Genomic DNA, 56,355 nt, shown 5'->3' on the forward strand with positions numbered 1-56,355 from the left:
GCGTCCTCGGCCGCCGGCGCCTGCCGCGCGGCCTCCTCCGCGGCCCGCACCAGCGGTTCCAGATCGGCGTCGGTCACCGCGCCCTGCGAGACCACCCCGGCCGCGGTGCCCTGCGCCCCGTCCACCGTGGCGATGACGGTCAGTGTCCGGCCCCGGGTGACCCCGTTGGTGGTCAGCGAGTTGCCCGCCCAGCGCAGATTGGCGCTGGAGTTCTCCTCCGCGAGCACCACCAGACCATCGGCGCGCGACAGTCCCAGCGCCCGCTCCACGATCTCGTGCGGCCTGCTGTTCTTCCCGCTCATCGGCCCGCCTCCGCGGTGGTGTTGAGAATGTTGACGCCCCGGAACAGCGCGGACGGGCAGCCGTGCGAGACCGCCGCCGCCTGGCCCGGCTGTGCCTTGCCGCACATGAAGGTGCCGCCCAGCACATAGGTCTGCGGCCCGCCGACCGCCTCCATCGAGCCCCAGAAGTCGGTGGTCGTGGCCTGGTAGGCGACGTCCCGCAGCTGGCCGGCCAGCCGGCCGTTCTCGATCCGGAAGAACCGCTGCGCCGTGAACTGGAAGTTGTAGCGCTGCATGTCGATGGACCACGAGTTGCGGCCCACCGCGTAGATGCCGCGCTCCACCCCGGCGATCAGCCCCGCTGTGTCCGGCCCCTGCGGGTCCGGCTGGAGCGAGACGTTCGCCATCCGCTGGATCGGCACATGGGAGGAGGAGTCCGCGAACGCGCAGCCGTTGGAGCGGTCGAAGCCCTGCAGCCGCGCCGTGCGCCGGTCCATCTGGTACCCGACCAGGGTGCCGTCCCTGACCACGTCCCAGGACTGGGTGCGCACCCCCTCGTCGTCGAAGCCGGTGGTCGCCAGGCCGTGCTCGACGGTGCGGTCACCCGTCACATTCATCAGCGGCGAGCCGTACTTCAGCTTCCCCAACTGGTCGAAGGTGGCGAACGAGGTGCCCGCGAAGGCCGCCTCGTAGCCCAGGGCCCGGTCCAGCTCGGTCGCGTGCCCGATCGACTCGTGGATGGTGAGCCACAGATTCGACGGGTCCACCACCAGGTCGTACGCGCCGGCCTCCACCGACGGCGCGGCCAGCTTCTCGGCCAGCAGCGACGGGATCTGCTCCAGATCCGCGTCCCAGTCGTACCCGGTGCCGGTCAGGTACTCCCAGCCGCGCCCGGCGGGCGGCGCCAGGGTGTTCATGGTGTCGAACCGGCCGCTCGCGGAGTCCACAGCGGTCGCGGTCAGCTCGGGGTTGATCCGCACCCGCTGCTGCGTGGTGACGGTACCGGCGGTGTCGGCGTAGAACTTGTTCTCCTGGACCGCCCACAACCGGGTGTCCACGTAACTGATCCCCGGCGCCGCCAGCAACCGCTCGCTCCAGTCGGCGAACAGCGCGGTCTTCTCCGCGTCGGGGATGTCGAAGGGGTTGATCTCGTAGGGTGAGACCCAGGTCTGCTCGCCGTAGGAGGGCTCGGGGGCCAGCTCCACCCGGGCGGTGGACCCGGACGCCGCGCTGATCTTCGCCGACAGCTTCGCCATCGCCACGGCCTGCCCGGCGACCCTCGCGGCGGCGTCCATCGTCAGATCGACACCGGCGGCGAAACCCCAACTGCCGCCGTGCACCACCCGGACCGCGTATCCGGTGTCGGTGACGTCCGAGGAGCCGGCCGGACGGGCGTTGCGCAGCATCCAGTTGGCGCTGCGCACCCGCTCGAAGCGGAAGTCCGCGTGCTCGGCGCCCAGCGCCTTCGCCCGCGCGAGGGCGGCATCGGCGAGCTGTCGCAGCGGAAGCGCGAGGAAGCTCTCATCGATGGATGGGGGCACAGTCTCTCCTGTCCATGGCCATCTTGGGTGGTCCGGGGCATGGCACAGCCCCCGGGAACCACCGATCATGCCCGTTCGGCGCGCCGCTGCCCAGGCGGAAACCGGGAGAACGCCCCCGGGCGGGCGTCCGTCACCTCACCTGCCCCGGTGCCGGCGGGAGGGGAACGGCCGACCCGGGCCGGGTTCCGATCACCACCGTGTCGGCCAGCTTCTCGTGCAGCCCCTGCTTGAAGGGGGCGTCCCACAGGCACCAGGCGGCGACCAGCACCCCGGCACCGCCGATGAATCCGGCGAACAGCGTGCCGAAGAGATACGACCACTCGCGGCCGATGCCGCGCAGCAGCCCGACCCGGCCGCCATCACGCAGCCGGACCACCCGCAGCCCGAACAGCCACTTGCCGAGCGTGCGACCTCCGGTGAGCCAGTGCGCCAGCGGGTCGTACAGCAGCAGATAACCCAGCGCGAACCACACCGACCACAGGACGTTCGCGCCCCGCTCGCCCGAGTCGTCGCCGGCCAGTGCGAGTCCGGTCCACAGCAGTGCGAAGAACAGCACCAGCAGCAGGCCGAAGTCCACCAGCCGCGCGTAGAGCCGGTACACGGGACGGGCCAGCACGGACAGCGGCGGACCGTAGCCGGGGTGCACCGGGCCGGGCGGCGGCACGATCACGTACGGGGGCGGCTGCGCCGGATACGCGTACGGAGGCGGGGGATGGGGCCCGGCGTACGGGGGCGGGTAGCCGGTGGGGCCCCGGGTATCCCTGCGGGTACGGCGGCGGATGGCCGGGAACCGGCCCCGGCGGCCCGGGCGGCGGGCCCGCAGGAGGGCCCGGCGGCGGGGATATCGGCGGCTGCTCGGACATGCGCGAACCGTAGTCGATCCGCCGCACCACCGGCGACGGCCCTTGCCGGCCCCAACTGCCGTCCGACCAGCGGTTGTCCCCTGCGGGCGTCATATTCCGAGCGCTTTTCGCGGCCCGGGACATCCTTTCCCCACGCCCCCGCCACCTGCGGCGGAGCCCTCCGCGACTGCCGAGAGTAACGACCCGTGTCCGGAGCGGGACTGGCTAGCCGGGGCTTGTTTTCGCCACGCTCGGTCCATGGAGCAGGAGCTGATCCCCACCGAGGCCATGACGTCGTTCAGCAAGTCGTTCAGCGCGACCCCGCACGCCGTACGCCAGGCCCGGCAGCTCGTCGGGGACCGGCTCGCCCAGTGGGGCGTTCCGGCCGGCTGCCCCGCCGCCCGCACCGTCGCCCTGCTGGTCGGTGAACTCGCCGCGAACGCCGTACGGCACGGGTCGGCCCCGGGGCGCGGCTTCACCCTCGCCGTGGCGATGGCCGCCCTCGCGCCCGGTGGCGCGGCGGGCCCGCGCGAGGGTGCCGCCGCCGTGCCGCTGCGGATCGAGGTGACCGACTCCCGGGCGGACCGCTACCCGGTGCTGCGCCCCTCCGGCGGCGAACAGGAGAACGGCCGCGGTCTGCTGCTGGTGGACGCCTTCGCCGCCGCCTGGGGTGTGGCCAGTGCGCCGCACGGCAAGACCGTGTGGTGCGAATGTCTGCTGCACCCTGCCGAAATGGTGCCGCGGATGTAGGAATCCCACAGGCCCCCGGCACTGCGCCTGTCAGCCCCCGATCCCTGTCCGCTCCACCGGGCGGGCTAGTTTGGTGGCGAGCACATGTCGCAGAGAAGGGGTGATCCCTTGAGTCGCTCGGTACTCGTCACCGGAGGGAACCGCGGAATCGGCCTGGCCATCGCCCGTTCCCTCGTGGACGCGGGTGACAAGGTCGCCATTACCTTCCGTTCCGGAGAACCGCCCCAGGAACTGGTGGAGCGGGGCGTGCTGCCGGTCAGGTGTGACATCACCGAACCGGAGCAGGTGGAGCAGGCATACAAAGAGATCGAGGAGAAGCACGGCAAGGTCGAGGTGCTGGTGGCCAACGCCGGCATCACGCGCGACCAGTTGCTGCTGCGGATGTCCGAGGAGGACTTCGCCTCGGTCGTGGAGACCAACCTCACCGGGACCTTCCGGATGGTCAAGCGCGCTTCGAAGGGCATGCTGCGGGCGCGCACCGGCCGGATCGTGCTGATCTCCTCGGTGGTGGGCCTGATGGGCTCGGCGGGGCAGGCCAACTACGCGGCCTCCAAGGCCGGTCTGGTCGGTTTCGCCCGCTCCCTCGCCCGCGAGCTGGGCTCCCGGAACATCACCTGCAACGTGGTGGCCCCCGGGTTCGTGGACACCGACATGACGCGGGTGCTCAGTGACGAGCAGCGCGCGGGCATCGTGGAGCAGGTGCCGCTGGGCCGTTACGCCCAGCCCGACGAGATCGCGAACGCGGTCCGCTTCCTGGCCTCCGACGAGGCCGCGTACATCACCGGAGCCGTCATCCCCGTTGACGGCGGATTGGGCATGGGGCACTGAACCATGAGTGGACTTCTTGTCGGTAAGCGCATCCTGGTCACCGGGGTGCTCACCGAGTCGTCGATCGCCTTCCACACCGCCAAGCTGGCCCAGCAGGAGGGTGCCGAGGTCGTCCTGACCGGCTTCGGGCGGCTCTCCCTGGTGGAGCGGATCGCCAAGCGGCTGCCCAAGCCGGCGCCGGTGATCGAGCTGGACGTGCAGAACAAGGACCAGCTGGCCTCGCTGGCCGACGCGGTGCGCGAGCACGTCGACTCGCTCGACGGTGTGGTGCACTCCATCGGCTTCGCGCCGCAGGACGCGCTCGGCGGCAACTTCCTCAACACCGAGTGGGAGTCGGTGGCCACGGCCGTCGAGGTCTCCGCCTACTCCCTCAAGTCGCTGACGATGGCGCTGCTTCCGCTGCTGGAGCAGCGCGGCGGCTCGGTGGTCGGCATGGACTTCGACGCCCAGGTGGCGTGGCCCAAGTACGACTGGATGGGCGTGTCCAAGGCGGCGCTGGAGGCCACTTCGCGCTACCTCGCCCGTGACCTGGGCGAGAAGAACATCCGCGTCAACCTGGTCTCGGCCGGCCCCATCAAGTCGATGGCGGCCAAGTCGATCCCCGGTTTCGAGGAGCTGGCGGACGTGTGGAACACCCGCTCGCCGATCGGCTGGGACCTCGAGGACCCCGAGCCCGCGGCCCGCGGTGTGGTGGCCCTGCTGTCGGACTGGTTCCCGAAGACCACCGGCGAGATCGTGCACGTCGACGGTGGCGTGCACATGATGGGTGCCTGAGCACGGCACGGCTGAACGCGGCGGCGGCCGGTACGGAGGGGAGACCCTCCCGTACCGGCCGCCGCCGCGTGGTGTCTCAGGAGGCCCCGGCGGGCGCCGCGGTGAAGGCGCGGCAGGTCCGGGTGTGAGCGGCGGCCTCGCGCTCGGCCCGCTCGGCGTCCCGCTCGCGGACGGCGGTCAGCAGCCGGGCGTGGTCCATGTACGACTCGGGGTCGAGCTGGTCGCCCACGTCGTGGCGCAGGAAGGTGCGCAGGACGGTGCCCAGGTCGGCGTACAGGCCGGTGAGCACCTCGTTGTGGGAGGCCTTGACGATCCCCAGGTGGAAGGTGGCGTCCGCCTCCACGAACCGTTCGACCTCCCCGGTGCGCCAGGCGGCCTCGCGGGTGGTGAGCAGGGCGTCGAGACGGCGCAGATCGGCCGGGGTCCGGCGCTCGGCGGCCATCCGGGCGGCGGCGGTCTCCAGCGCGCCGCGCAGTTCGGCGACATGGCGCGGGTCGGCGTCGGCGAACCGGCGGTGCATCACCCCTGCCAGTTCGCTGGTGGCCACCACATAGGTGCCCGAGCCCTGCCGGATGTCGAGCAGCCCGTTGTGGGCCAGCGCGCGGATGGCCTCGCGGACGGTGTTCCTGGCCACCCCCAGCTGTTCGACCAGCTCGGGCTCGGTGGGGATGCGCGATCCCACCGGCCAGGCGCCCGAGGTGATCTCGTTCCGCAACTGGTCGATCACCTGGTCGGCGAGGGCCGAGCGGCGGGGGGAGGTGAGTGACATGGCTCTCCTGTCAGCTGCAGGAATCTTTTAATGACCCATTCATCGGATGATTCTATGATGAGGTCATGTCGTTGGCGAAGCATGACCGTATCTCCGCAGAGGACACACCCGCACCCGCAGCCGGCCGGCCTCCGCTCCGTACCGCACTCGCCACGGTGATCACCCCCGTGGCGCCGTGGCTCCTCGCCGTCGGCCTCGCCCTGGCGGCCCTCAACCTCCGCCCCGCGATATCCGCGCTCGCCCCACTGCTCGAAGAGGTACGCGCCGACCTCGGCATGAGCGGCACCGTCGCCGGGCTGCTCACCTCCGTACCCGCCCTGTGCTTCGCCGTCTTCGGCGTCACCGCCCCGGCCCTGTCCCGCAAGTACGGCCCCGTCGCGGTCGTCGCCGCCGGCATGGCCGCCGTCGCCGCCGGACTCGGCCTGCGCTCACTGGCCGGCGGAACCGGCGTCTTCCTCGCCTCCAGCGCCCTCGCCCTGGCCGGCATCGCGGTCAGCAACATCCTGATGCCGGTCATCGTCAAGCGGTACTTCCCGGACCGCATCGGCAGCATGACCGGCCTCTACACCATGGCCCTGTCCCTGGGGGCCGCCGGAGCCGGGGCCATCACCGTGCCGGTGGCGAGCGCCCTGGGCGACAGCTGGCGGCTGGGCATCGGCGTCTGGGCCCTCCCCGCGGTGCTGGCCGCCACCGTCTGGCTGACCGTGCTCATCCGCGGCCGCGCCGTACCGGCCGCCCCCGCCCCCGCGACCGCCGCGGACGGCAACGGCACCGCCCGGGCCACCACGACCATGACCCGCCCCGACGGCACCCCCGTGCGCCTGCTGCGCTCGCCCACCGCCTGGGCCCTCGCCTGCTTCTTCGGCCTCCAGGCCACCGCCGCCTACATCATCATGGGCTGGCTGCCGCAGATCTTCCGCGACGCCGGAGTCCCCGCCGGCACCGCGGGCGTCCTGTTCGCCGTCGCCATGGGCCTGAGCGTCCCGCTGTCCTTCGTCGTCCCCCGCCTGGCCACCCGGATGCGCCGACAGGGCCCGCTGCTCACCGTGCTGGCCTCCTGCGGCCTCGCCGGCTACGCCGGGCTGTGGCTGGCCCCGCACGGCGGCGCCTGGGCCTGGGCCGCCCTCCTCGGCATCGCCAACTGCTCCTTCCCGGTGGCCCTGGCCATGCTCGGGCTGCGCGCCCGCAGCGCCCACGGAGTGGTACGGCTGTCCGCCTTCGCCCAGAGCACCGGCTACCTCATCTCGCTGCCGGGACCGCTGATCGTCGGCGTGCTGAACGAGACCACCGGCAGCTGGAGCCTCCCGCTGCTCTTCATGGCCACGCTGATGGCCCTCCAGATCGTCGCGGGCGTCCTGGCCGGCCGGGACCGGCACATCGAGGACGGCGCGTGAATGGCAGACTGGGCCCATGCCAGCTCTTGAACCGAACCCCACCGGCGGACAGCGCACCCTGCTGCGGATCCTCGGCGTGATGCTCGCGGTCAGCGTCGTGATCGGGGTGATCGCGACCTTCGCCGCCGGCAACTGACCCGGCGGCCCCACCCCCGGCACACCGGGGGTGGGGCAGGCCCCACCAACCCCTAGGGGGCCATCGTCAGGGGAGCGTGGGTGGCTTACCCGATGGGCCCGATGAGCCCGCCCGCCTACCGTGGACGTATCGCGGCGATGACCACGCGGACCACGGATGGAGGCGCGCCCATGAGCGGTCGCACGGCCCTGATGACCAACCCCCGCCACCGGGCGGCGGCGGGCAGCGACATCCGGCTGCGCTGGTGGGCCCTGGCCCTGCCCGTCGCGGCGTTCAGCGCCCTGCTGTTCCTGCTCGCCGCCAGCGCCCAGGCCGACGCGAGCGGCGGGCCGCAGCCCGTCTCCCAGCTGGTCGAGCACGCCAGGAGCAGCTGGCTCGGCTGAGGCCGGCACCCGCTTCCGCCGGGTTCTCCAACCGCCGTCACCCCAGGGCACGTTTCATGCAAAGCTGGGACACATGAGCGTTGACGCACCCCGCAGGATCGTTCTTTTCCGACACGCCAAGGCCGACTGGCCCGACGTCTCCGATCATGATCGCCCGCTGGCGGAGCGCGGCCGCAAGGACGCCCCGGCGGCGGGCCGATGGCTCGCCGGCACCGGCGTCACCCCCGACCTCGCCCTGTGCTCCACCGCGGTCCGCACCCGGGAGACCTGGAAGCTGGCTGTCCCCGAACTGCCCCAGCGTCCCCGCACCGTCTACGAGGACCGGGTCTACGAGGCCTCGCTCGGCGAGCTGATCGCCCTCGTCAACGAGACCGCCGAAGAGGTGCGCGATCTGCTGCTCATCGGCCACAACCCCGGACTGCACGCACTGGCCGACGCCCTCGCGGGGGAGTCGGAAGGGGACCTGCTCTCCCGGATGAACCGTTCCGGATTCCCCACCGCGTCCCTCGCCGTGCTGACCTTCACCGGTGACTGGAAATCCGTGGAACACGGCGTGGCCCGCCTGGCGGCCTTCTGGACGCCGCACTCCTGACACCCCCGGCGGCGGGAGCCCACCGGAGCCTCAGCTCCCGGCGTCCGCCGCCTCGACTTCCTCCCGGGTGATCCCCAGCAGATACAGCACCGTGTCCAGGAACGGCTCGCTCAGCGCGGTGTGCGCCGCCCGCCGCACCAGCGGCTTCGCGTTGAACGCCACCCCGAGCCCGGCCGCGTTCAGCATGTCCAGGTCGTTCGCGCCGTCCCCGATCGCCACCGTCTGGGCCAGCGGCACCCCCGCCGCATCGGCGAACCGCCGCAGCAGCCGCGCCTTGCCCGCCCGGTCCACGATCTCCCCGGTCACCCGCCCGGTCAGCTTCCCGTCCACGATCTCCAGCGTGTTCGCCGCGGCGAAGTCCAGCCCCAGCTGCTCCGCCAGCGCGTCCGTGACCTGGGTGAAGCCGCCCGAGACGACCCCCACCTGGTAGCCCAGCCGCTTGAGGGTACGGATCAGGGTGCGCGCCCCCGGGGTCAGCCGCACCTCCGAGCGCACCTTGTCCACCACCGAGGCGTCGAGCCCCTCCAGCAGGGCCACCCGGGCGTGCAGCGACTGCTCGAAGTCCAGCTCCCCGCGCATCGCCGCCGCCGTCACCCCGGCGACCTGCTCCTCACAGCCCGCGTGCGCCGCGAACAGCTCGATGACCTCGTCCTGGATGAGCGTGGAGTCGACGTCCATCACCACCAGACGCTGCGCGCGCCGGTGCAGCCCGGCCGAGACCACCGCCACGTCTATGGACCGCACCGAGGCCTCGGTAGCCAGCTCGGTGCGCAGCTTCTCGGTCGGCACCCCGGAGACATTGAACTCGACGGCCGTCAGCGGATACTTCGCCAGCCGGAAGATCCGGTCGATGTTGCCGCCGCAGCCGGTGATCCGGGCCGCGATGGCGGCGGTGTCCTCCGCGCTGAGCGGATTGCCCAGCACCGTCACGTGGGAGCGGCCGTCGCCCCGGGCCGGGTTGTCGCCCAGGCCCGAGATGATCTCGGCCTGCATGCCCAGGCCCTCGGCCCAGCCGTGGACGGTGGCACGCAGTTCGCCCTCCGTCCCCGAGCCGCCGGCCGGCGCGCTCACCAGGGCGCACAGCACTATGCGGCCCCGCGTCACGACCTGCTCGATGTCGATGACCGTCACATGGAAGGCGGCGAGCGTCTCGAAGAGACCGGCGGTCAGACCCGGCCGGTCCCTGCCGAAGATCTTCACCAGCAGCGTGGGCGTCTGTGCGGGGATCATGGTGCCCACCACGGTAGTCGCTCCCGGTTGCGGGACGATGACCACGGGCCGCCATGCGGCGGAACGGAGAGGAAGGTCACAGAGTTGCCGACGCTTCGCACCAGCTCCGTGACTATCCGGGCCCGACTTTCCGTTTCCGGCCCGGGACTGGAATAGTGCCTGGACGGTGTTCGACCATCCCGGACCCTCATGTCGAGGGGGTCGGTCGGGGGACAACTTTGTGGGGCATGGAGTGCCAGAACTCGTACTCGAACTGAACGGTCAGACCTGGTCGTTGGACCCGACCCGGTCATACGGAGTGGGGCGGGACCCGCAGGGCGACCTCGTCCTGCAGGACGCCCGGGTCTCCTGGCGGCATGCCACGGTGCGGTGGGGCGGCCAGAACTGGATCCTGGAGGACCACGGCAGCACCAACGGGACCTACGCCCAGGGGCAGCGCGTCCAGGAGCTGCCACTCGGCCCGGGATCGGTCATCCATCTGGGCAACGCCACCGACGGACCGCGGCTCACCTTCTCGGGAACCGCGCCCGTCCCCCAGCAACAGCAGGAGCCGCAGCAGCAGCACCAGCAGTACCAGCAACCGCAGCAGGCCCCGCAGCAGGCCCCGCAGCAGGCGTTCGGGGACCCGGTGCCCGTAATGGCGGGCCACGCGCCCGCCATGCCGCCGCACCAGCCGCCCGGTCACCAGCCCCCCGGCCACCAGCCGGGCGCCGACCCGGCCGGCGCGGGCGACCGCGGCGCCACCACTTTCCACCACCTGGCCGTCGGCCAGGTCACCCGCATCGGCCGTGCGCTGGAGAACGAACTGGTGGTCTCCGACCTCCAGGTCTCCCGCCACCACGCCGAATTCCTGGCCCACTCGGACGGCCGCTACGAGCTGCACGACCTCGGCAGCCACAACGGCACGTACGTCAACGGCCAGCGGATGGACAAGAACGGCCGCCGCTACCTGGGCCAGAACGACACCGTCGGCATCGGCCACTCCACCTTCCGGCTGGTCGGCAACCAGCTCCAGGAGTTCGTCGACACCGGTGAGGTCTCCTTCTCGGCGCGCCACCTGACCGTCCAGGTCAACAACGGCCGCACCACCATCCTCAACGACGTCTCCTTCGGCGTCCCCGAGAAGTCCCTGATCGGCGTCATCGGCCCCTCGGGATCCGGCAAGTCCACCCTGCTGCGCGCCCTCACCGGCTACCGCCCCGCCACCTACGGCGAGGTGCTGTACGACCACCGCAACCTGTACACGCACTTCGCCGAGCTGCGGCACCGCATCGGCCTCGTCCCCCAGGACGACATCCTGCACAAGGAACTGCCCATCCGGCAGGCCCTGCGGCTGGCCGCCCAGCTCCGCTTCCCCGGCGACGTCGCCGAGGCCGAGCGCAACGCCCGGGTCGAGGAGGTGCTCGGCGAACTCAAGCTCGACATCCACGCCACCAAGCGCATCTCCTCGCTCTCCGGCGGCCAGCGCAAGCGGGTCTCGGTCGCCCTGGAACTGCTCACCAAGCCGTCGCTGATCTTCCTGGACGAGCCGACCTCGGGCCTGGACCCGGGCATGGACCGCGACGTCATGCAACTGCTGCGCGGCCTGGCCGACGACGGCCGCACCGTCCTGGTCGTCACCCACTCGGTGGCCGAGCTCGGCCTGTGCGACCGGGTGCTGGTCATGGCCCCCGGCGGCGGCGTCGCCTACTTCGGCCCGCCGGACGAGGCGCTGAATTTCTTCGGCTACGACAACTGGGCGGACGTCTTCTCCGCCTTCGAGAACTACCGCGACTACGACTGGATGGGCCGCTGGCGCGGCTCGCAGCACTACCAGATATACGCAGCCGACCTCGACGCCGTGCAGCCGCAGGCCGCCAACTTCCAGCCGGTGGCCGCCGCCGCCGAACAGAAGGCCCAGACCTGGGGCTCCCAGGTGTGGACCCTGATGCGCAGATACGCGGCGGTGATCTTCGCCGACAAGGGCTTCCTCGGCCTCACCGTCGCCCTGCCGGTCATCCTGGGCGCCGTCTCCCTGGCCATCCCCGCCGACTTCGGCCTGGGCTACGGCAGACCGGAGAACGGCGGCCGCAACAGCCAGGCCAGCATCATCCTGCTGGTCCTCGTGGTCGGCATGTGCTTCTCCGGCGCCGCCAACGCCGTACGGGAACTCATCAAGGAACGGGTGATCTACGAACGCGAACGGGCGGTCGGCCTCTCCCGCTCCGCCTATCTGATGTCCAAGGTCTTCGTGCTGGGCATCGTCACCATCTTTCAGGCGGCCATCCTGGGCGCCATCGGCTTCGGCCCCCGCGAGATGCCCGCCGAGGGCGTGCTGTTCACCAGCTCTCCCGCGCTGGAGATGACCCTGGTGATCATGGTCCTGGGCTGCACCTCCATGATGATCGGCCTCGTCATCTCCTCGCTGGTGCGCACCTCCGAGATGACCATGCCGCTGCTGGTGATGATCTCCGTGGTCCAGCTGGTGTTCACCGGCGCCCTCTTCGAGGTGCACGGCAAGCTCGGCGTGGAACAGCTCGCCTGGCTGATGCCCTCCCGCTGGGCCCTGGCCGGCACCGCCACCACCGCCGACCTGAACACCCTCACCGCCTCCCTCGCCGACCCCGACGCCGGCGGCGACCCGCTGTGGAACCACGCGGCCGGCTGGTGGCTCCTGGACGTCTCCATGCTGATCGCCCTCGGCGTCGCCTGCGGCTTCCTGGTGATGAAGTTCCTGCGCCGCCACGAGCCCGAGGTCATGCGCGACTGACACCGGGCACCGCGACCGCGCGGCACCGCACACACTCCACCCACGACGGTGGTGGCACCCCGCACGGGGCGCCACCACCGTCGTGTCGTCCACCGGTCCTAGGACCCCCGACGCACCCACCCACCGCCGCGGACCGATCCGCCCGGGCCCTCCGTCCCGGTAGCGTTCCCCCCATGGTCAGAAGAACCGGCCTGGCCGCCGTCAGCGCCGCCCTGCTCGCCATGAACCGCACCCTGGAGGTGCGCGACGTGCTGCAGACCATCGTCTCCAGCGCGCGCGAACTGCTCGACGCCCGCTACGCCGCCCTCGGCGTACCCGACGGCGCCGGCGGCTTCGCGCAGTTCATCGTCGACGGCATCAGCGACCGCCAGTGGAAGGCCATCGGCCCGCTGCCCCGCCAGCACGGCATCCTCGCCGCGATGCTGCACGAGGCCACCGCCGTACGCCTCGCCGACGTCCGCCAGGACCCCCGCTTCGAGGGCTGGCCGGCCGCCCACCCCGAGATGTCCGACTTCCTGGGCATGCCCATCGCCGACGGCGACGAGGTCCTGGGCGCCATCTTCCTGGCCACCAAGCGCGGCACCCCCGAACACCGCCGCACCCCGGGCGACGGCTGCGCCTTCACCGCCGAGGACGAGGAACTGCTGGGCATCCTCGCCCAGCACGCCGCCATCGCCCTCACCAACGCCCGGCTGTACGAACGCAGCCGCGAGCTCACCATCGCCGAGGAACGCGCCCGCCTCGCCCACGAACTGCACGACGCCGTGGCCCAGAAGCTCTTCTCGCTGCGGCTCACCGCCCAGGCCGCCACCACCCTCATGGACCGCGACCCCACCCGCGCCCGCAGCGAACTGCGCCAGGTCACCAGGCTCGCCGCCGAGGCCACCGACGAACTGCGCGCCGCCGTCATCGAGCTGCGCCCCGCCGCCCTGGAGGAGGACGGCCTGGTCGCCACCCTGCGCGCCCAGATCCAGGTCCTGGACCGCGCCCACCCCGCCCGGGTCACCCTGGTCGCCGGCGAGGCCAAGGCGCTGCCCGCCGCCCAGGAGGAGGCCCTGCTGCGGGTCGCCCAGGAGGCGCTGCACAACGCGCTGCGGCACGCCGCGGCGGCCAAGGTCACCGTGAGCCTCGACCAGCACCCCGGCGGCCGGGCGGTGCTGCGCGTCAGCGACGACGGCACCGGTTTCGACCCGGAGGCGGTGCGCAGCGCGGGGCGGCACCTGGGCCTGGTCTCCATGCGCGACCGTGCCCAGGCGGTCGGCGGCGCCCTGACAGTGCGCTCGGCGCCCGGAGCGGGCACCGTGATCGAGATGGAGGTACCCGGTGTCTGACGTCATCCGTGTGCTGCTGGTCGACGACCACCAGGTCGTACGGCGCGGGCTGCGCACCTTCCTGGAGATCCAGGACGACATCGAGGTGGTCGGTGAGGCCGCGGACGGCCCCGCCGGGGTGGCCCGGGCCGAGGAGCTGCGCCCCGACGTGGTGCTCATGGACGTCAAGATGCCCGGCGGGGACGGTGTGGAGGCCCTGCGCAAGCTGCACGAGCTGGGCAACCCGGCCCGGGTGCTGATCATCACCAGCTTCACCGAGCAGCGCACCGTGGTCCCCGCGCTGCGCGCCGGGGCGGCCGGCTACGTCCACAAGGACATCGACCCCACCGCGCTGGCGGGGGCGATCCGTTCCGTGCACGCCGGGCACGTGCTCCTGCAGCCCGAGGTGGCCGGCGCGCTGCTGGCCCAGGAGACCCCGTACGGCGGCAGCGGGCGCGGCGGGCAGCTCACCGAGCGGGAGCGGGAGGTGCTGGCGCTGATCGCCCGCGGCCGCTCCAACCGGGAGATCGCCCGTGACCTGGTGCTGTCGGAGAAGACCGTGAAGACGCACGTCTCCAACATTCTGATGAAGCTGGATCTGGCCGACCGCACCCAGGCGGCGCTGTGGGCGGTACGGCACGGAGTGGCCGACTGACGCGCGGCGCGGCGGCCGGAGCGCCCCGACAGGTGTGCGATCCGGCGCGGGATTCATTCGGTCGGGTGGATGTCCCCCACATGGCGGAACCCGATCGGGCGTGACGCGTTCTGCAGGACATGCCGCGGCAACCTGGCCGCGGCAGCGTCCGAAAGGTTCGTTTCATGAACAGCATGAAGAAGATCGCCGTCGTCTCCGCCGTGGCCGGCGGTCTGGCCGCCGCCGGTGCCGGTGTGGCCACCGCCGCCGCCGGTGCCGACGGCAACGCCGTGCACTCGCCCGGTGTCATCTCCGGCAACGTGGTCGAGGCCCCCATCCACGTGCCCGTCAACGTCGTCGGCAACACCGTCAACGTCATCGGCCTGCTGAACCCGGCCTTCGGCAACTTCGGCCTGGCCCACTGACCCACCGGGTCCATCTCCTGAGGACGGTCGGTCGCGCGCGCAGCTGATCGGCCTATTGGGCCGAACGGCGGTTGTCGCCCGGCGCCCCCGTGTCATCCGGACACGCCCAGCGTTGTGCAGCGCGTGGCTCTTCCGTCGGAGTCACCGCCAAGAACCGTCCCAGGAGGATCGCACGTCATGAACACTGCGAAGAAGGCCGCTTTCGTGCTCGCTGTCGCCGGTGTCGCCGTCGGCAGTGCCGCCGGCATGGCCACCGCCCACGGCGGCGCGAGCGCCAAGGCCGGGGCCGTCCACTCGCCGGGTGTCATCTCCGGCAACATCGTTCAGATCCCGGTGGACGTGCCGATCAACATCGTCGGCAACACCGTCAACGTGATCGGCATCCTGAACCCGGCGTTCGGCAACGTCGGCGCCATCGTCTGACGCCACCCCCCACGGTCATCACGGCCCCGCGGATCCCATCCCCCGCGGGGCCGTGATCCTCCCCCAGCCTTCGGCCGGGGGGACCCCCAACGGGACGTGTGCCGCCCCGCGCCCGTCAGCCGCGCTGCCGCTCCAGCTCCTCCGCGTACGCGTTGTACGCCGCCACCCGCGCCCGCCGCGCCGCCCGCTCCACCGGGCGCAGCAGCCGGTCCCGCTCCGCGATCTCCGCGGCGCTCACCGCGCCCCCGTGATCGCCGCCCCCGGCCAGCTCCACCAGCCCGGCCACCCGCTGCGCCAGCTCCAGCACCCGCGCCGCCCGCGGCGGATACCCCGGCGCCAACAGCTGCCGACCCCGCTCCATCCGCGCCCGGTACGCGTCCAGACGTGCCCGGGTCGCGGCCCCCGCCCCCGCCACATCCAGCGTCATCAGCGCCGCGGTCGTCTCCCGCAGCACCTCGTTCAGCTCCCGCTCCGCCTCACCGAGCGAGGGCACATCGGCCGGCGGCGCCTGCCGTACCGGCACGCACCGCCACACCACCTGGGTCAGCACATCCCCGGCCGGGCCGGCCGCGCTCACCTCCGGAATCAGCCCCAGCGCCGTGTCCGCCCCCGCCGCCCGTCCGGGGGCACCCGCGGCCAGAACCGCCTCCCCGGCCTCCAGCGCCCGCTCGTTGAACTCCGGCGGCCCGCACAGGCCCAGCGGATGCCCGGGCGCGGGCAGCGCGATCCGCAGCCCCGCCACGCCCAGCGCCCGCAGCCGGCCGAAGGCCAGGGTCAGCCCCACCGGCCCCGGCTCCCCGGGCAGCTCCACCACCCGGTGCGAGGCGTCGTCCGCCACCGCACGCGTGGCGGCCTCGTCGGGGGACACCAAACCGGCCAGCAGAGCGTTGCCCCAAGCGGCGAACCGCCCGGCACGAGGTTCATCGAGCATGGCCTCAGCATAGGGAAGAAGGCCCAAGGGCCCTCCTGACGCCCGGGACATGACGGGTGTGGCGTAAGTTTTGTTCCGGGGAAGTGCCGGCAGGCACGGTCAGACGGCGACTGCAATGGGAGAGACCGCGCGCATGAGCGATGTACTGGAGCTGGTGGACGTATCCGTGGTCCGCGATGGCCGCGCTCTGGTGAACGACGTCTCCTGGTCGGTCGCCGAAGGCGAACGATGGGTGATCCTCGGTCCCAACGGCGCAGGCAAGACGACCCTGCTGAACATCGCGTCCAGCTACCTCTTCCCCACCACGGGACGGGTGCAGATCCTCGGCGAGAAGCTCGGCGGCGTCGACGTCTTCGAGCTGCGCCCGCGCATCGGCATGGCCTCCAGCGCCCTGGCCGGCAAGCTCTCCCAGCGGGCCACCGTCCTGCAGACGGTGCTCACCGCCGCGTACGGCATGACCGCCGGCTGGCAGGAGAGCTACGAGGACGTGGATGAGCGGCGCGCCCGCGCCTTCCTCGACCGGCTGGGCATGAGCGAGATGCTCGACCGCAGGTTCGGCACCCTCTCCGAGGGTGAGCGCAAGCGCACCCAGGTCGCCCGCGCCCTGATGACCGACCCCGAACTGCTGCTGCTGGACGAGCCCGCCGCGGGGCTGGACCTCGGCGGTCGCGAGGACCTGGTGCGCCGGCTGGGCCGGCTCGCCCGTGACCCCTACGCGCCCGCCATGATCATGGTGACCCACCACGTCGAGGAGATCGCCCCCGGTTTCACGCACGTGCTGCTCATCCGGCAGGGCAAGGTCCTGGACGCCGGTCCCGTGGACAGCGTCCTCACCTCCGCCGCGCTCTCGCACTGCTTCGGCCTGCCGCTCATCGTGGAACGCCAGGGCGACCGGTTCACCGCACACGGCCTTCCCCTGGCGTAGCGGCCCAACCCCCGGATTCCGGCCGGTCTCTGACGAATTCCGGCCTGTTCGCCCGGCGTCGGCCCCCCTACCATGGGCCGTGTGGACTTCTGGGTGTGGTGGCTGATCGCCGCCGGAGGATTTTCGATCGCGCTCGTCCTGACCGCGATGCCCGAACTCGGCATGCTCGCCATCGGGGCGGCCGCCGCCGCGGCCTCCGGCGCGGTCACCGACAACATCGCCCTCCAGGTCGTCGTGTTCGCCGTCGTCTCCACGGCTCTGCTCGTGGTCGTACGGCCCATCGCCCGCCGCGCCAGAGTGCTGCCCCCCAAACTCAGCTCGGGCGTGGACGGACTCCGCGGCCGCACCGCGGTCGTGCTGGAACGGGTCGACTCCCGCGACGGCCGGATCAAGCTCGCCGGCGAGGAATGGTCGGCCCGCGCCCTGGACAGCGACATCACGCACGAACCGGGCGACGAGGTCAGCGTGGTGGAGATCGACGGAGCCACGGCCATCGTGATGTGATGGACCCCATACAGACAACCGTTCAACTCATCTAGCCGCAGGGGGAGTCACGGTGGACGCCATCATCATCGTGCTGGTCATCCTGGTGGTGCTGGTCATCATCGCGCTCGTCCAGACAATCCAGGTCATCCAGCAGGCCAGCGCCGCGATCGTCGAACGATTCGGCCGTTACACCCGCACCCTGAACGCGGGCCTCAACATCGTGGTCCCGTTCATCGACCGCATCCGCAACCGCATCGACCTCCGCGAACAGGTCGTGCCCTTCCCGCCGCAGCCGGTGATCACCCAGGACAACCTGGTGGTCAACATCGACACCGTCATCTACTACCAGGTGACCGATGCCCGCGCCGCGACCTACGAGGTCTCCAACTACATCCAGGCCATCGAGCAGCTGACGGTCACCACCCTGCGCAACATCATCGGTGGCATGGACCTGGAGCGCACCCTCACCTCCCGCGAGGAGATCAACGCGGCCCTGCGCGGCGTCCTCGACGAGGCCACCGGCAAGTGGGGCATCCGCGTCAACCGCGTCGAGCTCAAGGCCATCGAGCCGCCGACCTCCATCCAGGACTCGATGGAGAAGCAGATGCGCGCCGACCGGGACAAGCGCGCCGCGATCCTCCAGGCCGAGGGTGTCCGGCAGTCCGAGATCCTCCAGGCCGAGGGTGCCAAGCAGTCCGAGATCCTGCGCGCCGAAGGTGACGCCAAGGCATCGGCCCTGCGCGCTGAGGGTGAGGCCCAGGCCATCCGCACCGTCTTCGAGGCGATCCACGCCGGCGACGCCGACCAGAAGCTGCTCTCGTACCAGTACGTCCAGATGCTGCCGAAGATCGCCTCCGGCGACTCCAACAAGCTCTGGATCGTGCCCAGCGAGATCGGCGACGCCCTCAAGGGCCTGGGCGGCAACCTCAACCGGATCACCGGCAACGGCACGGGCAACGGCGGCCCCGACGGCGGCGCCACCGACCCGAACGCGCTGAGCAAGCCCTCGGTCGGCCGGCAGCAGCCGCGTATCGAGTGAGCACGGCGCCACCACGCTGAAGGGCGCGGGCCCCGACCGGAGAACGGTCGGGGCCCGCGCCCTTGTCACGTGTGCCGAGCAGGTCGTACGGGCCGGCCGGATCAGGCCGACTCGGCCAGAGGGACCCCCACCCCGGCCCCAGCCGGGGGGAGCCCCACCCGGCCTTCGGCCGGCGGCGCCCCCAACGGCGGCCCTTCACCCTCCCGCAACCCCAGGGCGAGCCACAGCGCGTCCGCCGGCGTCGGCTCGAAGGGCTGGACCAGCAGCGGCATCCCCGCCTGGACAGGCGTCCGGTTCGCCTTGCGGTGGTTGTCCTCGGCACACGCCGCCACCGTGTTCAGCCAGGTGTCCCCGCCACCCCGGGAACGCGGTACGACGTGATCGATGGTGGTCGCCCGGCGCCCGCAGTACGCGCACCGGTGCCGGTCCCGTACCAGCACCCCACGCCGCGACCACGGGGCGCGTTGTCGGAAGGGCACCTTCACGAACCGTCGCAGCCTGATCACCTGGGGCACCGGCAGTTCCACCGTCGCCGCCCGCACCCGCAGCCCCGGATGCGCGTGCTCCACCACCGCCTTGTGCTGGATGACGAGCACCACCGCCCGCCGCAGCGACACCGTCGACAGCGGCTCGTAGGTCGCATTGAGCACCAGCGTCTGCCGCATCCCGCCCACCTCCCCTTGAGCTGCCCGCCCCCGCGGCGGGATGGCTCTCACTCTGCCGGGGCCCGGTGAGCCCGACAATGCAATTTCCAGGGAGGTAACAAAAACGGGAGATGACGGTTAAACCCCCGGTGAGGGATCGATCGGGCACCGCCCGGCACCGGGGGATCACCGTACGGTCAGCCGCCCGCGGGCACCTCGTACTCACCGATGAGCTGGGCCCGCCCCAGAGCGTGGAAGCGCAGCATGAACCCCACCTGCGCCGGGGTGGCGTCGGCTCCCGGACCCAGCTTCTCGCTGTCCACCGCGTACACCGTGAAGACATAGCGGTGCGGCCCGTCGCCGGCCGGCGGCGCGGCGCCGCCGAAGTCCCGGGTGCCGTAGTCATTGCGTACATGTACCGCGCCCTGCGGCAGCCCGGCCATCTCCCCACTGCCCGCCCCGGCCGGCAGCTCGGTCACCGAGACCGGGATGTCGAACAGCGACCAGTGCCAGAACCCGCTGCCGGTCGGCGCGTCCGGGTCGTAGCAGCTGACGGCGAAGCTCTTGGTGCCCTCGGGGAAGCCCTCCCAGCGCAGCTGCGGGGAGGTGTTGCCGGCCGCGTACACCTGCGCCTCGCCGAGCCGGGCGCCCGGGGCCAGGTCGTCGCTGGTCACGGTGAAGGACGCCACCGGCGGATGAAAGTCGTGGGGGAGCGGACGGCGGGCGGACTCGGACGTCATGTGCCTCTCCTCGGGATCGGGAAGGGTGGTGCCGATCACCCTAGCCAGCGCCTGCCACGCCTGATGCGGTACTACTCGTGCCATGACCGAACCAGCACCGCACCGCCTGGACCTCACGGGGGTGCGCGACCGGGACGCGCTGCTGCGGCGGTGCGCCGAGGACCTGGGGTTCCCCGACTATTTCGGGCACAACTGGGACGCGCTGGACGATTGCCTGCACGATCTGATGTGGTGGGGCGAGCCCCCGGCGGGCGGCTGGGTGATCGCCGTACGCGGCTGGGACGAGCTGCGCCGGGAGCTGCCGGAGTCGGCGCGGGTCCTGGGGGAGATCCTGGCGGACGCCGCGACCCACTGGCGGAACCAGGGCGTTCCCCTGACTGTGACACTGGATGACGATGAGCCGCGACCACACCACTGAGCCCCTGCCCCGTGCCTTCTTCGACCGCCCGGTGCTGGAGGTGGCGCCCGACCTGCTGGGCCGCACCCTGGTCCGGCGGTCGGCGGAGGGCACCATCACGCTGCGGCTCACGGAGGTGGAGGCGTACGCCGGGGAGATCGACCCCGGCTCGCACGCCTTCCGGGGCCGGACGCAGCGCAACGCCTCGATGTTCGGCCCGCCCGGGCACGCGTACGTCTACTTCACCTACGGCATGTGGCACTGCCTGAACCTGGTGTGCGGCCCGGACGGGCACGCGAGCGGGGTCCTGCTGCGGGCCGGGGAGGTCCTGACGGGAGCGGAGCTGGCCCGGCCGCGCCGGGCCTCGGCCCGGGGCCGCGACCACGAGCTGGCCAAGGGGCCCGCCCGGCTGGCGACCGCGCTAGACGTGGACCGGGTGCTGAACGGCACCGATGTCTGCGGTGCGGACCCCGAGGACTTCGACCTGCGGGTGCTGGCAGGCACCCCGGTGCCGAAGAGCCGGATCAGCACCGGGCCGCGCACCGGCGTCGCGGGCGACGGAGGCGTCCATCCGTGGCGCTTCTGGATCGCCGGCGACCCCACGGTGAGTCCTTACCGGCCGCACCAGCCCAAGCGCCGGACCAGGCAACTTGACGCGGATGTCGTCGGGCCGTAATGTAGATCGAGTCGCTTGAGGCGGCAACCCCAGGGAAGCGGTCGGAAGATCGCCCGGGGAAGCCTCGGAAGCGACACCCACTCCATCTGATCGGAACTTCCCAGTTCTGGTTTCTTTGGTGCGCTCATTGAGTGGCCGAAGAAAGCGAAAAGGGCCCGATTAGGAGCCGGCCGGAAAGTCGGCTAGAGTAGTGGACACGAAGGGAAAGCCCGGAGGGGCCCGAGAGGGAACCAAAGGAAGCATCCGTTCCTTGAGAACTCAACAGCGTGCCAAATAGTCAATGCCAGATTATTTACTGAGTCTGCATCTCGACCTCGTCTGAGGTGCAGCATTTAAGCGAGGATTTTCCTTGCTCTTACATGAAGCATTCATGGAGAGTTTGATCCTGGCTCAGGACGAACGCTGGCGGCGTGCTTAACACATGCAAGTCGAACGATGAACCGGTTTCGGCCGGGGATTAGTGGCGAACGGGTGAGTAACACGTGGGCAATCTGCCCTGCACTCTGGGATAAGCCCGGGAAACTGGGTCTAATACCGGATACGACACATGAGCGCATGCTCGTGTGTGGAAAGTTCCGGCGGTGCAGGATGAGCCCGCGGCCTATCAGTTTGTTGGTGGGGTAGTGGCCTACCAAGACGACGACGGGTAGCCGGCCTGAGAGGGTGACCGGCCACACTGGGACTGAGACACGGCCCAGACTCCTACGGGAGGCAGCAGTGGGGAATATTGCACAATGGGCGAAAGCCTGATGCAGCGACGCCGCGTGAGGGATGACGGCCTTCGGGTTGTAAACCTCTTTCAGCAGGGAAGAAGCGAAAGTGACGGTACCTGCAGAAGAAGCACCGGCTAACTACGTGCCAGCAGCCGCGGTAATACGTAGGGTGCAAGCGTTGTCCGGAATTATTGGGCGTAAAGAGCTCGTAGGCGGCCTGTCGCGTCGATTGTGAAAGCCCAGGGCTTAACCCTGGGTCTGCAGTCGATACGGGCAGGCTAGAGTTCGGTAGGGGAGATCGGAATTCCTGGTGTAGCGGTGAAATGCGCAGATATCAGGAGGAACACCGGTGGCGAAGGCGGATCTCTGGGCCGATACTGACGCTGAGGAGCGAAAGCGTGGGGAGCGAACAGGATTAGATACCCTGGTAGTCCACGCCGTAAACGGTGGGCACTAGGTGTGGGCAACATTCCACGTTGTCCGTGCCGCAGCTAACGCATTAAGTGCCCCGCCTGGGGAGTACGGCCGCAAGGCTAAAACTCAAAGGAATTGACGGGGGCCCGCACAAGCGGCGGAGCATGTGGCTTAATTCGACGCAACGCGAAGAACCTTACCAAGGCTTGACATACACCGGAAACGGCCAGAGATGGTCGCCCCCTTGTGGTCGGTGTACAGGTGGTGCATGGCTGTCGTCAGCTCGTGTCGTGAGATGTTGGGTTAAGTCCCGCAACGAGCGCAACCCTTATCCTGTGTTGCCAGCGGATCCCTTCGGGGGTGCCGGGGACTCACGGGAGACTGCCGGGGTCAACTCGGAGGAAGGTGGGGACGACGTCAAGTCATCATGCCCCTTATGTCTTGGGCTGCACACGTGCTACAATGGCCGGTACAATGAGCTGCGATACCGCGAGGTGGAGCGAATCTCAAAAAGCCGGTCTCAGTTCGGATTGGGGTCTGCAACTCGACCCCATGAAGTCGGAGTCGCTAGTAATCGCAGATCAGCATTGCTGCGGTGAATACGTTCCCGGGCCTTGTACACACCGCCCGTCACGTCATGAAAGTCGGTAACACCCGAAGCCGGTGGCCTAACCCCTTGTGGGAGGGAGCTGTCGAAGGTGGGACTGGCGATTGGGACGAAGTCGTAACAAGGTAGCCGTACCGGAAGGTGCGGCTGGATCACCTCCTTTCTAAGGAGCTTCTAGGCTGCCTTTGGTAGTCCAGAGCCACTACGCCGGCGAGTGTTCGGCGGTGGTTTGCTCATGGGTGGAACATTGACTGCATCATTTGGCTCGCTGTTGGGTGTCTGAAGGTACGGCGGTTTTCCGTTGGATCTTCGGTTGTTGTTTGAGAATTGCACAGTGGACGCGAGCATCTGTGGCCAAGTTTTTAAGGGCGCACGGTGGATGCCTTGGTACCAGGAACCGATGAAGGACGTGGGAGGCCGCGATAGTCCCCGGGGAGTTGTCAACCTAGCTGTGATCCGGGGGTTTCCGAATGGGGAAACCCGGCAGTCGTTATGGGCTGTCACCCACTGCTGAATGTATAGGCGGTGTGGAGGGAACGCGGGGAAGTGAAACATCTCAGTACCCGCAGGAAGAGAAAACAACCGTGATTCCGGGAGTAGTGGTGAGCGAAACCGGAGGAGGCTAAACCGTATGTGTGTGATACCCGGCAGGGGTTGCGCATGCGGGGTTGTGGGAGCTTTTTTGATCGTTCTGCCGGACGGTCGGTGAGTAAGAAACTGTGTGGATAGGCGAAGGGCATGCGAAAGGCCCGGCGTAGAGGGTAAGACCCCCGTAGCTGAAATCTGCATGGCTCACTTAAAGGTTTCCCAAGTAGCATGGGGCCCGAGAAATCCTGTGTGAATCTGGCGGGACCACCCGTTAAGCCTAAATATTCCCTGGTGACCGATAGTGGATAGTACCGTGAGGGAATGGTGAAAAGTACCGCGGGAGCGGAGTGAAATAGTTCCTGAAACCGTGTGCCTACAAGCCGTGGGAGCGTCGTGCACAGAGCTTGCTCTGTGTGCCGTGACTGCGTGCCTTTTGAAGAATGAGCCTGCGAGTTTGCGGTGTGTTGCGAGGTTAACCCGTGTGGGGTAGCCGTAGCGAAAGCGAGTCCGAACAGGGCGATTGAGTAGCATGCCCTAGACCCGAAGCGGAGTGATCTAGCCATGGGCAGGGTGAAGCGAGGGTAAGACCTCGTGGAGGCCCGAACCCACCAGAGTTGAAAATCTGGGGGATGACCTGTGGTTAGGGGTGAAAGGCCAATCAAACTCCGTGATAGCTGGTTCTCCCCGAAATGCATTTAGGTGCAGCGTCGTGTGTTTCTTGCCGGAGGTAGAGCACTGGATAGGTGATGGGCCTTACCGGGTTACTGACCTTAGCCAAACTCCGAATGCCGGTAAGTGAGAGCGCGGCAGTGAGACTGTGGGGGATAAGCTCCATGGTCGAGAGGGAAACAGCCCAGAGCATCGACTAAGGCCCCTAAGCGTGTGCTAAGTGGGAAAGGATGTGGAGTCGCAGAGACAACCAGGAGGTTGGCTTAGAAGCAGCCACCCTTGAAAGAGTGCGTAATAGCTCACTGGTCGAGTGATTCTGCGCCGACAATGTAGCGGGGCTCAAGTACACCGCCGAAGTCGTGTCACTACAGCTATAGCCCTAACGGGTGTTGTGGTGGGTAGGGGAGCGTCGTGTGCCGGGTGAAGCAGCCGTGGAAACGAGTTGTGGACGGTATGCGAGTGAGAATGCAGGCATGAGTAGCGATACAAGAGTGGGAAACTCTTGCGCCGATTGACTAAGGGTTCCTGGGTCAAGTTGATCTGCCCAGGGTAAGTCGGGGCCTAAGGCGAGGCCGACAGGCGTAGTCGATGGATAACCGGTTGATATTCCGGTACCCGTTGTGGAGCGCCAACGCTGAATCAGGCGATGCTAAGCCCGCGAAGCCGCCATCTGTCCCTTCGGGGGTGGGTGGAGTGGTGGAGTCGGTGGTCCAGACCTGTAGTAGGTGAGTGATGGGGTGACGCAGGAAGGTAGTCCAGCCCGGGCGGTGGTTGTCCCGGGGTAAGGGTGTGGCCCGTGGAGCAGGTAAATCCGTTCCACACGAGGGTGAGACCTGATGCCGAGCCGATTGTGGTGAAGTGGATGATCCTATGCTGTCGAGAAAAGCCTCTAGCGAGTTTCACAATGGCCCGTACCCTAAACCGACTCAGGTGGTCAGGTAGAGTATACCGAGGCGTTCGGGTGAACTATGGTTAAGGAACTCGGCAAAATGCCCCCGTAACTTCGGGAGAAGGGGGGCCATTTCCGGTGATGAGACTTGCTCTCTGAGCTGGGGGTGGCCGCAGAGACCAGCGAGAAGCGACTGTTTACTAAAAACACAGGTCCGTGCGAAGCTGTAAGGCGATGTATACGGACTGACGCCTGCCCGGTGCTGGAACGTTAAGGGGACCGGTTAGTCACATTTCGGTGTGGCGAAGCTGAGAACTTAAGCGCCAGTAAACGGCGGTGGTAACTATAACCATCCTAAGGTAGCGAAATTCCTTGTCGGGTAAGTTCCGACCTGCACGAATGGCGTAACGACTTCTTGACTGTCTCAACCATAGGCCCGGTGAAATTGCACTACGAGTAAAGATGCTCGTTTCGCGCAGCAGGACGGAAAGACCCCGGGACCTTTACTATAGCTTGATATTGGTGTTCGGTTCGGTTTGTGTAGGATAGGTGGGAGACTGTGAAGCCTGGACGCTAGTTCAGGTGGAGTCGTTGTTGAAATACCACTCTGATCGTGCTGGATGTCTAACCTGGGTCCGTGATCCGGATCGGGGACAGTGTCTGGTGGGTAGTTTAACTGGGGCGGTTGCCTCCTAAAGAGTAACGGAGGCGCCCAAAGGTTCCCTCAGCCTGGTTGGTCATCAGGTGGTGAGTGTAAGTGCACAAGGGAGCTTGACTGTGAGACTGGCAGGTCGAGCAGGTGCGAAAGCAGGGACTAGTGATCCGGCGGTGGTTTGTGGAAGCGCCGTCGCTCAACGGATAAAAGGTACCCCGGGGATAACAGGCTGATCTTCCCCAAGAGTCCGTATCGACGGGATGGTTTGGCACCTCGATGTCGGCTCGTCGCATCCTGGGGCTGGAGTTGGTCCCAAGGGTTGGGCTGTTCGCCCATTAAAGCGGTACGCGAGCTGGGTTTAGAACGTCGTGAGACAGTTCGGTCCCTATCCGCTGCGCGCGCAGGAGTCTTGAGAAGGGCTGTCCCTAGTACGAGAGGACCGGGACGGACGAACCTCTGGTGTGCCAGTTGTTCTGCCAAGGGCATGGCTGGTTGGCTACGTTCGGAAAGGATAACCGCTGAAAGCATCTAAGCGGGAAGCCTGCTTCGAGATGAGGACTCCCACCCACTTGATGGGTTAAGGCTCCCTGTAGACGACAGGGTTGATAGGCCAGATATGGAAGCCTTGTAAGAGGTGGAGTTGACTGGTACTAATAGGCCGAGGGCTTGTCCTCAGATGCTCGCGTCCACTGTGAATTTGTCTTAGACAACTATGATTTCTTCAAACTGAAAAGTGTGCTTGTTCACGCTGAGACGTTTGTAAGCGTTTCGGTGGTCATGGCGAAAGGGAAACGCCCGGTTACATTCCGAACCCGGAAGCTAAGCCTTTCAGCGCCGATGGTACTGCATGGGGGACCGTGTGGGAGAGTAGGTCGCCGCCGAACAATCTTTGAGAAGACCGGTTGGTCTTTCAGCACACTTGCTGAAAGACCAACCGGTCTTTTTTATTGCTCGTAGGAACAGGAGCTGTACCTCATGTCGTATTCACCCGAGGACCGATCTGAGAGGCGAGGACCCCGGCGTGATGACCGGCCTCGCCGTGATGGTGACCGGCCGGCGTTCCGGCGCGATGACCGCAGGGACGACCGTGACCGGCCTCGCCGCGATGACGCTCCGCGTCGTGAGGGAGAGCGCCCGCCTTTCCGGCGTGACGGTGACCGTCCCTCGTACCAGCGTGATGACCGGCCTCGCCGTGATGGTGACCGGCCGCCTTTCCGCCGTGATGATCGTCCGCCGTATCAGCGGGACGACCGGCCTCGCCGTGACGGTGACCGGCCTCCGTTCAAGCGTGATGACCGGCGTGATGAGCGTCCGCGTCGCGATGGTGATCGGCCGGCTTTCCGTCGTGACGGTGACCGGCCTTCGTATCAGCGGGACGACCGGCCCCGCCGCGACGGCGACCGCCCTCCGTTCAAGCGTGATGACCGTCCCCGTCGTGACGGTGACCGGCCTTCGTATCAGCGGGACGACCGGCCGCGTCGCGATGGCGATCGGCCCGCGTTCAAGCGGGATGACCGGCGTGATGAGCGTCCGCGTCGCGATGGTGACCGGCCTTCGTATCAGCGGGATGACCGGCCCCGTCGTGACGGTGACCGGCCTCCGTTCAAGCGTGATGACCGCCGCGATGACCGGCCTCGCCGTGATGGCGACCGGCCGCCTTTCCGCCGTGATGATCGTCCGCCGTATCAGCGTGATGAGCGTCCGCGTCGCGATGGCGACCGGCCTTCGTATCAGCGGGACGACCGGCCCCGTCGGGATGGCGATCGGCCCGCGTTCAAGCGTGATGACCGGCGGGATGAGCGTCCGCGCCGCGATGGTGACCGGCCTTCGTATCAGCGGGACGACCGGCCTCGCCGTGATGGCGACCGGCCCGCGTTCAAGCGTGATGACCGGCGTGATGAGCGTCCGCGTCGCGATGGTGATCGGCCGGCTTTCCGTCGTGACGGTGACCGTCCGCCGTATCAGCGGGACGACCGTCCCCGTCGTGACGGTGACCGGCCTCCGTTCAAGCGTGATGACCGCCGCGATGACCGGCCTCGCCGTGACGGTGACCGGCCGGCCTTCCGGCGCGATGACCGGCGTGATGACCGCCGTGGTGGCGGGTTCCGGCGTGATGACCGGGGTGGGTCGCGTAGTGGCGGCGGCTACCGGGGAAACGATGACCGGCGTGGGGGCGGCTTCCGGCGGGACGACCGCGGGCAGCGCGGACCGGCGCCGCGGAGGCTGTCGATCCCTGACGATGTGACCGGCGCCGAGATCGACCCCTCGGTGCGGCAGGAGCTGATGAGCCTGCCGAAGACCCTCGCCACCGATGTGGCGCGGAACCTGGTGATGTGCGCCCAGCTGCTGGACGAGGACCCCGAGCGCGCGTACGCGTACTCGCGGGTCGCGCTGCGGCTCGCCTCGCGGGTGGCCGCTGTGCGAGAGGCCGCGGGGTTCGCCTCCTACACGGTGGAGAAGTACGCCGAGGCGCTCGCCGAGTTCCGGGCGGCGCGCCGGATGTCCGGGGCCGACCACCTGTGGCCGGTCATGGCCGACTGCGAGCGTGGGCTCGGGCGCCCGGAGCGGGCGCTGGCGATGGCCGGTGAACCCGAGGTGCGGCGGCTGGACAAGGCCGGCCAGGTCGAGATGCGGCTCGTCGCGGCCGGCGCCCGGCGGGACATGGGCGAGGCGGAGGCCGCCGTGGTCACGCTCCAGAGCCCGGAGCTGAACTCCAGCTCCACCCAGCCCTGGGTCGCCCGACTGCGGTACGCGTACGCGGACGCGCTGCTCGCGGTGGGGCGTGAGGCCGAGGCCCGCGACTGGTTCGCCAAGACGCTGGACGCGGACTCCGGCGGGATCACCAACGCCTCGGACCGGCTGGCCGAACTGGACGGGGTGGAGTTCGTGGACGCGCTCGATCCCGAGCTCGGCGAAGAGGACTGACCGCCACGTGTGACCGAAGCGGCGGGAGGGGATGCGTTCCCTCCCGCCGCTTCGTTGTGCTCAGGCGAATTTCGCGATCGGGTTGTCCAGGGTGCCGACGAACTGGAGGGCGGCCGAGGGGTCGGTCAGGTCGACCATCTGCTGGTTGTTGCGCAACTGGAGGCGGTTCAGGCAGGACAGCGCGAAGGTCTCCGTGAACAGGTCGTAGCGCTTGAATCGGTCGGCCAGTTCGGGGTGCAGCTCCTGGTAGTCGCTGACGCAGCCGGCCACGGTCCCCCAGAAGGCGTCCTCCGTCAGCACCCCGGCCTCGGCCAGGTTGCTGTTGAGGAAGCGGAGGAAGCAGTCGAAGACGTCCGTGAAGAGCGCGAGCGGTCGCTCCTCCTCGGGGATGTCCATCCTGATGCGCTCGATGCCGGCCGGGATCGGCGTCGCCGGGTCGAAGACCGCGATCTCCTCGGCGATGTCCTTCATGATGGCCCGCTCGGGGACGCCGTCGCGCAGCACCAGGATGACGTTCTCGCCGTGCGGCATGTAGACCAGGCCGTACCGGTAGAAGCAGTGCAGTAGCGGCGCGAGGTAGGCGTCCAGGTAGCGGCGCAGCCACTCCTCGGGAGCCAGCCCGGAGTCCTTGATGAGCGTCGCGGCCAGCGCGTCGCCCCGGGCGTCCACGTGCAGCAGGGACGCCATGGTGGCGAGACGCTGACCGGGTTCCAGGGACGGTACCGGGCTCTCCCGCCACAGGGCGGCCAGCATCTTCAGGTACGGGGAACCCTTGGCGGCGACGCTCTCGTACTGGGGGTGGTGGTAGCCGATGGCGGCGCGTTCGCGCAGGATACCGAAGCCCAGCGCGCGCAGCCGGGGGTCCGCGCTCACCAGGTCGTGCAGCCAGTCGTTGATGGCCGGTGTCACTTCCATGTAGGCGGCGGAGAGTCCGCGCAGGAAGCCCATGTTGAGGACGGACAGGGCGGTTTTCACGTAGTGCTTGCCGGGGGCGTTGGTGTTGAAGAAGGTACGGATCGACTGCTGCGCGCGGTAGCTGTCCTCTCCGGGGCCGAGGCACACGAGGTGCCGCTGGGCGACCTCGGCGGCGAAGGTGACGGAGATCCGGTTCCACCACTGCCAGGGGTGGACGGGGATGAGCCGGTAGTCGTCCGGTTCCAGGCCCTGCCCGGTGAGGTGGGCGGCGAAGGCGTCCCGTTCGGCGGGGGAGAGTTCGGCGGCGATCAGGTCCTCGTAGTCGAGCCCCGCGCCGGCCGAGAAGGTGGTGAGGTCGCGGCGCGCGGCGAGCCAGATCAGCCGGACGGGGGCGCCGGTCTCCGGCGCGTACGCGTGGTATTCGGCGGCGTCGAAGCCGAGGCGGCCGTTGTTGGCGACGAAGCAGGGGTGGCCCTCGGTCATGCCGGCTTCGATGGTCTGGAAGTCGGCGCGGGCCAGTTCGGCGGCGGAAGGGCGGCGGGTGGCCGGGTCGGTGCTGAGCTCTCCGGCCAGTTTGTGGGCGGCGCCTGCGAGAGTGCTGCTGATCTCTTCCAGGTAGACCGGCAGGATCGTGTCGCCCAGTCCGAGCGCGGTGCGCAGCTCGATGAAGAAGTCGAGTGCGGAGAGCGGCAGTTCGGTGCCGTCGCGGTGGCGGGTGATGCTGTCGGCGTCGATCTGCCAGTGGTCCAGGGCGCGGCGGCGGGCCGTGAAGCGGTAGGTGACGGTGCCGTCGTCGGTGGGGACGGTGAAGTGGCCCGGGCGGTCCGGGTCCTCGGTGGGGATGAGCAGCCGCTCGTGGGAGAACTCGGCGAGCGCCTTGCGTATCAGCCGGCGGCCGGCCTGCTCCCACAGCGCGGGGGTGAGGTGGGCGACGGCCTGGTGGGGGTCCTGGGGGTGCATGGCGGGGCGTGCTCCTTAGTCGGTGGCTGCCGGGTGCTGCCGGAGGGAAGCGGCCAGGTACTGGTCGCGGGTGCAGAAGCTCAGCAGGGCTTCCTTTCCGGGCAGTTCGACACGGGCGGCCACCTGGAAGCCGACGGCGGCGTTGAGGACGTGGACGGCGCGGTTGCGGGCGTCGGGCTCCACCACGACGCGCTGCGTGGCGGCGTCGCTGAACAGGAGTTCCATGACCGTGGTGATGACGGCGAGGGTGAAGCCGTGCCGGGGAGTGTCGGTGGGGGCAGTGAGGAAGTGCATGCCCACGTCGCCCTCCTGGACGGGGTAGACCTTGCCGACGGGCTCGTGGGCCGGGTCGTACCGCTCGGTCAGGAAGGCGGGGTTTCCGTCGTGCAGCCCGAGGTAGGCATGGTGTGCGGTGGACGCGGCGATGGTGTCGAAGTAGCCGCGCACCTGCTCCCGGGTGGTGTTCTGCATCAGCCAGAACGCCGATTTGGGGTGGGTGAGCCAGCTGTGCAGCAGCGGGGTGTCGGCGGCCGGGTCGACGGCGCGGACGGTGAACCGGCCGAGTGCGTCGTCGGTTCTGGTGAACAGGGTGGTGCTCATGCGGCTCCCGGGTGCGATGGGGCAACTCGGAAGTGAGGTTAGCCTAACCTAATTTTCTGGGGCAATGGGCCCTTGCTCCGACTCCTGCTCCAGCGGGCGCAGCACCAGCCCCGAGGCGGGTTTTGGGCCGAAGGAAGTGGACTTGCGCGGCATCATGATGCCCGCCTCCGCCAGCGAACGAACCGTCTCCTCGGAGACCGGGCGCAGCAGTACGGCGGTGCCACCGGTGTTCAGGCCCTGGGCGAGCGCGGCGTCGGCCTCGTGCAGATAGCGCACGGCCCCCGGCCGGTCGGGGACGCCCCACACCGCCTCCAGCAAGGTGGTGTGCAGGACGGTGGCGTCCAGGGCCCGCCAGGCGGCGGGGCGGTGGGCCGGGATCGTACGCGCCAGCAGCGCCGGGTCGGGGCGGTCCAGCAGGTGGAGTTCGCCCGCGGCCGGGCCGGCCAGCAGGAAGGCGGTGCCCTCGGTGGCGGCGAGGGTGCGCAGGGCCTCGCCGGGCGGGGCGGCCAGCGGGCATACACGGAACGCCGCGGTGGCCCGTACCCGCTCCAGCGCCTGTGCGGCGGGGAGTTCGGGGAGCACCCGGTGGATGGCCTGGACCCGCAGCGGATGGCGGGCGGTGTTGACCAGCAGGACCAGGGTGCGGTCCCAGGGCGGGCGGCCGGCGTGTTCGTCGCGCAGCCGCAGCGCGGTGGCCCAGCGGTGGTGGCCGTCGCTGATCAGCGCGCGGTGCCGGCGCAGGGCGGCGCGCAGCCGGGCGAGGGTGTCCGCACCGGTCACCGCCCACAGCCGGTGTTCGATGCCGTCGGCGGTGCGGGTGGCCAGCAGCGGGGTGGAGCGGACGGTCTCCTCGATGACGGCGTCGGCGTCGTCGGGTTCCGCGGCCCGGTAGGAGAGCAGCAGGGGTTCGAGATTGGTGCCGGTGGCGCGGGTGAGGGCGGCGCGGTCGGCGACGACGTCCGGCATGACGTCCTCGTGCGGCAGGACGGTCCCGGAGCCGGGCTCGGTCAGCCGCAGGGCGCCGATCACGCCGCGCTGGTGCACGGCGTGCGGGCCGCGTTGTTCGTACACGTACAGGGCGGGCCGCGGGTCCTGGGTGAGGACGCCCTCGGCGCGCCAGTGGCGCAGCGTCCGGGCCGCGCGGCGGTGGCCCTCGGCGGGGTCGGTGGCCTGCGGAAGGATCAGACGCACGATGTTGTACGGGTCGGCGGTGCGCAGTTCGTTCAGCCCGTCGGGGCGGACCACCACGTCGTACGGGGGTGAGGTGACGGCGGCCGGGTCGCTCACCCGCCCAGGGGCGTAACGCAGTCCCCGGAATGGGGCGAGATCCAGTCCGCCGGGGCCGGCGGGGACGTCGGAAGCCATCCCGGCATGCTATGCCGAATGCCCTTGTCCGGGGCAGATGGGGGCGATCGGCGGTGGTGGGGGATGATCGGGGTGTTATGGCTGATGACAGGGTTGAGACGAAGGTCAGGACGAGCCCGGCGGGGAGCGAGCGCGCGCTGTTCACGGCGTACGACACCGCGCTGCTGGACCTGGACGGGGTGGTGTACGCGGGCGGCGAGGCGCTGCCGCACGCGGTGGACTCGCTGCGGGCGGCGCGGGAGGGCGGGATGCGGCTGGCGTACGTCACCAACAACGCCTCCCGTACGCCGCGCACCGTGGCCGGGCATCTGACAGAACTCGGGGTGCCGGCCGAGGAGGCCGAGGTGGTGACCTCGGCGCAGGCGGTGGCCCGGGTGATCGCCGAGCGGCTGCCGTCGGGGGCGCGGGTGCTGTGCGTGGGGGGTGAGGGGCTGCGGGTGGCGCTGGCCGAGCGGGGGCTTCGGCCGGTCGCCTCGGCGGACGACGATCCGGCGGCGGTGGTGCAGGGGTACGGCGGTCCCGAACTCCCCTGGGGGGCGCTGGCGGAGGCGACGCTGGCGGTCAACCGGGGGCTGCCGTGGTTCGCGTCGAACACGGATCTGACGATCCCCAGCGGGCGGGGCATCGTGCCGGGCAACGGCGCGGCCGTGGAGGTCGTACGGATCGGGTCCGGGGGGCGGGTGGAGCCAGTGGTGGCCGGGAAGCCGCTGCCGCCGATGCACCGGGAGACGATTCTGCGCACGGGTGCCGAGCGGCCCCTGGTGGTGGGGGACCGGCTGGACACCGATATCGAGGGCGCGTTCAACGGGCGGGTGGACTCGCTGCTCGTGCTGACGGGGGTGACGGACGCGGCGGGCGCGGTGGCGGCCAGGCCCGAGCACCGGCCCACGTATGTGGCGGCGGATCTGCGTGACCTGCTGGTGGGGCAGCCCGCCGTGGTGGCGGAGCCGGGCTTCGGCGGTGGGTTCGGGTGCGGCGGCTGGCGCGCGGTGGCCGGGGAGCGGGCGCTGGAGCTGACCGGGGGCGGGGACCCGGTGGACGCGCTGCGGGCGCTGTGCGCGGCCGGCTGGACGGCGGCCGGGGACGGTGCGTGTGGACTCGACCTGCCGGCGGGTCTTGCCGGGCTGCTGGCCGACCGGCGGTGAGCCGGCGGACGGCGTGGCCCCGGCCGGCGGGGACCGAGCCGTTCGCGTGGTCCCTGCGGCCGGCGCGGGCGATGTCGAGCCGATCGCCGAACTGCGGGCCGTGGTGATGCGCGCGGACCTGGAACGGCTGGGGCGCTATGACGAGCACCGGGTGCGGCAGCGGCTGCGCGACGGCTTCTCGGCTGACCACACGTCGGTCATCGAGGCCGGGGGCGTGTTCGCGGGGTGCGTGACGCTGCGGGCGGAAGCGGAAGCGGGCGGCGGGGCGGACACGCAGGTGCCCGGCTGGGAGCTGGAACACTTCTACCTGGCGCCGGAGTTCCAGGGGCGCGGGCTCGGCACGGCCGTGCTGGGGGCGCTGCTGGCGCGCGGGGACGCGGCCGGATTCCCGGTGCGGCTGACAGTGCTCCGGGGGAGCGCGGCGCGGTGGCTGTACGAGCGGCACGGGTTCACCGTGACCGGCCAGGACTCCGCCGATGTGTTCATGCTGCGGCGGCCGTCGGCGCGGGAGGAATGACGGGCGGCCCGGTACGGGTGTGGCGTGGCCCGTACCGGACCGCCCGGGTCGGCCGGTCGATCGGATCGGCCGGTCAGTCGTTGTCCTCGGCCTTGGCCGGGCCGGTGGAGATCTGGGCGATGAGGTCGTCCTCGGTGGTGCCCTTGCGCCAGTAGCCGGTGAACTTGATGCTCTTGCGGTCGATGCCCCGGTCGTCGACCAGGTGACGGCGCAGGGCGCGCACCGAGCCCGCCTCGCCGGCGATCCACGCGTAGGGGCGCCCGGCGGGCAGGTGGGTGGCGCGTACCGAGTCCAGCAGGGTGGTCTCGTCGTCGCGGACGACCCAGGTGATGTCGGCGTCGGCCTTGGTGCTCAGCTCCTGGCGGTCCTCGTGGTGGGCGACCTCCAGCCAGACCTTCGCGGGGATGCAGGGCGGCAGCCAGTCCAGGATGCCGGCGACGGCGGGCAGCGCCGTCTCGTCACCGGTGATGAGCATCCACTCGGCCTCGGGGGGCGGGCGGAAATCGACCGCGGCGTTGTCCTCCTCGACCGGGCCGAGGATGGCGATGGCGTCCCCGGGGGCGGCCTTCTCGGCCCACCGGGAGGCCGGGCCGCCCTGTTCGCCGTGCAGGGCGAAGTCGATGTCCAGCTCGTCCGGGCCGCGGCGCTGCTCGCGGGCGGTGTAGGTGCGCATGATGCCGCGTTTGGCCGGGTCCATCTGCTGCCAGGCGGGCCACCAGCCCTGTCCGGCGTCCCGGGGGATGGCCACCTCGTGGTCGCCGGGCTGGGGCAGGAAGAGCTTGAAGCGCTGGTCGCGTCCTCCGCTGGCGAGCCGGCCGAGCCGGTCGCCGCCGAGGGTGACGCGGGTGAAGCTGGGGCTGAGCCGGGTCGTTCGGAGCACCTGGAGATCGAAGAACTCGAAGGGCGCGGCGGTCATGTGTCGTGTCCTCTCGTTTCGGTCGTGGGATTCAGCCCGGCGGGCGTGCGGTGGTGCGGTCCACGGGGGCGAGATGTCCGGTGACGCCCGGGGACGGCGCGGTGGCTGTCGCGGTGTACGGGGCCGGGGCCGGGGTTGTGGGCTCCGGGCGGCGGCCCGCTCCCGCCGTACGGCGGCACGGTGCGCCCGGGTCGGCCGGTGGGTGCTGCTCCGGCGAGGTGGGAGCGCCGGGGCGCGGCCGCCGCCCGCCCGGGCAGGCCGTGGCGCGGCGGGAGCGCGGTGCGGGGCAGCGTCATAGGGGCCTGGTCTCTCGGAGAGCCGGAATTGAAGGTTAGGCTAACCTAACTTTCGTGTCGAGCGTGAGGGGCCCCGCGAGGAGTTGTGAGGGACGGGGGAGGCGCTCACGGCGGCCGGTTCCGCGCCGGCGGCGCCTTCGGACCGTACGCGGCTCGCCCCACTCGGACCCGGGAGCCCCGCCCGCCGGCCCCGGCCGGCCGTCGCCTGCTCCCGTGGCCGCTGTCCACCGAACGCCGGGCCGCAGGACCGTGAGGGTGGGGCGACGGGGTTCGCGGGCGGGCAGGCGGTAGCGTCGGGCGCATGGATGAGTCCACGCCCACGCGGCAGCCGGAACCGGTCGAGGTGCCCCAGGAGGACGAGGGGCCGCGATCGCTGGGGATCGGGATCAGCACCACCGGGCACCCGGGTGTGGACGCCGTACTCGCCCGGCTGGCCGACGCCGATCACCTCGCCGTCGGCGGTCATGGGGAGGTGTACGAGGATGTTCACCGCGGGCTGCGTGACACGCTGACCGCGCTCGATGTCCCGCACCCCCATCCCGTGACCCCCAGGAGCTGAACCACCCGTGGCAGCGACCCGCCGACGCCTGTCCCGCCTCGACGCCGAACTGGTGCGGCGCAAGCTCGCCCGCTCGCGCGAGCACGCCAGGACGCTGATCGAGACCGGCCGGGTGTCGGTGGACGGTCTGGTGGCCGCCAAGCCCGCCACCCAGGTCGCCACCAGCGCCGCCCTGCTGGTGCGCGAGGACGCGGACGACCCCGGCTACGTCTCGCGCGGCGGCCACAAACTCGCGGGCGCGCTGGAGGTATTCACCCCGCTCGGGCTGCGCGTGGAGGGCCGCCGCGCGCTGGACGCCGGGGCCTCCACCGGCGGGTTCACCGATGTGCTGCTGCGGGCCGGCGCGGCCCATGTCATCGCCGTGGACGTGGGGTACGGGCAGCTCGCCTGGTCGCTCCAGGCCGACGAGCGCGTCACCGTACAGGACCGGACAAATGTGCGGGAGATGACGCTCGAACAGATTGGCGGGCGGCCGGCGGAACTGATCGTCGGTGATCTCTCGTTCATTCCCCTGGGACTGGTGCTGCCCGCCCTGATCGCCTGTGCCGCGCCCGACGCCGATCTGGTGCTGATGGTCAAACCGCAGTTCGAGGTCGGCAAGGAACGGCTCGGCAGCGGCGGCGTCGTGCGCAGCCCGCTGCTGCGCGCCGAGGCGGTCACCGCCGTGGCGGGACGGGCGGCGGAGCTGGGCCTCGGCGTGCGGGGCGTCACCGCCAGTCCGCTGCCCGGACCCTCGGGCAACGTCGAATACTTCCTGTGGTTGCGCGCCGGCGCACCCGCACTCGACCCCACCGATGTCGAACGCGCCGTGACGGAAGGGCCCCAGTGACCACCATCAACCCGCCGCGTACCGTCTTCCTGCTCGCCCACACCGGGCGGCCGGCCGCCGTGCGCAGCGCCGAACTCGTGGTGCGCGGGCTGCTGTCGCACGGGGTGGGGGTGCGGGTCCTGGCCGAGGAGGCCGCGGACCTGCCGATGCCCGGGCACGGCGCCTACGACGACCGCGTGGAGTGGGTGGAGGCCGGCCCCGGGGTGGCCGACGGCTGCGAACTGCTGATCGTGCTCGGCGGCGACGGCACCCTGCTGCGCGGCGCGGAACTCGCGCGGGCCTCGGGGGTGCCGATGCTCGGGGTGAACCTGGGCCGGGTCGGATTCCTCGCCGAGGCGGAGCGGGACGACCTGGACCAGGTCGTGGACCGGGTGGTCACCCGAGCCTACGAGGTCGAGGAGCGGATGACCCTCGACGTGCTGGTCAGCGACGACGGGCAGGTCATCCACCGGGACTGGGCGCTGAACGAGGCCTCGGTGGAGAAAGCCGCCCGCGAACGGCTGCTGGAGGTCGTCATCGAGGTGGACGGCCGCCCGGTCTCCGGCTTCGGCGGGGACGGAGTGGTGTGCGCCACGCCCACCGGCTCCACCGCGTACGCCTTCTCGGCCGGCGGACCTGTGGTGTGGCCGGAGGTCGAGGCACTGCTGATGGTGCCGATCAGCGCGCACGCGCTGTTCGCGAAGCCACTGGTCACCGCGCCGGGATCGGTGCTCGCGGTGGAGGTGCGCCCGCACACCGGGCCGGGCGTGCTGTGGTGCGACGGGCGGCGCACGGTCGAACTGCCCGCCGGTGCGCGGGTGGAGGTGCGGCGCGGCCTGGTGCCGGTCCGCCTGGCGCGGCTGCACCGGGCGCCGTTCACCGACCGGCTGGTGGCCAAGTTCGCCCTGCCGGTGGCCGGATGGCGCGGCGCTCCGCACTGATGTTCGACCCCGGGCGTCGCCACATCACCCGATGACCTCGTATGGTCGTATCCGTGTTGGAGGAGATGCGGATCAAGGACCTGGGCGTGATCGACGACGCGATCGTCGAACTGTCCACCGGCTTCACCGCGGTGACCGGCGAGACCGGCGCCGGCAAGACCATGGTCGTCACCAGCCTCGGCCTGCTGCTGGGCGGCCGGGCGGACGCCGCGCTGGTGCGTGCCGGGGCCGCGACGGCCGTCGTGGAGGGCCGCATCAGCCTGCCCCCCGGAGCGCCGGCCGCGCACCGCGCCGAGGAGGCCGGTGCCGAACTGGACGAGGGTGCGCTGCTCATCAGCCGCACCATCTCCGCCGAGGGACGTTCCAGAGCGTACGTCGGCGGCAGGTCGGTGCCGGCCGGGCTGCTGACGGAGCTGGCCGACGAGCTCGTCGCGGTGCACGGCCAGACCGACCAGCAGGGGCTGCTGCGCCCGGCCCGGCAGCGCGAGGCGCTGGACCGGTACGCGGGCGAGGCCGTCGCCGTGCCGCTGGCCGGCTACCGCGAGGCGTACCGGCGGCTGCGTGATGTCTCCGCCGAGCTGTCCGAGCTGACCACCCTGGCCAGGGAACGGATCCAGGAGGCCGATCTGCTGCGCTTCGGCCTGGAGGAGATCGCCGCCGCCGAGCCGCGCCCCGGTGAGGACGGCGAACTCACCGCGGAGGCCGCGCGGCTCGGCCACGCCGAGGCACTCGCCTCGGCCGCCGCCGTCGCGCACGGCGCGCTGGCCGGCGACCCCGCCGACCCGGCGGGCGTGGACGCCGGTGTGCTGGTCGGCGGCGCGCACCGGGCGCTGGAGGCGGTGCGCGGCCACGACGCCGAGCTGGCCGAGCTCGCCGACCGGCTGGCCGAGGTGCACATCCTGCTCACCGACGTGGCGGGTGAACTCGCCTCCTACGCCGACGGCCTGGACGCCGACCCGCTGCGGCTCGCCGCCGTCGAGGAGCGGCGCGCGACCCTGGCGCACCTGATCCGCAAGTACGGCGGCGGTCCCGAGGAGACGGCGGCGGGCGACGGCTGCTCGGCGCTGCTGGTCTGGGCCGAGGGCAGCGCCGCCCGGCTCGCCGAGCTGGAGGGCGACGACGAGCGGATCGAGGAGCTGACCGCCGAGCGCGACGCCCTGCGCTCCGAGCTGAGCGTGCTCGCGCAGACCCTCAGCGACGCCAGGGCGGAGGCCGCCAAGCGGTTCGGGGAGGCCGTCACCGACGAGCTGACCCAGCTGGCGATGGCGCACGCCCGGATCGAGGTCGCGCTGCGGCACACCGAGGCCGCGCTGCCCGCCGAGGGCATCGAGGTCGGCGGCCGCACCGTGGCGTACGGGCCGCACGGGGTGGACGAGGTCGAGCTGCTGCTGGCCCCGCACCCCGGGGCCACGGCCAGGCCGATCGCCAAGGGCGCCTCCGGGGGTGAGCTGTCGCGGGTGATGCTGGCCATCGAGGTGGTCTTCGCGGGGTCGGCGCCGGTGCCCACCTATCTCTTCGACGAGGTGGACGCCGGGGTGGGCGGCAAGGCGGCCGTCGAGATCGGCCGCCGGCTGGCGAAGCTGGCGGACTCCGCGCAGGTGGTGGTCGTCACACACCTGCCGCAGGTCGCGGCCTTCGCGGACCGGCATCTGGTGGTGGAGAAGACCAACGACGGATCGGTCACCCGCAGCGGCGTGCAGTCCGTGCACGGCGAGGGCCGGGTACGGGAGTTGTCGCGGATGCTGGCGGGGCAGGAGGACTCCGCGCTCGCCCGTGCGCACGCCGAGGAGCTGCTGGCCACCGCGGCCCGGCTGGGACGCCGCCGGTAGTCCAGGAGAGTGGCGCGCGCTACCGCGATGCCGTCGCGAGCTGGCATTCTGGACGCCCCGCGCGGTGTGTGACCGCGAAGTGACCCAGCACACAGTCGAGGAGAGGAGCGTGCCGGCCATGCCCGTCGTGCCGCCAGTGGCCGGACGTGCCCCGCAGCTGCATGTGGTCCAGCTGCTCGGCGGGGGCAGCGCCGGTACGGGGGCGCATGTGCGCTCGCTGGCGGCGGGGCTCGACGCCCGGGGCGTGCGCGTGACGGTATGCGCCTCCCAGTACGCCGAGCGCCGTTACGACTTCGCCGGCACCGGCGCCCGCTTCATCCCGCTCCCGGTACGGGCCCAGGCGGATGCCGTCCGCACCCTGCGGGCGATCTGCTGCGACGCGGACCTGGTGCACGCCCACGGCATGCGGGCCGGTCTGGTCGCCGCGCTGGCACTGCGGCGCCGCGCGGTCCCGCTCGTGGTCACCTGGCACGCCCGCCCCGGCGACCAGGGCGTACGGGAGCGGCTGCGCCGGCTGACCGAACGCTGGGTGGCACGCGCCGCCTCCGTGGTGCTCGGCGCCACCTCCGACCTGGTGGACCGGGCCCGACGGCGCGGGGCGCGCGACGCCCGGCTGGCGCCGGTGGCGCTGCCCGCGCAGCGCACCGGGCGCAGCCCCGAGGGCGAGCCGCACAAGGTTCGGGCGGAGCTGGGCGTTGTCGACCGGCCGCTGCTGATCGCCGAACAGGGCCACGACCTGCTGCTGGCCGCCGCGCGCGGCTGGCGCGGTCTTGACCCGCAGCCGTTGCTGGTGATGGCGGGGGAGGGGCCGCAGCGCGGCGCCTGGCAGCGGCGCATCGAACGCGAGGACCTGCCGGTGCGGCTGCTGGAGCGCGCCCAGGACGTACGGCGGCTGCTTCCGGTGGCCGACGTGGCGCTCGCCGCGCCGCGCTGGGAGGCCAGGCCGCAGCTGGCGCAGGAGGCGCTGCGCGGCGGGGTGCCGCTGGTGGCGACGGCGGTGGGCGGCGTACCGGAGCTGGTGGGTGACGCGGCGGTACTCATCCCCTACGGCAACCCGGGGGCGCTGGCGAGCGCGGTGCGCACCCTGCTGGAGGACCCGGACCACCGGGCGGCCCTGACGCTGGCGGGCCGTGCCAGGGCCCGTTCCTGGCCGACGGAGGACACGACGGTGGCGCAGGTGCTGAGCGTCTACGACGAGCTGTCCGGCAAGCGGTAGCTCACGGCGGGACGGAGCATCCGTCAGCCCTCGTAGAAGTCCCCGGTTGCCGGGGCGACCGGCCATTTCGCCGCGCCCTGCCGGGACATCGGGTACTTGACGCTGAACAGTTCCCCGGACATGCGGATGTCATTGACCTCCGCGATCACCGTGTTCCCCTCGACCTGGATCTTCGAGGTGCGGATCACGCGCAGCAGTGGAACGCCGGGCGGTAGCAGCAGTGCCGTGGCATCGGACGGGCTGGGCGTCGCCGCGGTGATCTCCTCCTCCCAGGCAATCGGCTGCCCCGCCCACTCCTCGATGCGGTCATAGATGCCCCCGAGCCCGGTGTTCCCTGCCAGGGCCGGCAGTTCGGCCACGACGGCGGGGTGCAGCCAGCTGTCGGTGAGCTGCCGGAACCGCTCGTCGTTCGGGTCGCCATTGAGCCGCTTGCGCACAATGACGGGCTCACCCGCGCCGACGCCCAGGAGTTCCGCGATGTCCGGCGGCGCGGGGACTGTGGCCACCTCGGTGTGCGTGCCCGCGACCAGCCGCCAGTGCTGCACATTGCTGCCGGAGTAGTAGCCGAGGTGGTCCCGGTCCATGCCCCGGGAACGCACCATCCGCGTGAGGGGACGCTCCCGCACGAAGGTTCCGGTCCGCCCGCCCTTGTACTCCACCAGCCCTTCGGCCTTGAGCTGGTTCAGCGCCTGCCGTGCGGTCTGCCGGGACACGCCGTGCTCTGCCGCCAGAGTCTCCATGGTCGGCAGCCGTTCACCAGGTACCACAGCTCCGGTGCGGATCAGCTCCCGCAGCTGGTTCGCGATCTCTTCCGCCGTCTGTGCCATAGGGGGTGACAGCTCCTCTCATCGTCGCTCTGACGTTCGCATCGTCAACGATAGGTGCTAGCACATACTCCTTGACGCGCAAACCCGCCGCGGGCATCATCATGCTACGAGCTAGGTGCTAGCACCTATTCTCCAGTGGGTCCCAGCGGCCTGATTCCGTCATGTCCGCCATCCGTACCGGGGCCCGGCATCGTCAGGTTTCCCCGCATGCGAAGGACGGATCACCATGTCCGAAGACTCCATCCACCCCGAGCCGATGTCAGCCGCCTACTACCTCGACCGCATTCGGCGGCTCAGTCATGTCGTCGAGGACGTCACCGCCGACCGTGATCTGGCACTCCTCCGGGCGTACGAGCGCGGAGCCAGCCACCAGGAGATCGCCCGGCGGGCCGATCTCAAGCCCGCCGAGGTGGAGGCCGTCGTCACCTCTCTCCTCGCGGAGGAGGACATCGCCGACTGGTACGACGGGCCCGACTATCTGCCCGTCTACGCGCGCTACCACTGAGGCGCCGCCCCTACGTCGAGGCGCGCACCACCAGTTCGGCGGGGGTGATCACCGGGGCCGGCGGGGCGGTTTCGGCCTCCGGTGCGGGGGTCAGCCGGCGGAGCAGGAGTTCGGCCATCAGACGGCCCATCAGCTGCACGTCCTGACGGATCGTGGTCAGGGCGGGGTCGGCCCAGGCGGCCGGTTCCAGATCGTCGTAGCCGGCCACCGCCACGTCCCGGGGCACCCGCAGGCCGTGCCGGCGCAGGGTGCGCAGCGCGCCGGTGGCCATCAGGTCGTTGCCCGCGAAGACCGCGTCCAGATCGGGGGAGGTCTCCAGCAGCCGTGCCATCGCGGCCTCCCCGCCCTCCGCGGTGAAATCACCGTGCGCCAGCAGCGCCGGGTCGGGCGCGGTCCGGCCGAGCGCGTCCAGGTACCCGGCGAGCCGGTCCTGCGCCGCGGTCTGGTCCAGCGGTCCGGTGATCACGGCGATCCGTCGCCGGCCGCGCGCCAGCAGGTGCTCCGCCGCCTGCCGTGCGCCGTCGCGGTTGTCCGTGTCCACGTACAGCAGTCCGGTTTCCCGCTCGGCGCCCGGCCAGCCGGGGCGCCCGCCGAAGACCGTCGGCAGTCCGCAGGAGCGGGCCAGCGCCGGCAGCGGCTCGTCGTTGTGCAGCGAGAACATCAGTACGCCGTCCACGTGGCCGCCCGCCAGATAGCGGCCGATGCGGTCGTCGTCGCCGGGCCGCTCCACCAGCATGAGCAGCAGCTGGGTGTCGTGGGCGGCGAGTTCGCGGCCGATGCCGCGCAACTGCTGGGCGAAGAAGGGGTCGGCGAAGACCCGCGCCTCCGGTTCGGCGATCACCACGCCCACCGCGCCGGTACGGCGGGTGACCAGGGAGCGGGCCGCGCTGTTGGGCACGTACCCGAGCGCCGCCACCGACCGCCGGACCCGCTCCCGCAACTCGGCCCGTACGCCGGGCGTTCCGTTGACCACCCGGGAGACGGTGGCGCGCGAGACGCCCGCGTGGGCGGCGACGGCTTCGAGCGTGGGGTGGTGTGCTGACACTTAGGACCCTCTTAAGTCGCGGGCCCTTGACCGTACCGCCCGCCCCCGGCAATGTGCTGGGCAACGACTGAGAGCGCTCTCACCGCTCCCCCCCACGGGACCCGTCCGACGCAACACCGCACCCCCACACGGAAGATGTGCACTGTCATGAGCATGAAAAAAGCAAGGTGGTTCGCGGCCGGGACCGCCGCCGTCACCGCGCCGGCGGCCTCCGCCGCCGTCCTGCTGCCGACCGTGAGCGCCCAGGAACCCGGCACCCTCGCCGAGGTCTGGCGCGCCGGCTTCCCCACCCCCACCGTGGCCACCGAGCCCGGTCATTCCCTGCTCGTCGACTATGTCTCCGTCCAGATCGGTGAGGTGTGATCCCGATGGTCAACCGCAGGAACCTGCTCAAGGGCGCCGCTGCCGGCGCGATCGCCGTCCCGGCCGCCGGACTGCTCGCCACCCGGGCCTTCGGCGGTACGGACACCGCCGTCGCACCGCCCTCGGCCGCCGCCACCCTCCCCGTGCACATCGTCAACAACACGGGGGAATGGGCCAACAGTTCGGTGTACCTGTACGTCGTCGGCAATGTGGACGGCCGTCAGGTGCGGCTCACCCCGGACGGCGCGCTCGCCCCGATCTCGCTCGACGACAACGGCCCGGACGGCTTCACCGACTACGCCATCCCGCTGGCCGGCTCGGGCACCACCACCCTGCACCTGCCCTACATGTCGGGCCGGATCTACACCGCGCTGGGCACCAAGCTCAAGTTCAAGGCGGTGGCGGACGGCAACGGCGCCCCGGCGCTGGCCTACCCGGCGGGCTGGGTACCCAGCGACCCCAACTACGACGTGCTGCACGACTGCGCCGAGTTCACGTACAACGCGGACGGCATGTTCTGCAACGTCACCATGGTCGACATGTTCAGCGTCCCGCTGGACGTCCGGCTCCAGGGCACCGCCGACCAGACCGCGGGGGTGCTCAAGCCCGGCGGCCGGCAGCAGATCTTCACCGAGGTCGGCCGGAACGACACGTACGCGCCGCTGGTGATCGGCGACCGCCGGGTGCTGGCCCCCAGCCACGGCCTGGACGCCGGGCTCTTCCCCAGCGGCTACTTCGACGCGTACATCGACCGGATCTGGGGAGAGGGCCACCAGCTGAACGTCCGGACGAACGAGGGCTACTTCACCGGCCGGGCCAGCGGCGGGCGGCTGGTCTTCAACGGCCCCGCCGAGGTGGCGTTCGACCGTCCCACCACCCGTGACGTGCTGTTCTGCGACGGCACCCTGCACGCCCCCAACGACGGGATGCGCGGCCCGGTGGCCGCCATCCTCGGCGCCGCCCTCAACCGCACCACCGCGCACAGCCACATCGAGCAGCCGGTCACCGACGCCGCCGCGTTCTACCAGGGCGACGTCACCCACCACTACGCCAAGGCGCTGCACGCCGCGATGGAGGACGGCCGGGCCTACGGCTTCGCCTTCGACGACGTCGCCGACTTCGCGTCCTACATCCAGGACCACGCGCCGCAGCAGTTCACGCTCACCCTCAGCCCCTTCTGAGGCGAAGGACCACGCGTCCCCCCAACCGCCGGTGGCCGCCCCCGACTCCGAGTCGGGGGCGGCCACCGGTGCGGTACCGCGGGCGGGCGTCAGCCGCCGTACGCGCCCGAGGCGGTCAGCCGCAGCGCCGTGTCGATCAGCGGCACGTGCGAGAACGCCTGCGGGAAGTTCCCCACCTGGCGCTGCCGGCGCGGGTCCCACTCCTCGGCCAGCAGACCCAGGTCGTTGCGCAGCGACAGCAGCCGCTCGAACAGCTTGCGGGCCTCGTCCACCCGGCCGATCATCGCCAGGTCGTCCGCCATCCAGAACGAGCAGGCCAGGAACGCGCCCTCGTCGCCCTCCAGACCGTCGACACCCGCCTCGTCACCGGCGGTCGGGTAGCGCAGGATGAAGCCGTCCAGGGTGGACAGCTCGCGCTGGATCGCCTCGATGGTGCCGATGACGCGCTTGTCGTCGGGCGGCAGGAAGCCCATCTGCGGGATCAGCAGCAGGGAGGCGTCCAGTTCCTGCGAACCGTAGGACTGGGTGAAGGTGTTGCGTTCCTTGTCGTAACCGTGCTCGCACACGTCGCGGTGGATCTCGTCGCGCAGATCGCGCCACCGCTCCAGGGGGCCGTCCACCTCGCCCGACTCGATGAGCTTGACGGTGCGGTCCACCGCGACCCAGGCCATCACCTTCGAGTGCACGAAGTGGCGGCGCGGACCGCGCACCTCCCAGATGCCCTCGTCCGGCTCGTTCCAGTGGTCCTCCAGGTAGCGGATGAGCTTCAGCTGGAGAAGATTGGCGTGATCGTTGCGGGCCAGGCCGGTCATGTGGCCCAGATGCAGCGCCTCGGTCACCTCGCCGTAGACGTCGAGCTGGAGCTGGCCGGCCGCGCCGTTGCCGATCCGGACCGGCTGCGAGTTCTCGTACCCGGGCAGCCAGCTCAGCTCGGCCTCCGACAGCTCCCGCTCGCCCGCCACCCCGTACATGATCTGGAGGTTCTCCGGGTCCCCGGCCACCGCGCGCAGCAGCCACTCGCGCCAGGCCCGGGCCTCCTCGTGGTAGCCGGTGCGCAGCAGCGAGGAGAGCGTGATCGCCGCGTCCCGCAGCCAGGTGTAGCGGTAGTCCCAGTTGCGCGAGCCGCCGATCTCCTCGGGCAGCGAGGTGGTGGGGGCCGCGACGATGCCGCCGGTGGGCGCGTACGTGAGGGCCTTGAGGGTGATCAGCGAGCGGACCACCGCCTCGCGGTACGGGCCGTGGTACGTGCAGTGGCTGACCCAGTCGCGCCAGAACTCCTCGGTGGCGGCGAGCGCCTCCTCGGGCTGCGGCACCGCCGGCGGCTCCTTGTGCGAGGGCTGCCAGCTGATGGTGAACGCGATCCGGTCACCGGGGGCGACCGTGAAGTCGGAGTAGGTGGTGAGGTTCTTGCCGTACGTCTCGGCCGAGGTGTCCAGCCACACCGAGTCGGGCCCGGCGACGGCGACCGTACGGTCGTCGACCTTGTGCACCCACGGCACCACCCAGCCGTAGGAGAACCGCATCCGCAGCGCCGAACGCATCGGCACCCGGCCGCTGACGCCCTCCACGATCCGCACCAGCTGCGGGGCGCTGTCGTCGCGCGGCGGCATGAAGTCGGTCACACGCACGGTGCCGCGCGTGGTGTCCCACTCGGACTCCAGGATGAGCGAATCGCCCACGTAACGGCGCCGGGTGGCGGGCGGAGGCGGCACGTCCTTGCCGTGCGCGGGCCCGATGCGCCAGAAACCGTGCTCATCCGTGCCGAGCAGGCCGGCGAAGACCGCGTGCGAGTCGAAACGGGGCAGACACAGCCAATCGGCCGAGCCGTCCCGGCAAACGAGGGCGGCGGTCTGCATGTCGCCGATGAGTGCGTAATCCTCGATGCGCCCGGCCACTTGCATCTCCAGTCGAACGGTGGGGCAGCCCCGTGGGACGTGCGTGATGTACGTCGCTCAATTGAGCGTCCGAGCAATATACGACGCCTCGCGGCTCCTCGCGCGCCATCCGTGTACCGCCTGGCTACAGCCCGCTCACTGATACGCTGGTAGCCCGTGGAGCGGAGGGCAGCAGGACCCCCGAGCCGCATCCGACCTCGCGACCACGGGAGCCCGCTTTGGCCACTGTCTCCAGTCCCCACAAGACGACCAAGCACATCTTCGTCACCGGCGGGGTCGCCTCCTCGCTCGGCAAGGGACTCACCGCCTCCTCGCTCGGCGCACTGCTCAAGGCGCGCGGGCTGCGCGTCACCATGCAGAAGCTGGATCCGTATCTGAACGTGGATCCCGGCACCATGAACCCCTTCCAGCACGGCGAGGTCTTCGTCACCAACGACGGAGCAGAGACCGACCTGGACATCGGCCACTACGAGCGGTTCCTCGACGTCGATCTGGACGGCACCGCCAACGTCACCACCGGGCAGATCTACTCCACCGTGATCGCCAAGGAGCGGCGCGGCGAGTACCTGGGCGACACCGTGCAGGTCATCCCGCACATCACCAACGAGATCAAGCACCGCGTGCGGCGGATGGCCACCGACGACGTGGACGTGGTGATCACCGAGGTCGGCGGCACCGTCGGCGACATCGAATCGCTGCCGTTCCTGGAGGCCGTGCGCCAGGTGCGCCACGAGGTGGGGCGCGACAACGTCTTCGTCGTGCACATCTCGCTGCTGCCCTACATCGGCCCCTCCGGCGAGCTGAAGACCAAGCCCACCCAGCACTCGGTGGCCGCGCTGCGCAACATCGGCATCCAGCCCGACGCGATCGTGCTGCGCGCCGACCGCGAGGTGCCGCTGGCCATCAAGCACAAGATCTCCCTGATGTGCGACGTCGACGAGGCCGCCGTGGTGGCCTGCATGGACGCGCCCTCGATCTACGACATCCCCAAGGTGCTGCACACCGAGGGCCTGGACGCGTACGCGGTACGCCGGCTCGACCTGCCGTTCCGCGACGTGAACTGGACCCAGTGGAACGATCTGCTGCGCCGCGTCCACCACCCCGCGCACGAGGTGACGGTGGCGCTGGTGGGCAAGTACATCGACCTGCCCGACGCCTACCTGTCGGTCACCGAGGCGCTGCGGGCGGGCGGCTTCGCCAACAACGCCCGGGTCAAGATCAAGTGGGTGACCTCGGACGACTGCAAGACGCCGGGCGGCGCCGCCGAGCAGCTTGCCGACTGCGACGCGGTGTGCATCCCCGGCGGATTCGGTGACCGGGGCGTGGACGGCAAGATCTCCGCGATCACCTGGGCCCGGGAGAACCGGGTGCCGCTGCTGGGCCTGTGCCTGGGGCTCCAGTGCGTGGTCATCGAGGCCGCGCGCAACCTGGCCGGGATCGAGGGGGCGGACTCCACCGAGTTCGACCGCGCCACCGCGCACCCGGTGATCTCCACGATGGCCGAGCAGCTGGACATCGTGGCCGGTGAGGGCGACATGGGCGGCACCATGCGTCTTGGCCTGTACCCGGCGAAGCTGGCCGAGGGCTCGATCGTGCGCGAGGTGTACGGCGGCGAGCCGTACGTCGAGGAGCGCCACCGGCACCGCTACGAGGTCAACAACTCCTACCGCCAGGACCTGGAGAAGAAGGCGGGGCTGGTCTTCTCCGGCACCTCGCCCGACAACAAGCTGGTGGAGTACGTGGAGTACCCGCGCGAGACCCACCCGTACCTCGTCGCCACCCAGGCCCACCCGGAGCTGCGCTCCCGGCCGACCCGTCCGCATCCGCTGTTCGCCGGCCTGGTGAAGGCCGCCGTCGAGCGAAAGGCCTCCTGACCGACCATGCCCCGCGAACTGCGCGACACCCCCGATGCCTGGCCGGTGAACGCCACCGCCACCCCCTTCACCGGCAACAAGACCAGCGTCCGCACGGACGACGTGGTGATGCCGGACGGGTCGGTGGTGCGCCGCGACTACCAGGTGCACCCCGGCTCGGTGGCCGTCCTGGCGCTGGACGACCAGGACCGGGTGGTGGTCATCCGCCAGTACCGGCACCCCGTCCGCGCCCGGCTGTGGGAGATCCCGGCCGGTCTGCTGGACGTGCCCGGCGAGAACCCGCTGCACGCCGCCCAGCGCGAGCTGTACGAGGAGGCGCACCTCAAGGCCGAGGACTGGCGGGTGCTGGCCGATGTGTACACGACGCCCGGCGGCTGCGACGAGGCGGTGCGGATCTTCCTGGCCCGCGAGCTGTCCGACGCGGAGGGCGAGCGGTACGCGGTCTCCGAGGAGGAGGCCGACATGGATCACGCCCGGGTGCCGCTGGCCGAGCTGCTGAGCGGGGTGCTGGCCGGGGAACTGCACAACAACTGCCTGGTGGTGGGCGCTCTGGCGCTTGCCGCGGCCCGTGCGGGTGACGGTGAGGACGCGTTGCGGCCGGCGCTGGCGCCGTGGCCGGCGCGTCCGTTCCCGGCGTAGGCCCGTACCGGCCGTGCCGTGGTGGCGGGCGCGCGTCACCGGGCGTGTCCGCCCGCTCCGGCCCCGGGCGGGCGGCGCGCGGCGAGGTGCCGTGCGCCGTCCCGTCTCCGGCGAGGGCGCGGCGCCGACCCGGTCCGCGACTCCGCCGGGTGCTCCGCCACCCGGTGCGGATCCGCTGCCCGCACCGGGGTACCGCCGCTCCTCTCCGGTGCCCGCTGCCCGCCCCGCTCACGGCGGAGGCGGCCCGGGACCGGGGGAGGGGGCCCGTGTCCTGGCGGGGCGCACGCCCCCGGTGGCATACGCTGCGCTCACCACTCACCACGCACGCGAAGCAGAGGGCGCGCAGTGACGGAAGCGGCGGTTGACGGGTCCCCCGGCCTCGGGGGACTGCTCGGGCGGCAGAGCGAACTCGCGCGGTTGCGCGCCGACATCGACGGGGCCGGCCTCGACACCATGGCCGGCCGGCCCGCGCCGCGCAGCCGGGTGCTGCTGGTGGCCGGGCGCCCGGGCAGCGGCCGTACCGCCCTCGCCGAGGAGTTCGCCCAGGAGCAGCTCGCCACCGGCCGCTATCCGGACGGCCTGCTGCGCGCCCGGCTCACCGATCCCGGCGGCGAACCGGTTCCCCTGGAACGGGTCACCCGCGAACTGCTGACGGCCCTGGACGTGCCTGCCCCGGCGGGCGCGGACGAGGACGACCTCACCGATGTGCTCCGTACCGCCCTCGCCGGGCACCGCGCGCTGCTGCTGCTCGACGACGTGAAGGACGCCGGACAGCTGGCCGAGCTCATCCCCGACACCCGCGACTGCCTGGTGCTCGCGGTCTCGCGCGGCCCGCTCACCGGCATCCCCGATGTCCGTCCGTGCACCCTGGGCGCCCTGGACCCGTCGGCCGCGCTGAGCCTGCTGCGGCGCGGCGCCGGGGAGATCCGGATCACCGTGGACCCCACCGCCGCCGACCGGCTGATCGTGGCCTGCGGCGGGCTGCCGGCCGCCGTCGTGCTGGCGGCGGGATGGCTGGCGATGCGCCCCGAGTCGACCATCGCCGAAGCTCTGGCCAAGATCACCCGACCGGATGACGCGGACGGCCTGGGCGGCGCCGAGGACCCGGTGGCCCTGGCCTTCCGGCTGGTGTACGCGGCGCTGCCGTCCGGCGCGGCCCGCACCCTGCGGCTGATGGCGCTGGCGCCGTCCGGGGTGCTGGACGCGCACACCGTGGCCGCGCTCACGGGCTGCGCGCTGGGGGCGGCGCGCGGGGCGCTGGAGAACTTCGCGCTGCTGGGCCTGGTACGCCCGGCCCCGCCCGGCGGCGAGCGCGGCGAGTACCGGGTTCCGGGCGCGCTCGACCCGCTGCTGCGGACCCTGCTGCGGACGCGGGAACGACCCGCCGAGGTGTTGCTGGCGCGGGCCAGGATGCTGGAGCGCGCGGTGCGCCGGCTGCGCGCCTGCCAGGCCGTCACCGAGCCGCTGGGCAGCCCGGCCCGGCAGTGGCTGTCCGGGCTGCCGGCGGCGCTGCGCTTCGAGGACCCGGCGGACGCGGCCCGCTGGCTCGCCGCCCGGCTGCCGGCGCTGACCGCCGCCGCCCGGATGGCGGTGGCGGACGGCGGGGATCTCGACACCCTGGCCCGGCGGCTGATCGGGGCGCTGGCCGGTGCCCTGCTGGCGCACCGGGACCGGGACGGCGCGGCCCCCGAGCTGTACCGGCTGCACGAACTCGTGCTCGACGTGGCGACCCGGCGCGATCTCGCGGGGGAGCGCGCGGCGGCCTTGCTGGGCCTGGGCGACCTGGACCTGGCGGCCGGCCGCCCCGTCCTGGCCCTGGAGCGGTACCGGGCGGCGCTGGACGCCGCACGCGCGGACCGGGGTGGTCCGGACGGCCCGCTCGCCGCCCGGGCGCTGGAGTCGGTCGGCGACACCTACGCGGAGCTGGCGGACTGGCAGCGCGCGGCCGACTGGTACGGGCGGGCGCTGGCGATCCAGCAGTCGCGCGACGAGCCCGCGGCGGTGGCCCGGCTGCACGGGCGGATCGGGGCGGCCCTCACCCGCACCCGGCACTGGACCGAGGCGCTGCGCGCCTGGCGGGCGGCGGCCGCGGCGCACCGCAGGGGAGGGGACCGGCTCGGTCAGGCGGCGGCGCTGGCGGATCTGGCCACCGTCCAGGAGTACGCGGGCCGGCCGCAGGAGGCGCTGCGCAGCGGCGAGGAGGCGCTGCGGCTGGCGGGCGAGGCGGGGGATCCGGAGCTGGCGGTGCAGGTGCGGCTGCTGCTGGCGCGGATGGCGGAGCGGATGGGGCGGATGGCCCAGGCGGCCAGGTACCGGGCGGCGGGGTCCGGCGCCGCCCTGGAATCCTCTGCGGTCACCGAGGATGGCTCTTGCGAAACATAGAGTTCACTGGGTGGTGATCGAATGAATGTAAGGCTGGACAGGGATCATCCCTTCATTAGACTGGTCTGACAGCTTTCCGTTCTGCCTTTGGCAATGACGCAAGAGGACCGTGATCGACGTGAAGGTCGGAATTCCCCGCGAGGTCAAGAACAACGAGTTCCGGGTCGCCATCACCCCCGCCGGCGTGCACGAGCTGGTCACCGCAGGCCACCGGGTCGCCGTGGAAGCCGGCGCGGGTCTCGGCTCCGCCATCACCGACGAGGAGTACACCGCCGCCGGCGCCTCGATCGTCCCCACCGCCGACGAGGTGTGGTCCGGGGCCGAACTGCTGCTGAAGGTCAAGGAGCCGGTGGCCGAGGAGTACCACCGGCTGCGCAAGGGCCAGATCCTGTTCACCTACCTCCATCTGGCCGCCTCGCGGGAGTGCACCCAGGCACTGCTGGACTCCGGCACCACGGCCATCGCCTACGAGACGGTCGAGACCGCCGGGCGCGCCCTGCCGCTGCTGGCCCCCATGTCGGAGGTGGCCGGCCGCATCGCGCCGCAGGTCGGCGCCTACCACCTGATGCGCTCGGCGGGCGGCCGGGGCGTGCTGCCCGGCGGCGTACCCGGTACCGCGCCCGGTGAGGCGGTCGTCATCGGTGGCGGGGTCTCCGGCTGGCACGCCACCCAGATCGCCATCGGTCTGGGCTTCCATGTGACGCTGCTGGACCGGGATGTGGCCAAGCTGCGGGAGGCCGACCGGATCTTCGGCACCCGGGTGAAGACCATCGTCTCCAACGTCTTCGAGCTCGAACGGGCCGTGCTCGCCGCCGATCTGGTGATCGGCGCGGTGCTCATCCCGGGCGCGCGGGCGCCAAAACTGGTCAGCAATGAGCTGGTGGCGCGGATGCGCCCCGGAAGTGTCCTTGTCGACATCGCGGTCGACCAGGGCGGCTGTTTCGCCGACTCCCGCCCCACCACGCACGCGGAGCCCACCTTCCGGGTGCACGATTCGGTCTTCTACTGCGTGGCCAACATGCCCGGCGCGGTGCCCCACACCTCCACATATGCCCTGACCAATGCCACGCTCCCGTATATCGTGGAGCTGGCGGGACACGGCCTGACCGGCGCCCTGCGCCGCGATCCGGCGCTGGCCCTGGGCCTCAACATCCATGAGGGACAGGTCGTCTACGGCCCCGTCGCCGAGGCCCACGGAATGCCCCACGCCGAACTGGCCGCGGTTCTGGCCTGATCCGATCGTTCCGTCAACCGGAGGCGTCAACATCGGGAAGATCACATCCTCTTGTCGACACATCGGCTGACAGGAGGGCGCCGGTTTCCCGCCGGTGCCCCTTTCAACCAAGTGGGTACTGCGAGAACGGACCTTGAAACGCCTCTCGCACTCTTGACAGGGGGGTGTGCGAAGCCCGACACATCGGTACCGGTCCGGCGGATTGTGTTGCCGCTGACCGCCGACACGCCATAGAGTCGCCAATCGTCGGCATGGTGCAACGCTGACTCTGTCCAGAAGTTTCCTGATCCCCTAGGAGGTAGGACGACTTGTGAATGAGTCGACAATTACTCCCCGGGGTGGACATGCGGGCAGCGGCTCCGTCGCCGTCCGTACCTTCGCAACTCACCAAAGCCACGCGACCATGACAGCGCCTCAGAGCACGGACGGCCACGACGTGAAAGACGCCGACCGTATCCCCGATGACGCAGAACTGCCCGACGGACAGTTCTACGACCCGGACGCGGAATACGAACCCGACCCCGAGTACGCGGCGACCATCGCGCCCGACGCGGCCCGACAGCGCCGCGAGCGCATCGGCCCCACCGGGCGCCCGCTGCCGTACTTCCCGATCCCCGGCCCGCTCACCGAGCGCGGCCCGGCCAAGATCATCGCCATGTGCAACCAGAAGGGCGGCGTCGGCAAGACGACCTCCGCCATCAACCTGGGCGCGGCGCTCGCCGAATACGGCCGCCGCGTACTGCTGGTGGACTTCGACCCGCAGGGTGCCCTGTCGGTCGGCCTGGGGGTCAACCCCATGGAGCTGGACCTCACCATCTACAACCTCCTGATGGAACGCGGCATGGCCGCCGACGAGGTGCTGCTGAAGACCGCCGTGGCCGGCATGGACCTGTTGCCCAGCAACATCGACCTGTCGGCCGCCGAGGTACAGCTGGTGAGCGAGGTGGCGCGCGAGTCGACCCTCAGCCGCGCCCTGCAACCGCTGCTGCCCGACTACGACTTCATCGTCATCGACTGCCAGCCCTCGCTCGGCCTGCTCACCGTGAACGCGCTCACCGCGGCACACAAGGTGATCGTGCCGCTGGAGTGCGAGTTCTTCGCGCTGCGGGGTGTCGCGCTGCTGACGGAGACGATCGAGAAGGTGCAGGAGCGGCTCAACCCGCAGCTGAGCCTGGACGGCATCCTGGCCACCATGTACGACTCCCGTACGGTGCACAGCCGTGAGGTGCTGGCGCGGGTCGTCGAGGCGTTCGACGACAGCGTGTACCACACGGTGATCGGACGTACCGTGCGCTTCCCGGAGACCACGGTCGCCGGTGAGCCGATCACCACGTACGCCTCCAACTCGGTGGGCGCGGCCGCCTACCGCCAGCTCGCCAGGGAGGTGCTCGCCCGGTGCCACGCCGAGTGAGTCTCCCGGCAGCCGACGAACTGTTCCGCAGCACCGGGGGGTCGGCGGCCGTCCAGTCCTCCCAGCCCGCTCAGCCCACCCAGCCCTCCGGCCCGAACGAGCAGGCACAGCCGCCTTCCTCCGCCGACGGCCCGGCGCCCACGGCGCCGGGCGGCGGAGGCGGCGAGGCCGGTGCCCAGGCCGCGGTGCCGGGGCAGGGCAAACGGCGGTCGGCGCAGCAGCAGCAGCCGACAGCGGCGGCGGGCGCGGGGGCCGCCGCGGCGGGGCCGGGGCAGGCACAACAACAGCCGCGCAAGGGGCGTTCGGCGCGACGGCCGAGCGGGCGCGAACGGCACGACGAGAAGATCACGGTCTATGTGTCCGCCGAGGAACTGATGGACCTGGAACACGCGCGGCTGGTGCTGCGCGGCGAGCACGGACTGGCCGTCGACCGCGGCCGGATCGTCCGCGAGGCGGTCGCGGTGGTCCTGGCGGACCTCGAATCACGGGGCGACGCCAGCATCTTGGTGCGACGGTTGCGGGGCCGCTGAGGCCCACCGCATGACGCGGGCAAGACCGGACGGCCCTTCGCGTCGCGGCACGTCCCAATTGTCAGCACCGAGGGGTAATGTGCCCCGCGATGCCCCCCGCCGACCCCTCCACGCCGAGACGCCGCCGCCCCCTGGGCCGCGGCGCGGGAGCGCTGCCCGCGCCCGGGCACGCGGGTACGGCTGACGGCGACGAGGGGCCGCGGCCACCGGAGTCCTCGCGGGGCACGGCGGCGGGCGGCGCACCGCCCGCCGAGGTGTCCGTGCCACCGCCGCAGACACCGGCGGAGCCGGACACCGATGCCGGGAGCAGCGCCTCCCGGCCACCCGCGGCCACCGAGCCGTCCGCCCCCGGCGCGGTGGGCGGTGAGGAGCCGGACACCGGCGCGGCTCCCGCGCACCGCCCCGGGGACGGGGCCGCCCACGTCGGGGGCGGCGGGGCCACGCCCGACCCGGACGCGGGGCGGCCCGCCCCGGCCGCGGACCCCGCCGGCGAGGCGAGCGCCCCGGGGGAGGGGCGGTTCCGGCTCGTCCTGGACAACTTCGAGGGCCCCTTCGACCTGCTGTTGCAGTTGATCTCGCGGCACAAGCTCGATGTGACCGAGATCGCCCTCTCCCGGGTCACCGATGAATTCCTCGCCCATCTGCGGGCCATGGGCCCCGACGGCGATCTCGACCAGACCACCGAGTTCCTCGTCGTCGCCGCCACCCTCCTCGACCTCAAGGCCGCCCGGCTGCTGCCCGCCGCCGAGATCGAGGACGAGGGCGACCTGGCCCTGCTGGAGGCCCGCGACCTGCTGTTCGCCCGGCTGCTCCAGTACCGCGCCTACAAACGCGTCGCCGAGATCTTCGCCGAGCGGCTCACCGGCGAGGCGCTGCGCCACCCGCGTACCGTCGGCCTCGAACCGCACCACGCACAGCTGCTGCCCGAGGTGATGATCAGCGTCGGCCCCGAGGGGTTCGCCGCGCTCGCCGTGAAGGCCATGCAGCCCAAGCCGGTGCCCCAGGTGTACGTCGACCACATCCACGCGCCGCTGGTCTCCGTACGGGAGCAGGCCGTCCTCGTCGTGGAGCGGCTGCGGGAGGCCGGGCAGGTGTCCTTCGCCGAGCTGACCGCCGACGCCCCCGACACCCTCACCGTCGTCGCCCGCTTCCTCGCCCTGCTGGAGCTGTACCGCGAACGCGCCGTGCACCTGGACCAGCCCGAGGCCCTGGGGCCGCTGCTGGTGCGCTGGAGCGCCGCCCCGGAGGAGGCCGGTCGGACGCTGGTCACCGATGAGTTCGATCAGGAGGCACCCCATGAGTGAACCGGCCCCACCGCCCGCGCTCAAGCCGTCCCTGGAAGCCGTGCTCATGGTCGTCGACGAGCCGGCGACCGAGGAACACCTGGCCAAGGTCCTGGACCGGCCGCGCCGGGAGATCGCCGACGCGCTGCGCGAGCTGGCCGACGAGTACACCGCGCAGAACCGCGGATTCGAGCTGCGGTACGTCGCCGGCGGCTGGCGTTACTACACCCGGGCGCGGTACGCCGAGGCGGTGGAGAGCTTCGTGCTGGACGGGCAGCAGGCCCGGCTCACCCAGGCCGCGCTGGAGACACTGGCGGTCGTCGCGTACCGGCAGCCGGTCAGCCGTTCGCGGGTCTCCGCCGTGCGCGGCGTGAACTGCGACGGGGTCATGCGCACCCTGCTCCAGCGCGGGCTGATCCAGGAAGCGGGCACCGAACCCGAAACAAGTGCGATCCTGTACGGGACGACACACTACTTCCTGGAGCGATTGGGCCTCACCGGCCTGGACGAGCTCCCGCAGCTGGCTCCCTTCCTTCCCGAGGCCGATCAGGTCGAGGGCGAGAGCCAGGAAGGAGTGCCGTCGTTCGAAGTTGACGACAGCGGCGAGACTCCTACGGATCATTGATGCGAAGCAGCGGCAATAACAGCAACCGGAACCACCGGGGCGCGGGCAACAGCCGCGACGACAAGCAGAAGCGGACGGGCAGGCCCCCCCGTCCCGAAGAGCGCAGGTACGGCAAGCAGGGCGGCCCGGGCGGGC

General features: G+C 70.9%; 53 protein-coding genes and 3 rRNA genes (2 of these 56 running past the window's edge). 41 read left to right on the forward strand and 15 right to left on the reverse strand.

Features of this window, described 5'->3' with window-relative positions:
• The 3 genes from H7827_RS24685 to H7827_RS24695 form a co-directional block, all read right to left on the reverse strand.
• On the reverse strand, positions 1 to 302 hold the 5' end (the start) of the coding sequence (locus tag H7827_RS24685; RefSeq protein ID WP_432747380.1) for a metallopeptidase TldD-related protein. The gene continues 1,117 nt to the left of window position 1, outside the view; the window shows 302 of its 1,419 coding nt (coding positions 1-302); it begins with the start codon at positions 300 to 302; the stop codon falls past the left edge of the window.
• Positions 299 to 1,822 carry a TldD/PmbA family protein gene (locus tag H7827_RS24690; RefSeq protein ID WP_432747381.1) on the reverse strand — a complete coding sequence of 508 codons (1,524 nt, stop codon included), beginning with the start codon at positions 1,820 to 1,822 and terminating at the stop codon, positions 299 to 301. The genes H7827_RS24685 and H7827_RS24690 overlap by 4 nt, the downstream gene beginning before the upstream one ends.
• Positions 1,823 to 1,952: 130 nt before the next feature.
• Positions 1,953 to 2,492: an RDD family protein gene (locus H7827_RS24695; RefSeq protein ID WP_432747382.1), complete on the reverse strand. Its 540-nt coding sequence runs from the start codon at positions 2,490 to 2,492 to the stop codon at positions 1,953 to 1,955.
• A gap of 430 nt (positions 2,493 to 2,922) precedes the next feature.
• Here H7827_RS24695 and H7827_RS24700 point away from each other — a divergent pair, with 430 nt between their 5' ends.
• From H7827_RS24700 to fabI, 3 genes are all read left to right on the forward strand, one after another.
• Positions 2,923 to 3,414, forward strand: coding sequence for an ATP-binding protein (locus H7827_RS24700; RefSeq protein WP_432747383.1), 492 nt, complete (start codon positions 2,923 to 2,925; stop codon positions 3,412 to 3,414).
• Between the two features lie 108 nt (positions 3,415 to 3,522).
• Positions 3,523 to 4,242, forward strand: a complete 720-nt coding sequence (gene fabG / locus H7827_RS24705) for a 3-oxoacyl-[acyl-carrier-protein] reductase (protein WP_043177904.1) — start codon at positions 3,523 to 3,525, stop codon at positions 4,240 to 4,242.
• Between the two features lie 3 nt (positions 4,243 to 4,245).
• A complete protein-coding gene (gene fabI / locus H7827_RS24710; protein ID WP_030733804.1) occupies positions 4,246 to 5,016 on the forward strand; it encodes an enoyl-ACP reductase FabI in 771 nt (256 codons plus the stop codon).
• A 76-nt stretch (positions 5,017 to 5,092) separates the two neighbouring features.
• Here fabI and H7827_RS24715 read toward each other — a convergent pair whose 3' ends face one another.
• Positions 5,093 to 5,785: a FadR/GntR family transcriptional regulator gene (locus tag H7827_RS24715; RefSeq protein WP_432747384.1), complete on the reverse strand. Its 693-nt coding sequence runs from the start codon at positions 5,783 to 5,785 to the stop codon at positions 5,093 to 5,095.
• 65 nt (positions 5,786 to 5,850) lie between these two features.
• Here H7827_RS24715 and H7827_RS24720 point away from each other — a divergent pair, with 65 nt between their 5' ends.
• The 4 genes from H7827_RS24720 (at position 5,851) to H7827_RS24735 (ending at position 8,290) form a co-directional block, all read left to right on the forward strand.
• On the forward strand, positions 5,851 to 7,179 hold the full coding sequence (locus tag H7827_RS24720) for a CynX/NimT family MFS transporter (RefSeq protein WP_432747385.1): 1,329 nt from the start codon (positions 5,851 to 5,853) through the stop codon (positions 7,177 to 7,179).
• A gap of 16 nt (positions 7,180 to 7,195) precedes the next feature.
• Positions 7,196 to 7,315 (forward strand): SGM_5486 family transporter-associated protein, encoded by a 120-nt coding sequence (locus H7827_RS24725; protein WP_262832665.1) that lies wholly within the window; start codon positions 7,196 to 7,198, stop codon positions 7,313 to 7,315.
• Positions 7,316 to 7,485: 170 nt separating this feature from the next.
• Complete coding sequence (locus H7827_RS24730; protein WP_030733798.1) at positions 7,486 to 7,698, forward strand: hypothetical protein; 213 nt, start codon at positions 7,486 to 7,488, stop codon at positions 7,696 to 7,698.
• Between the two features lie 73 nt (positions 7,699 to 7,771).
• Positions 7,772 to 8,290, forward strand: a complete 519-nt coding sequence (locus tag H7827_RS24735) for a SixA phosphatase family protein (RefSeq protein WP_432747386.1) — start codon at positions 7,772 to 7,774, stop codon at positions 8,288 to 8,290.
• A 30-nt stretch (positions 8,291 to 8,320) separates the two neighbouring features.
• Here H7827_RS24735 and serB read toward each other — a convergent pair whose 3' ends face one another.
• A complete protein-coding gene (gene serB / locus H7827_RS24740) occupies positions 8,321 to 9,520 on the reverse strand; it encodes a phosphoserine phosphatase SerB (RefSeq protein ID WP_432747387.1) in 1,200 nt (399 codons plus the stop codon).
• Between the two features lie 232 nt (positions 9,521 to 9,752).
• Here serB and H7827_RS24745 point away from each other — a divergent pair, with 232 nt between their 5' ends.
• The 5 genes from H7827_RS24745 to H7827_RS24765 all read left to right on the forward strand — a co-directional run bounded on the left by H7827_RS24745 (position 9,753) and on the right by H7827_RS24765 (position 15,061).
• The gene (locus tag H7827_RS24745; protein ID WP_432747388.1) at positions 9,753 to 12,269 is read left to right on the forward strand and encodes an FHA domain-containing protein; all 2,517 of its coding nucleotides are present in this window, start codon (positions 9,753 to 9,755) and stop codon (positions 12,267 to 12,269) included.
• 173 nt (positions 12,270 to 12,442) lie between these two features.
• The gene (locus H7827_RS24750) at positions 12,443 to 13,600 is read left to right on the forward strand and encodes a GAF domain-containing sensor histidine kinase (RefSeq protein WP_030733790.1); all 1,158 of its coding nucleotides are present in this window, start codon (positions 12,443 to 12,445) and stop codon (positions 13,598 to 13,600) included.
• On the forward strand, positions 13,593 to 14,234 hold the full coding sequence (locus H7827_RS24755; RefSeq protein WP_030733788.1) for a response regulator: 642 nt from the start codon (positions 13,593 to 13,595) through the stop codon (positions 14,232 to 14,234). The genes H7827_RS24750 and H7827_RS24755 overlap by 8 nt, the downstream gene beginning before the upstream one ends.
• A gap of 164 nt (positions 14,235 to 14,398) precedes the next feature.
• Entirely contained in the window at positions 14,399 to 14,638 is a 240-nt protein-coding gene (locus tag H7827_RS24760; RefSeq protein WP_200368078.1) for a chaplin, read from the forward strand.
• Between the two features lie 177 nt (positions 14,639 to 14,815).
• Positions 14,816 to 15,061, forward strand: coding sequence for a chaplin (locus H7827_RS24765; RefSeq protein ID WP_030733784.1), 246 nt, complete (start codon positions 14,816 to 14,818; stop codon positions 15,059 to 15,061).
• Positions 15,062 to 15,176: 115 nt separating this feature from the next.
• On the opposite strand, the gene H7827_RS24770 is transcribed toward H7827_RS24765, so the two are convergent.
• The gene (locus H7827_RS24770) at positions 15,177 to 15,992 is read right to left on the reverse strand and encodes a hypothetical protein (RefSeq protein ID WP_030733782.1); all 816 of its coding nucleotides are present in this window, start codon (positions 15,990 to 15,992) and stop codon (positions 15,177 to 15,179) included.
• A gap of 133 nt (positions 15,993 to 16,125) precedes the next feature.
• Here H7827_RS24770 and H7827_RS24775 point away from each other — a divergent pair, with 133 nt between their 5' ends.
• From H7827_RS24775 to H7827_RS24785, 3 genes are all read left to right on the forward strand, one after another.
• Positions 16,126 to 16,917: an ABC transporter ATP-binding protein gene (locus H7827_RS24775; protein WP_030733780.1), complete on the forward strand. Its 792-nt coding sequence runs from the start codon at positions 16,126 to 16,128 to the stop codon at positions 16,915 to 16,917.
• 72 nt (positions 16,918 to 16,989) lie between these two features.
• Positions 16,990 to 17,421: an NfeD family protein gene (locus tag H7827_RS24780; RefSeq protein ID WP_030733778.1), complete on the forward strand. Its 432-nt coding sequence runs from the start codon at positions 16,990 to 16,992 to the stop codon at positions 17,419 to 17,421.
• A 52-nt stretch (positions 17,422 to 17,473) separates the two neighbouring features.
• Positions 17,474 to 18,442: an SPFH domain-containing protein gene (locus H7827_RS24785; protein ID WP_030733776.1), complete on the forward strand. Its 969-nt coding sequence runs from the start codon at positions 17,474 to 17,476 to the stop codon at positions 18,440 to 18,442.
• A 101-nt stretch (positions 18,443 to 18,543) separates the two neighbouring features.
• Here the strand turns inward: H7827_RS24785 and H7827_RS24790 are convergent, their stop codons facing one another.
• Positions 18,544 to 19,107, reverse strand: a complete 564-nt coding sequence (locus H7827_RS24790; RefSeq protein ID WP_386542152.1) for an HNH endonuclease — start codon at positions 19,105 to 19,107, stop codon at positions 18,544 to 18,546.
• Positions 19,108 to 19,283: 176 nt separating this feature from the next.
• The gene (locus H7827_RS24795) at positions 19,284 to 19,826 is read right to left on the reverse strand and encodes a YbhB/YbcL family Raf kinase inhibitor-like protein (protein WP_386542154.1); all 543 of its coding nucleotides are present in this window, start codon (positions 19,824 to 19,826) and stop codon (positions 19,284 to 19,286) included.
• 82 nt (positions 19,827 to 19,908) lie between these two features.
• Here H7827_RS24795 and H7827_RS24800 point away from each other — a divergent pair, with 82 nt between their 5' ends.
• From H7827_RS24800 to H7827_RS24830, 7 genes are all read left to right on the forward strand, one after another.
• Entirely contained in the window at positions 19,909 to 20,244 is a 336-nt protein-coding gene (locus H7827_RS24800) for a barstar family protein (RefSeq protein ID WP_432747389.1), read from the forward strand.
• Positions 20,216 to 20,899, forward strand: a complete 684-nt coding sequence (locus tag H7827_RS24805) for a DNA-3-methyladenine glycosylase (protein ID WP_432747390.1) — start codon at positions 20,216 to 20,218, stop codon at positions 20,897 to 20,899. Before H7827_RS24800 ends, H7827_RS24805 begins: the two co-directional genes overlap by 29 nt.
• 367 nt (positions 20,900 to 21,266) lie before the next feature.
• Positions 21,267 to 22,796 (forward strand): 16S ribosomal RNA (locus tag H7827_RS24810).
• 189 nt (positions 22,797 to 22,985) lie between these two features.
• A 23S ribosomal RNA gene (locus H7827_RS24815) occupies positions 22,986 to 26,108 on the forward strand.
• 93 nt (positions 26,109 to 26,201) lie between these two features.
• A 5S ribosomal RNA gene (gene rrf / locus H7827_RS24820) occupies positions 26,202 to 26,318 on the forward strand.
• The 16S, 23S and 5S rRNA genes sit together here, the layout of an rRNA operon.
• A gap of 140 nt (positions 26,319 to 26,458) precedes the next feature.
• A complete protein-coding gene (locus H7827_RS24825; RefSeq protein ID WP_432747391.1) occupies positions 26,459 to 27,679 on the forward strand; it encodes a hypothetical protein in 1,221 nt (406 codons plus the stop codon).
• Positions 27,676 to 28,359, forward strand: coding sequence for a hypothetical protein (locus tag H7827_RS24830; protein ID WP_432747392.1), 684 nt, complete (start codon positions 27,676 to 27,678; stop codon positions 28,357 to 28,359). The genes H7827_RS24825 and H7827_RS24830 overlap by 4 nt, the downstream gene beginning before the upstream one ends.
• A gap of 60 nt (positions 28,360 to 28,419) precedes the next feature.
• Here H7827_RS24830 and H7827_RS24835 read toward each other — a convergent pair whose 3' ends face one another.
• From H7827_RS24835 to H7827_RS24845, 3 genes are read right to left on the reverse strand one after another with little or no spacing between them, the layout of a single operon-like run.
• A complete protein-coding gene (locus H7827_RS24835; RefSeq protein WP_432747394.1) occupies positions 28,420 to 30,234 on the reverse strand; it encodes an IucA/IucC family protein in 1,815 nt (604 codons plus the stop codon).
• Between the two features lie 15 nt (positions 30,235 to 30,249).
• Positions 30,250 to 30,834, reverse strand: coding sequence for a GNAT family N-acetyltransferase (locus H7827_RS24840; RefSeq protein ID WP_046722947.1), 585 nt, complete (start codon positions 30,832 to 30,834; stop codon positions 30,250 to 30,252).
• A gap of 48 nt (positions 30,835 to 30,882) precedes the next feature.
• On the reverse strand, positions 30,883 to 32,199 hold the full coding sequence (locus tag H7827_RS24845; protein WP_432747395.1) for a DUF1015 family protein: 1,317 nt from the start codon (positions 32,197 to 32,199) through the stop codon (positions 30,883 to 30,885).
• Between the two features lie 77 nt (positions 32,200 to 32,276).
• Here H7827_RS24845 and H7827_RS24850 point away from each other — a divergent pair, with 77 nt between their 5' ends.
• Together H7827_RS24850 and H7827_RS24855 are read left to right on the forward strand one after the other, a co-directional pair.
• A complete protein-coding gene (locus tag H7827_RS24850) occupies positions 32,277 to 33,344 on the forward strand; it encodes an HAD hydrolase-like protein (protein ID WP_432747396.1) in 1,068 nt (355 codons plus the stop codon).
• A gap of 106 nt (positions 33,345 to 33,450) precedes the next feature.
• Complete coding sequence (locus tag H7827_RS24855; protein ID WP_432748055.1) at positions 33,451 to 33,861, forward strand: GNAT family N-acetyltransferase; 411 nt, start codon at positions 33,451 to 33,453, stop codon at positions 33,859 to 33,861.
• Between the two features lie 73 nt (positions 33,862 to 33,934).
• Here the strand turns inward: H7827_RS24855 and H7827_RS24860 are convergent, their stop codons facing one another.
• The gene (locus tag H7827_RS24860) at positions 33,935 to 34,777 is read right to left on the reverse strand and encodes a siderophore-interacting protein (protein ID WP_432747397.1); all 843 of its coding nucleotides are present in this window, start codon (positions 34,775 to 34,777) and stop codon (positions 33,935 to 33,937) included.
• Positions 34,778 to 35,374: 597 nt separating this feature from the next.
• Here H7827_RS24860 and H7827_RS24865 point away from each other — a divergent pair.
• From H7827_RS24865 to H7827_RS24885, 5 genes are all read left to right on the forward strand, one after another.
• A complete protein-coding gene (locus tag H7827_RS24865; protein ID WP_432747399.1) occupies positions 35,375 to 35,632 on the forward strand; it encodes a hypothetical protein in 258 nt (85 codons plus the stop codon).
• A gap of 7 nt (positions 35,633 to 35,639) precedes the next feature.
• Positions 35,640 to 36,461 (forward strand): TlyA family RNA methyltransferase, encoded by an 822-nt coding sequence (locus tag H7827_RS24870; RefSeq protein ID WP_432747400.1) that lies wholly within the window; start codon positions 35,640 to 35,642, stop codon positions 36,459 to 36,461.
• Positions 36,458 to 37,381, forward strand: coding sequence for an NAD kinase (locus H7827_RS24875; protein WP_200368088.1), 924 nt, complete (start codon positions 36,458 to 36,460; stop codon positions 37,379 to 37,381). Before H7827_RS24870 ends, H7827_RS24875 begins: the two co-directional genes overlap by 4 nt.
• A gap of 41 nt (positions 37,382 to 37,422) precedes the next feature.
• Entirely contained in the window at positions 37,423 to 39,210 is a 1,788-nt protein-coding gene (gene recN, locus H7827_RS24880) for a DNA repair protein RecN (protein WP_432747401.1), read from the forward strand.
• 118 nt (positions 39,211 to 39,328) lie between these two features.
• Positions 39,329 to 40,426: a glycosyltransferase family 4 protein gene (locus H7827_RS24885; protein WP_432748056.1), complete on the forward strand. Its 1,098-nt coding sequence runs from the start codon at positions 39,329 to 39,331 to the stop codon at positions 40,424 to 40,426.
• Between the two features lie 23 nt (positions 40,427 to 40,449).
• On the opposite strand, the gene H7827_RS24890 is transcribed toward H7827_RS24885, so the two are convergent.
• Positions 40,450 to 41,253: a GntR family transcriptional regulator gene (locus H7827_RS24890; protein ID WP_432747403.1), complete on the reverse strand. Its 804-nt coding sequence runs from the start codon at positions 41,251 to 41,253 to the stop codon at positions 40,450 to 40,452.
• A 226-nt stretch (positions 41,254 to 41,479) separates the two neighbouring features.
• Here H7827_RS24890 and H7827_RS24895 point away from each other — a divergent pair, with 226 nt between their 5' ends.
• Entirely contained in the window at positions 41,480 to 41,758 is a 279-nt protein-coding gene (locus tag H7827_RS24895) for a hypothetical protein (RefSeq protein WP_432747404.1), read from the forward strand.
• Positions 41,759 to 41,768: 10 nt separating this feature from the next.
• On the opposite strand, the gene H7827_RS24900 is transcribed toward H7827_RS24895, so the two are convergent.
• Entirely contained in the window at positions 41,769 to 42,803 is a 1,035-nt protein-coding gene (locus H7827_RS24900; protein ID WP_432747405.1) for a LacI family DNA-binding transcriptional regulator, read from the reverse strand.
• A 153-nt stretch (positions 42,804 to 42,956) separates the two neighbouring features.
• Here H7827_RS24900 and H7827_RS24905 point away from each other — a divergent pair, with 153 nt between their 5' ends.
• Both H7827_RS24905 and H7827_RS24910 read left to right on the forward strand, forming a co-directional pair.
• A complete protein-coding gene (locus tag H7827_RS24905; protein WP_432747406.1) occupies positions 42,957 to 43,166 on the forward strand; it encodes a hypothetical protein in 210 nt (69 codons plus the stop codon).
• A 5-nt stretch (positions 43,167 to 43,171) separates the two neighbouring features.
• Positions 43,172 to 44,347 (forward strand): beta-1,3-glucanase family protein, encoded by a 1,176-nt coding sequence (locus tag H7827_RS24910; protein WP_432747407.1) that lies wholly within the window; start codon positions 43,172 to 43,174, stop codon positions 44,345 to 44,347.
• Positions 44,348 to 44,436: 89 nt separating this feature from the next.
• Here H7827_RS24910 and H7827_RS24915 read toward each other — a convergent pair whose 3' ends face one another.
• Entirely contained in the window at positions 44,437 to 46,248 is a 1,812-nt protein-coding gene (locus H7827_RS24915; protein ID WP_386538249.1) for a glycoside hydrolase family 15 protein, read from the reverse strand.
• Positions 46,249 to 46,460: 212 nt separating this feature from the next.
• Here H7827_RS24915 and H7827_RS24920 point away from each other — a divergent pair, with 212 nt between their 5' ends.
• The 9 genes from H7827_RS24920 to H7827_RS24960 form a co-directional block, all read left to right on the forward strand.
• A complete protein-coding gene (locus tag H7827_RS24920) occupies positions 46,461 to 48,116 on the forward strand; it encodes a CTP synthase (protein WP_030728187.1) in 1,656 nt (551 codons plus the stop codon).
• Between the two features lie 6 nt (positions 48,117 to 48,122).
• Positions 48,123 to 48,755: an NUDIX domain-containing protein gene (locus H7827_RS24925; RefSeq protein WP_200368096.1), complete on the forward strand. Its 633-nt coding sequence runs from the start codon at positions 48,123 to 48,125 to the stop codon at positions 48,753 to 48,755.
• 345 nt (positions 48,756 to 49,100) lie between these two features.
• A complete protein-coding gene (locus H7827_RS24930) occupies positions 49,101 to 51,137 on the forward strand; it encodes a tetratricopeptide repeat protein (protein ID WP_432747408.1) in 2,037 nt (678 codons plus the stop codon).
• A 118-nt stretch (positions 51,138 to 51,255) separates the two neighbouring features.
• Positions 51,256 to 52,371, forward strand: a complete 1,116-nt coding sequence (ald, locus tag H7827_RS24935) for an alanine dehydrogenase (protein ID WP_386538305.1) — start codon at positions 51,256 to 51,258, stop codon at positions 52,369 to 52,371.
• 310 nt (positions 52,372 to 52,681) lie between these two features.
• The gene (locus H7827_RS24940) at positions 52,682 to 53,782 is read left to right on the forward strand and encodes a ParA family protein (RefSeq protein WP_078635192.1); all 1,101 of its coding nucleotides are present in this window, start codon (positions 52,682 to 52,684) and stop codon (positions 53,780 to 53,782) included.
• Positions 53,767 to 54,312 (forward strand): hypothetical protein, encoded by a 546-nt coding sequence (locus H7827_RS24945; protein ID WP_386538255.1) that lies wholly within the window; start codon positions 53,767 to 53,769, stop codon positions 54,310 to 54,312. Before H7827_RS24940 ends, H7827_RS24945 begins: the two co-directional genes overlap by 16 nt.
• 89 nt (positions 54,313 to 54,401) lie before the next feature.
• The gene (locus tag H7827_RS24950) at positions 54,402 to 55,616 is read left to right on the forward strand and encodes a segregation/condensation protein A (RefSeq protein ID WP_432747409.1); all 1,215 of its coding nucleotides are present in this window, start codon (positions 54,402 to 54,404) and stop codon (positions 55,614 to 55,616) included.
• On the forward strand, positions 55,609 to 56,220 hold the full coding sequence (scpB, locus tag H7827_RS24955; protein WP_030728170.1) for an SMC-Scp complex subunit ScpB: 612 nt from the start codon (positions 55,609 to 55,611) through the stop codon (positions 56,218 to 56,220). Before H7827_RS24950 ends, scpB begins: the two co-directional genes overlap by 8 nt.
• Positions 56,220 to 56,355, forward strand: the 5' portion of a protein-coding gene (locus tag H7827_RS24960; protein WP_030728167.1) for a pseudouridine synthase. It continues 848 nt past the right edge of the window; the window shows 136 of its 984 coding nt (coding positions 1-136); it begins with the start codon at positions 56,220 to 56,222; its stop codon lies off the right edge, out of view. Before scpB ends, H7827_RS24960 begins: the two co-directional genes overlap by 1 nt.

Origin of the sequence: Streptomyces sp. JH002, from assembly GCF_050916115.1 — a bacterium.
In the GTDB taxonomy this organism is placed as follows: Bacteria; Actinomycetota; Actinomycetes; order Streptomycetales; family Streptomycetaceae; genus Streptomyces; species Streptomyces xiamenensis.

Bases quoted from the DNA above. Each gene is read 5' to 3' on its own strand.
- H7827_RS24700 (WP_432747383.1), top strand. From the start codon at position 2,923: ATGGAGCAGGAGCTGATCCCCACCGAGGCCATGACGTCGTTCAGCAAG.
- fabI (WP_030733804.1), top strand. From the start codon at position 4,246: ATGAGTGGACTTCTTGTCGGTAAGCGCATCCTGGTCACCGGGGTGCTC.
- H7827_RS24715 (WP_432747384.1), bottom strand. From the start codon at position 5,785: ATGTCACTCACCTCCCCCCGCCGCTCGGCCCTCGCCGACCAGGTGATC.
- H7827_RS24720 (WP_432747385.1), top strand. From the start codon at position 5,851: ATGTCGTTGGCGAAGCATGACCGTATCTCCGCAGAGGACACACCCGCA.
- H7827_RS24725 (WP_262832665.1), top strand. From the start codon at position 7,196: ATGCCAGCTCTTGAACCGAACCCCACCGGCGGACAGCGCACCCTGCTG.
- H7827_RS24730 (WP_030733798.1), top strand. From the start codon at position 7,486: ATGAGCGGTCGCACGGCCCTGATGACCAACCCCCGCCACCGGGCGGCG.
- H7827_RS24735 (WP_432747386.1), top strand. From the start codon at position 7,772: ATGAGCGTTGACGCACCCCGCAGGATCGTTCTTTTCCGACACGCCAAG.
- serB (WP_432747387.1), bottom strand. From the start codon at position 9,520: ATGATCCCCGCACAGACGCCCACGCTGCTGGTGAAGATCTTCGGCAGG.
- H7827_RS24750 (WP_030733790.1), top strand. From the start codon at position 12,443: ATGGTCAGAAGAACCGGCCTGGCCGCCGTCAGCGCCGCCCTGCTCGCC.
- H7827_RS24760 (WP_200368078.1), top strand. From the start codon at position 14,399: ATGAACAGCATGAAGAAGATCGCCGTCGTCTCCGCCGTGGCCGGCGGT.
- H7827_RS24765 (WP_030733784.1), top strand. From the start codon at position 14,816: ATGAACACTGCGAAGAAGGCCGCTTTCGTGCTCGCTGTCGCCGGTGTC.
- H7827_RS24770 (WP_030733782.1), bottom strand. From the start codon at position 15,992: ATGCTCGATGAACCTCGTGCCGGGCGGTTCGCCGCTTGGGGCAACGCT.
- H7827_RS24775 (WP_030733780.1), top strand. From the start codon at position 16,126: ATGAGCGATGTACTGGAGCTGGTGGACGTATCCGTGGTCCGCGATGGC.
- H7827_RS24780 (WP_030733778.1), top strand. From the start codon at position 16,990: ATGGGCCGTGTGGACTTCTGGGTGTGGTGGCTGATCGCCGCCGGAGGA.
- H7827_RS24790 (WP_386542152.1), bottom strand. From the start codon at position 19,107: ATGCGGCAGACGCTGGTGCTCAATGCGACCTACGAGCCGCTGTCGACG.
- H7827_RS24795 (WP_386542154.1), bottom strand. From the start codon at position 19,826: ATGACGTCCGAGTCCGCCCGCCGTCCGCTCCCCCACGACTTTCATCCG.
- H7827_RS24800 (WP_432747389.1), top strand. From the start codon at position 19,909: ATGACCGAACCAGCACCGCACCGCCTGGACCTCACGGGGGTGCGCGAC.
- H7827_RS24805 (WP_432747390.1), top strand. From the start codon at position 20,216: ATGACGATGAGCCGCGACCACACCACTGAGCCCCTGCCCCGTGCCTTC.
- H7827_RS24825 (WP_432747391.1), top strand. From the start codon at position 26,459: ATGACCGGCCTCGCCGTGATGGTGACCGGCCGGCGTTCCGGCGCGATG.
- H7827_RS24835 (WP_432747394.1), bottom strand. From the start codon at position 30,234: ATGCACCCCCAGGACCCCCACCAGGCCGTCGCCCACCTCACCCCCGCG.
- H7827_RS24840 (WP_046722947.1), bottom strand. From the start codon at position 30,834: ATGAGCACCACCCTGTTCACCAGAACCGACGACGCACTCGGCCGGTTC.
- H7827_RS24845 (WP_432747395.1), bottom strand. From the start codon at position 32,199: ATGGCTTCCGACGTCCCCGCCGGCCCCGGCGGACTGGATCTCGCCCCA.
- H7827_RS24850 (WP_432747396.1), top strand. From the start codon at position 32,277: ATGGCTGATGACAGGGTTGAGACGAAGGTCAGGACGAGCCCGGCGGGG.
- H7827_RS24855 (WP_432748055.1), top strand. From the start codon at position 33,451: ATGCGCGCGGACCTGGAACGGCTGGGGCGCTATGACGAGCACCGGGTG.
- H7827_RS24860 (WP_432747397.1), bottom strand. From the start codon at position 34,777: ATGACCGCCGCGCCCTTCGAGTTCTTCGATCTCCAGGTGCTCCGAACG.
- H7827_RS24865 (WP_432747399.1), top strand. From the start codon at position 35,375: ATGGATGAGTCCACGCCCACGCGGCAGCCGGAACCGGTCGAGGTGCCC.
- recN (WP_432747401.1), top strand. From the start codon at position 37,423: ATGGTCGTATCCGTGTTGGAGGAGATGCGGATCAAGGACCTGGGCGTG.
- H7827_RS24885 (WP_432748056.1), top strand. From the start codon at position 39,329: ATGCCCGTCGTGCCGCCAGTGGCCGGACGTGCCCCGCAGCTGCATGTG.
- H7827_RS24890 (WP_432747403.1), bottom strand. From the start codon at position 41,253: ATGGCACAGACGGCGGAAGAGATCGCGAACCAGCTGCGGGAGCTGATC.
- H7827_RS24895 (WP_432747404.1), top strand. From the start codon at position 41,480: ATGTCCGAAGACTCCATCCACCCCGAGCCGATGTCAGCCGCCTACTAC.
- H7827_RS24905 (WP_432747406.1), top strand. From the start codon at position 42,957: ATGAAAAAAGCAAGGTGGTTCGCGGCCGGGACCGCCGCCGTCACCGCG.
- H7827_RS24910 (WP_432747407.1), top strand. From the start codon at position 43,172: ATGGTCAACCGCAGGAACCTGCTCAAGGGCGCCGCTGCCGGCGCGATC.
- H7827_RS24915 (WP_386538249.1), bottom strand. From the start codon at position 46,248: ATGCAAGTGGCCGGGCGCATCGAGGATTACGCACTCATCGGCGACATG.
- H7827_RS24925 (WP_200368096.1), top strand. From the start codon at position 48,123: ATGCCCCGCGAACTGCGCGACACCCCCGATGCCTGGCCGGTGAACGCC.
- H7827_RS24950 (WP_432747409.1), top strand. From the start codon at position 54,402: ATGCCCCCCGCCGACCCCTCCACGCCGAGACGCCGCCGCCCCCTGGGC.
- scpB (WP_030728170.1), top strand. From the start codon at position 55,609: ATGAGTGAACCGGCCCCACCGCCCGCGCTCAAGCCGTCCCTGGAAGCC.